This is a genomic window from Rothia sp. HMSC069D01 (assembly GCF_001810135.1).
GTDB lineage: Bacteria > Actinomycetota > Actinomycetes > Actinomycetales > Micrococcaceae > Rothia.
In genome coordinates, this window is record NZ_KV800094.1 from 1 (window position 1) to 50,459 (window position 50,459).

General features: G+C 59.6%; 41 protein-coding genes and 1 pseudogene. 24 read left to right on the forward strand and 18 right to left on the reverse strand.

Going from position 1 to position 50,459, the window contains the following annotated elements; translation table 11 throughout:
• Positions 1-690, forward strand: a 690-nt coding sequence (locus tag HMPREF2710_RS03430; RefSeq protein WP_070599529.1) for a rhomboid family intramembrane serine protease, incomplete at its 5' end; no start/stop codon positions are given.
• 336 nt (positions 691-1,026) lie between these two features.
• On the opposite strand, the gene HMPREF2710_RS03435 is transcribed toward HMPREF2710_RS03430, so the two are convergent.
• The 5 genes from HMPREF2710_RS03435 to HMPREF2710_RS03455 all read right to left on the reverse strand — a co-directional run bounded on the left by HMPREF2710_RS03435 (position 1,027) and on the right by HMPREF2710_RS03455 (position 5,576).
• A complete protein-coding gene (locus tag HMPREF2710_RS03435) occupies positions 1,027-1,845 on the reverse strand; it encodes a shikimate 5-dehydrogenase (RefSeq protein WP_005504124.1) in 819 nt (272 codons plus the stop codon).
• Between the two features lies 1 nt (position 1,846).
• Entirely contained in the window at positions 1,847-2,167 is a 321-nt protein-coding gene (locus HMPREF2710_RS03440) for a glutaredoxin domain-containing protein (protein ID WP_049338656.1), read from the reverse strand.
• A gap of 538 nt (positions 2,168-2,705) precedes the next feature.
• Positions 2,706-2,870, reverse strand: coding sequence for a hypothetical protein (locus HMPREF2710_RS03445; RefSeq protein ID WP_005504128.1), 165 nt, complete (start codon positions 2,868-2,870; stop codon positions 2,706-2,708).
• Between the two features lie 448 nt (positions 2,871-3,318).
• Complete coding sequence (locus HMPREF2710_RS03450) at positions 3,319-4,716, reverse strand: galactokinase (RefSeq protein ID WP_049350256.1); 1,398 nt, start codon at positions 4,714-4,716, stop codon at positions 3,319-3,321.
• A gap of 257 nt (positions 4,717-4,973) precedes the next feature.
• Entirely contained in the window at positions 4,974-5,576 is a 603-nt protein-coding gene (locus HMPREF2710_RS03455; RefSeq protein WP_070542296.1) for a TetR/AcrR family transcriptional regulator, read from the reverse strand.
• A 291-nt stretch (positions 5,577-5,867) separates the two neighbouring features.
• On the opposite strand from HMPREF2710_RS03455, the gene HMPREF2710_RS03460 reads away from it, so the two are divergent.
• The 4 genes from HMPREF2710_RS03460 (at position 5,868) to HMPREF2710_RS03475 (ending at position 9,883) form a co-directional block, all read left to right on the forward strand.
• Positions 5,868-6,821, forward strand: coding sequence for a biotin synthase (locus HMPREF2710_RS03460; protein ID WP_070599531.1), 954 nt, complete (start codon positions 5,868-5,870; stop codon positions 6,819-6,821).
• A 249-nt stretch (positions 6,822-7,070) separates the two neighbouring features.
• A complete protein-coding gene (locus HMPREF2710_RS03465) occupies positions 7,071-8,813 on the forward strand; it encodes a cation:proton antiporter (protein ID WP_070507478.1) in 1,743 nt (580 codons plus the stop codon).
• A 198-nt stretch (positions 8,814-9,011) separates the two neighbouring features.
• Positions 9,012-9,524: a hypothetical protein gene (locus tag HMPREF2710_RS03470; protein WP_049352259.1), complete on the forward strand. Its 513-nt coding sequence runs from the start codon at positions 9,012-9,014 to the stop codon at positions 9,522-9,524.
• 11 nt (positions 9,525-9,535) lie between these two features.
• The gene (locus tag HMPREF2710_RS03475; protein ID WP_005507997.1) at positions 9,536-9,883 is read left to right on the forward strand and encodes a hypothetical protein; all 348 of its coding nucleotides are present in this window, start codon (positions 9,536-9,538) and stop codon (positions 9,881-9,883) included.
• 182 nt (positions 9,884-10,065) lie between these two features.
• On the opposite strand, the gene HMPREF2710_RS03480 is transcribed toward HMPREF2710_RS03475, so the two are convergent.
• From HMPREF2710_RS03480 to HMPREF2710_RS03505, 6 genes are all read right to left on the reverse strand, one after another.
• Positions 10,066-10,590 (reverse strand): hypothetical protein, encoded by a 525-nt coding sequence (locus tag HMPREF2710_RS03480; protein WP_193388925.1) that lies wholly within the window; start codon positions 10,588-10,590, stop codon positions 10,066-10,068.
• Positions 10,591-10,725: 135 nt separating this feature from the next.
• On the reverse strand, positions 10,726-11,499 hold the full coding sequence (locus tag HMPREF2710_RS03485; RefSeq protein WP_070507476.1) for an HAD-IIB family hydrolase: 774 nt from the start codon (positions 11,497-11,499) through the stop codon (positions 10,726-10,728).
• A gap of 172 nt (positions 11,500-11,671) precedes the next feature.
• Complete coding sequence (locus tag HMPREF2710_RS03490; RefSeq protein ID WP_012902656.1) at positions 11,672-12,526, reverse strand: PTS system mannose/fructose/sorbose family transporter subunit IID; 855 nt, start codon at positions 12,524-12,526, stop codon at positions 11,672-11,674.
• Between the two features lie 11 nt (positions 12,527-12,537).
• On the reverse strand, positions 12,538-13,404 hold the full coding sequence (locus tag HMPREF2710_RS03495; protein WP_012902657.1) for a PTS mannose/fructose/sorbose transporter subunit IIC: 867 nt from the start codon (positions 13,402-13,404) through the stop codon (positions 12,538-12,540).
• On the reverse strand, positions 13,401-14,381 hold the full coding sequence (locus HMPREF2710_RS03500; protein WP_049326832.1) for a mannose/fructose/sorbose PTS transporter subunit IIA: 981 nt from the start codon (positions 14,379-14,381) through the stop codon (positions 13,401-13,403). The genes HMPREF2710_RS03495 and HMPREF2710_RS03500 overlap by 4 nt, the downstream gene beginning before the upstream one ends.
• Before the next feature lie 688 nt (positions 14,382-15,069).
• On the reverse strand, positions 15,070-15,939 hold the full coding sequence (locus HMPREF2710_RS03505; RefSeq protein ID WP_049360181.1) for a PRD domain-containing protein: 870 nt from the start codon (positions 15,937-15,939) through the stop codon (positions 15,070-15,072).
• 249 nt (positions 15,940-16,188) lie between these two features.
• On the opposite strand from HMPREF2710_RS03505, the gene HMPREF2710_RS03510 reads away from it, so the two are divergent.
• The 9 genes and pseudogenes from HMPREF2710_RS03510 to HMPREF2710_RS09345 all read left to right on the forward strand — a co-directional run bounded on the left by HMPREF2710_RS03510 (position 16,189) and on the right by HMPREF2710_RS09345 (position 25,158).
• Entirely contained in the window at positions 16,189-16,932 is a 744-nt protein-coding gene (locus tag HMPREF2710_RS03510; protein ID WP_012902660.1) for a response regulator transcription factor, read from the forward strand.
• A gap of 93 nt (positions 16,933-17,025) precedes the next feature.
• Positions 17,026-18,681: a sensor histidine kinase gene (locus HMPREF2710_RS03515; protein ID WP_239668354.1), complete on the forward strand. Its 1,656-nt coding sequence runs from the start codon at positions 17,026-17,028 to the stop codon at positions 18,679-18,681.
• A gap of 264 nt (positions 18,682-18,945) precedes the next feature.
• Positions 18,946-19,647 carry a TetR/AcrR family transcriptional regulator gene (locus HMPREF2710_RS03520; RefSeq protein WP_012902663.1) on the forward strand — a complete coding sequence of 234 codons (702 nt, stop codon included), beginning with the start codon at positions 18,946-18,948 and terminating at the stop codon, positions 19,645-19,647.
• 190 nt (positions 19,648-19,837) lie between these two features.
• Positions 19,838-22,651 carry an MMPL family transporter gene (locus HMPREF2710_RS03525; RefSeq protein ID WP_070599533.1) on the forward strand — a complete coding sequence of 938 codons (2,814 nt, stop codon included), beginning with the start codon at positions 19,838-19,840 and terminating at the stop codon, positions 22,649-22,651.
• Between the two features lie 124 nt (positions 22,652-22,775).
• Entirely contained in the window at positions 22,776-23,180 is a 405-nt protein-coding gene (locus HMPREF2710_RS03530; protein ID WP_239663351.1) for a fluoride efflux transporter FluC, read from the forward strand.
• Positions 23,180-23,632, forward strand: coding sequence for a fluoride efflux transporter FluC (locus HMPREF2710_RS03535; protein WP_049350247.1), 453 nt, complete (start codon positions 23,180-23,182; stop codon positions 23,630-23,632). The genes HMPREF2710_RS03530 and HMPREF2710_RS03535 overlap by 1 nt, the downstream gene beginning before the upstream one ends.
• Before the next feature lie 225 nt (positions 23,633-23,857).
• Positions 23,858-24,499: a VanZ family protein gene (locus HMPREF2710_RS03540; RefSeq protein ID WP_070599535.1), complete on the forward strand. Its 642-nt coding sequence runs from the start codon at positions 23,858-23,860 to the stop codon at positions 24,497-24,499.
• A 113-nt stretch (positions 24,500-24,612) separates the two neighbouring features.
• Positions 24,613-24,726 (forward strand): annotated as a pseudogene (locus HMPREF2710_RS09625) (hypothetical protein); the annotation flags it as partial.
• A gap of 36 nt (positions 24,727-24,762) precedes the next feature.
• The gene (locus HMPREF2710_RS09345; RefSeq protein ID WP_049340077.1) at positions 24,763-25,158 is read left to right on the forward strand and encodes a nucleotidyltransferase family protein; all 396 of its coding nucleotides are present in this window, start codon (positions 24,763-24,765) and stop codon (positions 25,156-25,158) included.
• 173 nt (positions 25,159-25,331) lie between these two features.
• Here HMPREF2710_RS09345 and HMPREF2710_RS03550 read toward each other — a convergent pair whose 3' ends face one another.
• The 3 genes from HMPREF2710_RS03550 to HMPREF2710_RS03560 form a co-directional block, all read right to left on the reverse strand.
• Positions 25,332-26,339, reverse strand: coding sequence for an MIP/aquaporin family protein (locus tag HMPREF2710_RS03550; RefSeq protein WP_070599537.1), 1,008 nt, complete (start codon positions 26,337-26,339; stop codon positions 25,332-25,334).
• 481 nt (positions 26,340-26,820) lie between these two features.
• Positions 26,821-28,050: an acetylornithine deacetylase gene (argE, locus tag HMPREF2710_RS03555; RefSeq protein WP_070599539.1), complete on the reverse strand. Its 1,230-nt coding sequence runs from the start codon at positions 28,048-28,050 to the stop codon at positions 26,821-26,823.
• A 112-nt stretch (positions 28,051-28,162) separates the two neighbouring features.
• Entirely contained in the window at positions 28,163-28,705 is a 543-nt protein-coding gene (locus HMPREF2710_RS03560; protein ID WP_070599541.1) for a flavin reductase family protein, read from the reverse strand.
• Positions 28,706-29,099: 394 nt separating this feature from the next.
• Here HMPREF2710_RS03560 and HMPREF2710_RS03565 point away from each other — a divergent pair, with 394 nt between their 5' ends.
• The 5 genes from HMPREF2710_RS03565 (at position 29,100) to HMPREF2710_RS03585 (ending at position 34,817) form a co-directional block, all read left to right on the forward strand.
• On the forward strand, positions 29,100-31,103 hold the full coding sequence (locus HMPREF2710_RS03565) for a DUF6541 family protein (RefSeq protein WP_070599543.1): 2,004 nt from the start codon (positions 29,100-29,102) through the stop codon (positions 31,101-31,103).
• Between the two features lie 171 nt (positions 31,104-31,274).
• Positions 31,275-32,012 (forward strand): glycosyltransferase family 2 protein, encoded by a 738-nt coding sequence (locus HMPREF2710_RS03570; RefSeq protein ID WP_012902671.1) that lies wholly within the window; start codon positions 31,275-31,277, stop codon positions 32,010-32,012.
• On the forward strand, positions 32,013-32,390 hold the full coding sequence (locus tag HMPREF2710_RS03575) for a DUF2304 domain-containing protein (RefSeq protein ID WP_070599545.1): 378 nt from the start codon (positions 32,013-32,015) through the stop codon (positions 32,388-32,390).
• A gap of 51 nt (positions 32,391-32,441) precedes the next feature.
• On the forward strand, positions 32,442-33,317 hold the full coding sequence (locus HMPREF2710_RS03580; protein ID WP_070599547.1) for a glycosyltransferase family 2 protein: 876 nt from the start codon (positions 32,442-32,444) through the stop codon (positions 33,315-33,317).
• 117 nt (positions 33,318-33,434) lie between these two features.
• The gene (locus HMPREF2710_RS03585) at positions 33,435-34,817 is read left to right on the forward strand and encodes a hypothetical protein (RefSeq protein ID WP_070599549.1); all 1,383 of its coding nucleotides are present in this window, start codon (positions 33,435-33,437) and stop codon (positions 34,815-34,817) included.
• 90 nt (positions 34,818-34,907) lie between these two features.
• On the opposite strand, the gene HMPREF2710_RS03590 is transcribed toward HMPREF2710_RS03585, so the two are convergent.
• The 3 genes from HMPREF2710_RS03590 to HMPREF2710_RS03600 all read right to left on the reverse strand — a co-directional run bounded on the left by HMPREF2710_RS03590 (position 34,908) and on the right by HMPREF2710_RS03600 (position 38,111).
• Positions 34,908-36,023, reverse strand: coding sequence for an acyltransferase (locus HMPREF2710_RS03590; protein WP_005507973.1), 1,116 nt, complete (start codon positions 36,021-36,023; stop codon positions 34,908-34,910).
• A gap of 61 nt (positions 36,024-36,084) precedes the next feature.
• Positions 36,085-37,080: a glycosyltransferase family 2 protein gene (locus HMPREF2710_RS03595; protein ID WP_070599551.1), complete on the reverse strand. Its 996-nt coding sequence runs from the start codon at positions 37,078-37,080 to the stop codon at positions 36,085-36,087.
• Between the two features lie 44 nt (positions 37,081-37,124).
• Complete coding sequence (locus tag HMPREF2710_RS03600) at positions 37,125-38,111, reverse strand: glycosyltransferase family 2 protein (RefSeq protein ID WP_070599553.1); 987 nt, start codon at positions 38,109-38,111, stop codon at positions 37,125-37,127.
• 236 nt (positions 38,112-38,347) lie between these two features.
• Between HMPREF2710_RS03600 and HMPREF2710_RS03605 the strand changes: the two genes are divergently transcribed.
• Positions 38,348-39,640 carry an MFS transporter gene (locus tag HMPREF2710_RS03605; protein WP_049362471.1) on the forward strand — a complete coding sequence of 431 codons (1,293 nt, stop codon included), beginning with the start codon at positions 38,348-38,350 and terminating at the stop codon, positions 39,638-39,640.
• A gap of 82 nt (positions 39,641-39,722) precedes the next feature.
• Here HMPREF2710_RS03605 and HMPREF2710_RS03610 read toward each other — a convergent pair whose 3' ends face one another.
• Positions 39,723-40,637: a shikimate dehydrogenase gene (locus tag HMPREF2710_RS03610; protein WP_049362468.1), complete on the reverse strand. Its 915-nt coding sequence runs from the start codon at positions 40,635-40,637 to the stop codon at positions 39,723-39,725.
• Between the two features lie 240 nt (positions 40,638-40,877).
• On the opposite strand from HMPREF2710_RS03610, the gene HMPREF2710_RS03615 reads away from it, so the two are divergent.
• The 4 genes from HMPREF2710_RS03615 to HMPREF2710_RS03630 form a co-directional block, all read left to right on the forward strand.
• Positions 40,878-45,767 carry an NAD-glutamate dehydrogenase gene (locus tag HMPREF2710_RS03615; RefSeq protein WP_070599555.1) on the forward strand — a complete coding sequence of 1,630 codons (4,890 nt, stop codon included), beginning with the start codon at positions 40,878-40,880 and terminating at the stop codon, positions 45,765-45,767.
• A gap of 451 nt (positions 45,768-46,218) precedes the next feature.
• Entirely contained in the window at positions 46,219-47,574 is a 1,356-nt protein-coding gene (locus HMPREF2710_RS03620) for a hypothetical protein (RefSeq protein WP_070599557.1), read from the forward strand.
• Positions 47,575-47,607: 33 nt separating this feature from the next.
• Positions 47,608-49,323 (forward strand): GT4 family glycosyltransferase PelF, encoded by a 1,716-nt coding sequence (pelF, locus tag HMPREF2710_RS03625; protein WP_070599560.1) that lies wholly within the window; start codon positions 47,608-47,610, stop codon positions 49,321-49,323.
• Positions 49,313-50,459, forward strand: a 1,147-nt coding sequence (locus HMPREF2710_RS03630) for a putative glycoside hydrolase family 15 protein (RefSeq protein WP_070599562.1), incomplete at its 3' end; no start/stop codon positions are given. The genes pelF and HMPREF2710_RS03630, both read left to right, overlap by 11 nt.

A 50,459-nucleotide genomic window follows, 5' to 3' on the forward strand; every position in this document is an offset into this window, starting at 1 on the left:
GATGTGGGCATGGTCTGCCCCGACTGCTACCGTGACCTCAATGGAGGCGCCTCGAGCCCGAAGCGTTCCTTCATCGCCCGTCACTGGCATATTACGTACACGCTCATTCTGATTAACGTCGTGGTGTACGGTCTGCAACAGATTATTCCATTCCGTTGGGTGCACAACCTCGGCATGATGTCTGGTCCCCGTGTTCACCACGGCGAGTACTACCGCCTCATCACGCACGGGTTTGTGCACTCGCAAACTGATCCGATGCACCTGGTGTGGAACATGATTTACCTCTTCATCTTCGGTGTGTCCCTCGAGCGCATGATGGGGCGGTGGAAGTTCCTCTTCGTATATATGGCGGCTACCGTGGGTGCCGGCTGCAGCGTGTACCTCTTCTCCTACTACCGGGGTGCCGTGGGTGCGTCAGGCGGTGTGTACGGTCTCTACGGCGCGTTCTTCGTCCTTCTGCTTCTTCGGAAGCAGAAGGACACCGCACGCCTCTTTATTCTGCTCATGGGTATTGATGTTGTGCAGAGCCTCTTCCACCCGAATATTTCCCACGCGGGACACTTTGGCGGTCTTGTCAGTGGCGCGCTCGCGACCCTGCTGATTATTCCGTTCGTGAAGAAGCCCGAGTCATCTGAATCTTCGGAGCCGCCGCAACAGGGCCTGCAGCGGCGGTTCAAGGGCCGCTATTGAGCCTGAAACCCGCGGAAATCCGCCTCGGAGTCGGGTTATCCACAGCAGTTTTCCACATTGTGTATAACTACATTCGTGTAATTCCACGAGTGTGAGTACATGTTAAAAACCTGTGGATACAGGCTAGAATGACCGAATTACACAGAGTGAATTACACGGGTGTAAGAGTTTTCCCCAGATTTCTCCACAGATGTGGAAAACCTTAAATACCAGGGTGTGTGTAATTACAAAAAATTCCGGTGCTACGCACCAACAAAAAGTGCCCGGAAGGATCAACCTTCCGGGCACTTTCACGTATCGAGCCCCTTACGGGGCAAAGAAGCAGCGGGTGCGAACCTAGTTCGCCTGAGCCTCCGCCTCCTCAACCTCCTCGGGGGTGAGCTCCACACCGGTGTACAGGCGGAACTGCTCAGCGGCCTGCAGAGCAATCACCTCACCGCCGTGAATAACTTCCTTACCCGCCGCGCGAGCCGCACGAACCAGCGGAGTCTCAACAGGCATCGCCACCACGTCAAAGACCACCTGCGCCTCAGCAATAGCCTCCTGCGGGTAGGACAGCTCCTCGCTCTCCTCACCGCCAGCCATGCCAATCGGGGTCACGTTCACCAGAATCGGCGCTCGCAGGTTGCCCACCTCCGGCGCCCAGGCGTACTCGTAACGCTCAGCCAGCGCGCGACCGGTCTCCTCGTTACGGGCAATAATCATGCCCTGCGAGAAGCCCGCATCAAAGAACGCGCCAGCCACAGCCGCAGCCATACCGCCCGAACCGCGCAGCAGGAACGGCAGAGACGGATCCACATTATGCGAACGCAGCAGGGAAGCCACCGCAATCACATCCGTGTTGTACGCCTTCAAGAAGCCGTCAGTGTTCACAATCGTGTTCACCGCACCAATAACCGCAGCCGAGTGGTCCATATCGTCCATCAGCGGGATAACAGCCTGCTTAAACGGCATAGACACCGAGCAGCCACGAATACCTAGAGCACGCACGCCGGCGATAGCACCCTCAATATCGGTGGTGGTCATCGCCTTGTACAGGTAATCCAGACCGTGCTTCTCGTACAGGTAATTGTGGAACTTAATACCGTGATTCGACGGGCGACCAGACAGGGAAATGCAGACCGTCGTATCGCGGTTCAGTGCCGGGCGAGCCATCTTAAGCCTCGCCGCTAGAGTTGAGGGTGTTCTCAATCAGCTTCTTCACCTTGTTGCGGCTCACCAAGTCAGCGACCACAAAGTGGGTGTCGCCGGTATCCACGGTGGGGACGGTCGCGTTGCCGTCGTTGAGGGACTTCACATGCGCCTCAGCCTGCGGATCCTCCCAAATGTTCACCCAGGTAGCGTGGTCGCCCAGCTCGCCCAGCTTAGAATCCAGAGCCTCGCAGTAGGGGCAGCCGGGGCGCCAATAAATGACGACGCCACCATCCTTCATGACCTCGCGTGCCTTCTGCTGATCGGACTGCTGACGTTCAAACATAGTTCCTCCATAGACGGGGTGCTCCGCGGTCTTCAGGAGGCACTGAAACCTACCTGAGGGCGCAGCTCAATAAGTTGACATATCAAGCATAGCCTGAGGTTACAGGGGCAGGGGAGAGGTCCTCATAGGGCGAACGCCCGTGCCGCACCCCGGCAGCCCGTGCAGCACTCCCGCAGAAGCCTTCACCCTGCTCTCCAGAAGCCTGTGCCCCGCCCCAGATGCCTTCCCCCGCGCATTAACGGCATACGCCCCACACCAAGGTTGCCGGACCAATGATGCGGGGCGTATACAGTTCGCGAGAAAACGCGAGTACTTGTGCTGAGTAAGAGTAAAAGAAGAGTGAAAACAGGCTACCAGGCGGTAACCGAAGCTGAGCAATATGCCGAGTGAGTCGGTGAATGAAAGAACCCAGGCGGGGCAGAACGCCCCATTATTTGAGAGAGATGTTGAGTGAAAGCCTGTAATGCAAACCCAGGGAAATGGCGCCCTACCCCATGAGGAGGCGAGGCAGGGCGCCAATCCAAAGGAGGCTGTCGCCTTACTTGCCGAACTTCTCGGTCAGCTTGGAGACGTTCTCGGTCACGACCTCTTCAACCTTGGCAACGTGCTCGTCAGTGACGACCTCCTTGCCAGCCTTTTCGTTGATGACTTCCTGAGCCTTGTCGAGGCCCTGCTCAACGGTGCCCTTGATATCGAAGCCCACGGGGGCCTCCTTTCTGCGCTTTCGCGCTCTAAAGCCTCACTCTTGGTGAGGTACCTGCCCGGGGCGGGCAGAAAACTGGAGTGTGATGCTTTGGTGGACGAAACCTGCAAGCTGGGCTTGTATGTGACGGTCGAACCCAGTGTAGATGCTATCCATATGCCGGACTATGCGCATCGAAACTTTACAGCTCACGGATTGCGTCCGTCGATAAGTGTACATACCCGCGAAGGCAAGAAAAACCACCCTCAGAAAACGTGGCGCCACTTTTGACCAACGACCAAAAAATTATGGCTTATCAGCGCGTTATTGCAGGGGATAACCGGAGGAAAATTGCAGAAACTCGCAGGAAACTTCCAGCTATGAATATTGTTCAAACCCTGAAAAAACGCCCCTATGACACCCCGCCGATTTATGACAGACCTCAGCTGGCAAACCTCAGCGCCCAACCCTACAACACCGGAATATCCGTAGGATCAGCGCCCGCAGCCCAATCATGAGACGCCGCAAAACCAGCAACCATCGGCAAAAAACGAGGCGCCGCATAGCCGCGCACAGCATACGCAGTCGCCACCGCATCCGCGGCAGCTTCCAGCTGAGAGGTCGGAATCAACGCCATCACCGCGCCACCGAAACCTCCACCCACAATACGGGCACCCAACGCGCCCCGATCCAGGCACACCTGCACCGCATCATCAATCTCCGGGCGAGAAACACGTAACTCATCACGCATCGACACAAACGACTCCGTGAAAATGCGGCCAGCCTCCTCAAATGCCGCGAAACCAAGCTCATCAGCGTGCTGCAGCAAATAGCTCGCACGACCCACCAGAGTCATATCGTGGAACGCATGACGCACCCAACCACGCGGGAACGAACACGGACGACCCGCGTCCTCCAGCGCATCCAGGGCACGATTCACCGAAGAATCCACCAAATCCGCACGCCACGCCTTCGCAGCACGCGCATCCATACCCGCACACGACAAATCCTCCGGTAGGGCATCACGCAAAAAACGCAGACCCAAAGCATCAGCGCACGCCTCAGACGCCGCACGACGAGCCGCAAAACCGCCATCCGTCAGCTCATGCGGAGTGTTCGTATCAATCACCAAAAAACTCAGGCCATGCTGAGCAATATCCACCGCAACCGGCTCGATCGAAAAATCACGGAAATCAACCACCAGAGCCTGCTCCGGATACGAACGCAATGACGCCGTCTGATCCAGGCCACCCGTATGCGCGCCAGCCATCTTATTCTCAGCCGTAATACACACCTGAGCCAGACGCGCACGCAACGCATCACTATCAGCCGGGGTAGCATCCGCTTCCGGGCACTCATCACGCACCGGACACGAGAGCTCCAACAACGCCAACGCCGTCGAACACTCCAAAGCCGCCGAAGATGACAAACCGCCACCCACCGGAACACGAGAATTAATCAGCAGGTCAGCACCAAACTCATCGGGCAGCATAATATCCCTGCCACCCTCCTGATTCATCGCCCACGCAACACCCGCCACATAGGTGAACCAGCCCTTCAAATGACCCGGTTGAATATCGCGAATCACGACCGTGCGCTCATCGCCGGGCATCTGCAAAGAAGCCGCGCGCAACACGCCATCACGACGCAACGCACCCGCCACATAGGTGCGGTACGGCAACGGCATCGGCAGGCACGAGCCACCCAAAAAATCAATGTACTCGCCCAAAAGATTCAGACGCCCAGGCGCAGACCACACACCATCCGGCTCATAACCATACGCAGTAATAAACTCCTCACGCACACGCGCAATCTCCGCGCTATGGTCCGGAAGAGCCGCCCACTGGGCGGTAGCGGTCATCGACATGGAACACCTCTGATAAAGCCCAACAGGGCACTAAGACATAAACAACACCCCACCCGCACCCGATACACCCCGGATGCGAGCACGTGTCACCTCTAGACTAAAACAGAAAACCAGCAAACATCGACTCAGCCACCAAACCGCACCGGTATCAGCGCGCAGCAGAGCAGCCAGCACCAACGCACGCAAAAGCCCCGCACCCCCACAAGGGGGCACGGGGCACCATACACAACTAATAAACCAAAAGAGGAACAGGCGACTTACGCATCCTGCGTATAAGGCTCCTGCACCACCATCATCGAATCAATCGCAGAAAGCAGATCCTGACGGTAACGGTTAAACGCATTCTCAATCAGAGGAACATCGCCGCTCGCCACAGCCTCCTGCGGAGAAATCAGCGGCAGAGTCTGATACTCCTCCACCAGGCTCAACGCAATATGAGTCAACAAACGAGCACGACGTAGCGCCTCCGCATGACCCAAACCAAGCGCCTGGAACTCATGAGCCATCGCCACCACCGGCTTCAACTCACGCGGGTGCAGAGCCAAGCTCAAACGCACCACCTCAGGGCACTCACGAATCGGGTACAGCAGAGAGAACAGAAGATCACCGCGGCGAATCATCGAAGCGCGAATAGCCTCCGGATTCGGCTCAGCCTCCTCCGACATCGACTTCGGGGCACGAGCCAGAATGTAATCCGCCAACAGAATCAGAAGCTGCTGCTTATTCTTCACGTGGTAGTACAGAGCGCCGGGAGCCACGTGAAGCTCCTGAGCAAGTCGGCGCATGGAAAGGTCCGCCAAACCGTAGGTCGCCAAGACCTCGTAGGCGGTATTTAGAATCTTTTCACGGGAAAGTACCACCCTTTCATTTTAGGGTGTTCAAATCTGTTGCGGGAGCAAGATGCACCCCGTGGCAAACAAAAACCCCACAAATACGCGGTACAAACCCAAAAAGCAATGTTGATTCTCACTCACCCGGAGCGAACGGTTCGCGTTTCACGAGCACTTTTGCCACCAAAAACGCTTCAGCACACACAGAATAGGTAGCCGCCCACGCTCTCGGCATAAAATCACGTCTTAAACCGCCCAAAACCGCCAAGACAGGTAAACCTCGCGGGCACACGCCCCGAAATCAGGTGTTTAATATTCGGTATGAGCAATGCATTTTCTGAACTAATCGAGCGCGCCACCGCAGGCGAAGGCCTCAACCGCGAAGAAATCCACACCCTCCTCGTGGACGGTGAAGGACAGGACTTCGCCCTCATCGAGGCAGCCTCCGTCGTGCGCCGCAACGAATTCCGCAACATGATTGCGATCCACACCGAAGATGAAGCGCTCGCCGATGCGCTGGGCACCCGCTCCATCGCCGTGGACTCCTACGAAGTTCTGGACATCTCCCGCGATATCGACTCCGAAGAACTCGCGGCAACCATCGAACGTATTGCAGAGTCCTCCGCAATCGGCGTGACCGTACTGCTACCCGAAAATGCAGTACCCATGATGCTGATGCGCGTGCTGTCCATCCTGCGCCTGGCGGCGCCTGCCAAGGTTATTCACCTGTCCGAAGGCTACGAACAGTCTCTGCGCTCGCTGACCTCCCTCGCAATGCACGTGGTCAGCGCTATCACCATTACCGACGACATTGAGCAGTGGCCGATGGTTAACGAGGTGCTCAAGGCACTGCGCCACGGCGGCATCGTTATCTCCGGCACCGGTGGACGTGACGCCCTCGCAGGTTACCTGCGTTACCTCTCCGACCTGGGTGTGGACCTCATGGGTCACCGCGATGCACGCGGCTCTGCCTGTGGCTCGGTTGACGGTGGCGGCTGTGGCTGTGGCTCGGGTGGCTGCGGTAGCCACGATGAGTCGGCACCTTCCGCCGGTGGTTGTGGCTGTGGCTCGGGTGGATGCGGTTCCTCCGCTGAAGCTCCGGCTGAGTCTCACGGCCACTCCCACGGTGGCGGCGGTTGCTGCGGCGGCCACGACGAACCGATCGAAGAAAAGGGAGGCTGCTGCGGCGGCCACGACGAGCCCGAACCGGTCGTGGAGGAGGAAGCTCCCGCTGGCGGTTGCGGCTGCGGTGCTGGTGGATGCGGCTCTAAGTAATCCGCTAGAGGTAACTACCCCAAGCAATATATTCCAAATATAGAATTTTCCCCTGAATAACCTACTGAAAAGTGAGGATATTCAGGGGAAAACTCTATATTCCACATAAAGCATTAGGCTTAGAGGTAAACAACGCCACAATAAACGCTGCAGAACCCCCATATCCGAAAAGCGGAATGAGCCCCTCCGGTAGAGTAGAAAGACGTAGCCGACTAACCCTAGCCGCGCGAAAGGAACAACACCGGACCAATGTTTTACCTCTCCGTTATTGTCATCATCCTGATTGCGACCGTGTTCATGGTCAGCGTCGGTGATCGACTCAACCTCCCCTGGCCGGTCATGATGACACTGCTCGGCACCGCCGCGCTCTTCATCCCCAACCGACCGGATCTTACTATCGACAGCGACATCATCCTGCCAATCTTCCTTCCGCCGCTACTGTGGGCCATCGGCGTTAAATTCTCCTGGGGCACCCTGCGCCGCCGCTGGAGATCCGTACTGCTCTACTCGGTCCTTCTCACCACCGTCTCCGCCCTGGCAATTGCCAGCGCAGCCATGTGGTGGGTCCCCGGCATGACCATCGCCGTCGCCCTTGCCGTCGGTGCCGCCGTCTCCCCGCCCGACCCCGTCGCCGTGGAAGCAGTCGCTGAGCCCGTCGGCATTCCCCGCCGCCTCATCGGCACCCTGCAGACCGAAGGTAGCTTCAACGACGCTATCGCAATCATTCTCTTCCACGCCGCAATCCACTCCATGACCAGCGGCCACCACATCGAGCCGCTCTCGGTCGCCAAGGACTTCGTGCTCGGCTCGATCCTCGCGGTCATTATTGGTTACATCTTCGGATGGCTCGGCGGCTACGTTCGCCAGCGCGCCCACGACGTGGTCACCAGCAACGCCGTGACCCTCGTGATCCCCTTCGGCGCCTACCTCGCTGCTGAAAGCGTGCACGCCTCCGGCGTTATTGCCGTGGTCATCGGCGCTATCCAGTTCACCAGCACCAAATACATGGCGGCACTCGAAGCGGAAGAACGCCTCTCCTCCACCTCCTTCTGGCAGATTATTGAGCTGCTCATGACCGGTGTCGCTTTCGGCCTCATCGGCCTGCAGGCAAGTAGTATCATCGCCACCGCCGACCCCTCCCGTATCGCAAGCCTCTTCGCTGACGGTGCCCTGGTCGCACTGGTCGCCATCCTGGTGCGCCTCATCTGGTTCACCATCGTCTGGCTGGCAGGACGCAAGAACCCCATCCACGAGGGTGCACCCGAAAGCTTTGCTGAAGTTATCGTTATGACCTGGTCCGGCATGCGAGGCCTCGTGACCCTGATTCTTGCCCTGTCCATCCCCGTGGTCAACGGCACCGAACAGGTACGCCAGGACGCCATCGTCATGATGCTCTCCGTACTCTTCTTCACCCTCGTGCTGCCCGGCCTGACCCTGCCCCTGCTCGTGAAGGTCCTTGGCGTGCAGGCTAACCATGAAGAAGAAACCGCCGTACCCGAGCTGCTCAAGATTGCGCAGGTCGCAGCCCTCGAGGCGCTGCAGGCTGAAGCGAAGGCAACCACCGACCCGGAAACCTACGCTCGCGTGAAGGAAATGTGCTCCGCCATTACCCGCCGAGACGAAATCAGCGAGGCACTGCCCGAAGAATACAAGCAGCACATGGAGAAGCTTAAGGACAAGAGGAACGACTTCGTGCGCCTGCGCGATGCCGCCCTCGTCGCCGCGCAGAACGAGGTTATTTCTGCTCAGGACCGCTACGACTCCCACGACGTGACCCGCGTGGTGCGTAAGCTGGACATCCTGGCGCAGGCAGAAAGCATCCGCTCCTCCGGCATGTTCATTCTTCCTGCCATGACCGCCGGCGCGGTCGCCATGGAACGCTACAACCTCTGGAAGAAGCACCAGGGCACCCTGAGCACCCGCGCAATCCCCGTGGTGGAAAACGCGCCCGCCTCGCCCCTGGTCACCAACGAGGTAACCCCCACGTCCTAGCCGGTACCTGCACTGCGCGCATGAACGTGACGTTTCTGCCCCTGCCTACGCCACCGAGATAAGCCATCTGGTCTTTAGCTCACAGGCGATAGACAGGGGCAGAAGCAGATTAAGCCTCAACTATCACCTAAAATGAGACAGGAAACGTAGTGAACGTACGTTAGCTCTCTCAAACTCACGAACACATTGAAAGTAGACATGGACTTCAAGACTCTCTCGCCTGCGTACCTGACCTCCCTCGGCGTAATTTTTTGCGGCGCGCTCTTGATTGGAACCTCCAACCCCTGGCTCCTGTGGCTCGGCTGGATCCTTCTCATCCTTGCGTTGGGCCTGAACGTCCTCGCCTTTGTGCTGTCCGTGGGTAAGGCGAAGGGTGACCCGACCCCCGCACTGGTGACCAACCTGGACGGTTTCGAATCCTCCGTGGAGAACCGTATCCGCGAGCGCGCAGAGCACCGCCGCGAAGAACGAGAAGCCGCTGAGCATGAGGCAGTTGAGCACGATGCTGCGGCGCAGGTTGATCAGGAAGTAGCTCCCGCTGAGGCAGCTGAGACCGTTGAGGCGACCGCGCCCGCTGAAACTGCAGAGGTCCGCGAGGAAGAGCCCACCGAATCTCAGCCGATTGTTGATCGTGCCCCCGGCCGTATGAGCGTTCTGCCCTCGCGTCCCCGTTCGGGTCGTACCCCCAAGCCCCGCTCCAACGCACGCTAGGTAGGTCGGTAGTGAATACGAAGTTTTTGCTTTCCCCGGCGTACCTGGTTTCTGTTGCCCTGATGCTTTCCGGCGCGGTGCTTTCCGGTGGTCGGTTCATGCTGATCGGCTGGATTCTGTGCATTGTGGGTGTCTGCCTGAACGCCATGACCCTGGTGGTGCTGACGAATCGCGAGCAGCTGTACACCATGGAGGCGAAGGCTGCCCGAGGCACCCGCCGCGGCTTTGATGACCGCCCCGCTGTGGTGCAGCGATTGGACGAGGCTCCGGCTACTGACAGCGCAGACGAAGGATCTGCGGAGTCCGTCGAGGAAGCCGCAGAAGAGCCCGTTGAAGCACCCGCGCAGAAGACCAACTAGGGTGTAACCCCCTAAGACGTAAAAGACCCCCGCAGAGGGTATCTGACGTGAATAAAAGACCGTAACCGCCCCCGTACAGGGGAGTGGTTACGGTCTTTTGTTGCGCCTGAATGCTCACCTCGACTAACGCTCGTCGAATACTTTTGTTTTTGGAGGAGGGGTGAGCGAGCGCAGTGGGGTCTTTAGCGCTGAGTACCCAGCTTCTGTGCCGCGAAATCCGCGTACTCTTGCACGTGCGCGCGAGCCTGCTTGGTCAGCGCCTTATTCTCATCCAGGATACGCGCCGACTGCGCCGCCATCAGCTTCAGGTACTGGCGGTCGCGGGTCTTCTTCCATGCGGTGCGTGCCGCCTCCAGCTCGGCGAAATCGTTGAGAGCCTGACGCTGCATCGTGTACCGCACCCACATGAGCACCAGAATCAGCACCAGCGGAATGAGGCACGCCCAGCTCTGCCACAGCCCGTACAGTGCCGCCGCAATGGCGCCCAAAACAATCAGCACCGGGGAAATCGAGACGATGGGGGAGTCCGGGCGGTTCTTCTGGTTCTTCACGAGTGATTCACGCGCCATAGCGCGGAAGGTGTCAGAGAAGCTGGACGGGTCGTAAGACTGGGCAGGCTCCGGTTGCTGGCTCTTCTGGGACTGGCTCTTGGGAAACTGATCCTTGCCGGGCTGGTTCTTACGGGGCTGAGAAGCGGAAGGGCACATAGAAACCTCACGGGGGTACACGGGGAGTAACGGGAAAGCGGGTGTTTCACGTGAAACGGGGGAGTAGACGGCGAGTACGCGGAAGCGGGTGGCAGGATTAGCGCTCGCCGCACCTAAACGCCACCTCGGCAGCTTCTACAGGGAAGCCTCAATAAACTCGTACGCCTTATCCACACAATCGGTGGTGACAGCCTTAACCTCATCGGGGGAGTAGCAGAACGACGCCGAACGGTCAGCGTAGCGGTGCATGTCGATATCGTTCCACGAATCTCCAATCGTATGCACCTCATAGGAGCTACCCGGATGCTCCGACTGCAGGTACTCCACCAGATGCTGCAGACCGGTGCCCTTTGTGCAGGCGGGCGGCACAATATCCAGGAAATCCTGGTTCTTGTGGCAGTCCACCGAATCACCAAAACGCTCCAGAATCCAGGTGTACGCCGCCTCGCGAATCTGAGCATCCGGAATCCACAGGGGCACACCCACGTACTCGTGGTTCTGCAGGTCGTCAGCCGGCAGGGGAGTGAACTCCGGCAGGATATTCGTCGAGGAGCCCACCCGGTCGCAGAGGCTGTAATCGTTATCCAGAGTCGTCGCGAACAGAGCCACGCCGTCCACGGTGCTGAAATGCTCGTAGCACGCTTGCACAACACTCACCGGAAGAGGCTGATGGTAAATCACCCGGTACTGCCGGTCAGTAATCACCGCACCCGTGTACAGCACGTGGTAATCAAAACGGATGGCGGTCGGGTTCAACGCCAGTTGCGTGGCAAAAATGCTCTTGCCCGTGCACGAGACCGCCAGGTTACCCTCCGCCTGCCAGCGGGCAATCGCCTGCTCAGTGGCAGGCTCCACGGCACGGTTAAACAGGATCGTGCCGTCAAGATCGAAAGCCATCAATTTGGTCATAGAAACTCCTTCGCGGGAGGGCTGCATTGCCGCGAATTGTGCGCCGCAACCCATAAAAAACGGGGGTGCCGCCGGTACTTTTAAGTGTACCGACCGCACCCCCACCACTTGAGATATAGCCCCTGAATCTCACGCCTTCACTGAAGGGTGAAAGGGCTCATTCCTCATATTTTTAGAGAGCCAGGAATCCCAGGTAGGAACCGAGGATGCCCACGCCAAAGAGGGCGAAAATCAACCAGATGGCGTTAATCTTCTTCTTCAGAAGCCACATGCACAGGAAGCACAGACCCAGCGAGGCCAGGCCCGGCAGCAGATCGTTCAGCACGGACTGGACGGTCACATTTACCGTCTCGCCCGCCTGGTTTGTGTAGCTAGTCAGTGGCAACGGAATGTTCACGCTCGTCCAGCGGTACACCAGAGCACCCATCACGAACAGGCCCATCACGGAGGCGCCCTGAGTAATCTTCTGCAGGGTGTTGCCGCCCGCCTCGGTCACAATCTGGGTGCCCTTCTCGTAGCCGTACTTGAAGCCGTACCAGCGGGTTGCCCAACGAATTGCGGTCATGCCGAAGAAGAACAGCAGCGGGCCCAGAATATTGCCGGTCACCGCCAGGGATGCGCCCAGAGCCGCCAGCACGATACGTGCGGTACCCCAGAAAATCGGGTCGCCCACGCCGGCCAGTGGGCCCATCAGGCCCACCTTAACGTTGGTGATGGCGGCTTCGTCAATGTCCTTACCGGCTGCCTTCTCACGCTCCATCGCAGCGGTCACGCCCATAATCGAGGATGCAACCCACGGCTGGGTGTTGAAGAACTCCAGGTGGCGGGTCAGCGCCTCCGCCTGGTCTTCTTTCTTGGTGTAGAAGCGCTTAATGGCCGGAATCATGGAAACCGCGAAACCGATGGACTGCATGCGTTCGAAGTTGAACGAACCGAGCAGGAAGGTGGAGCGGATGTAGGTGTCGACCTTATCGCGCTGGGTGAGCTCGGGAACTTCAACGAGCTCGACGTTCTTGTTTTCAGTCATGGTGATGCTCCTTATTCGAGCTCGTTGTCGAGGTCATTGGCGGCGGCCGGTGCTACGGCGGGTGCCTCACTCTTATGGAAGAGCGGGTTCAGCTGCGTGTACAGCAGGCCCAGGCAGGCGCCGACCAGGCCGATAGCAACCAGGTTGAACTGTGCCGGGGTGGACAGTGCCACGAGGACGTCCTTTGAGCTTCCGCCCGGTAGCGGCACAATCGACTGGGTTGCCGGGATAGCGGCGGCGGCGATGAAGCCGAGGAAGAAGAAGGGCATGAGGGCCTTCGAACGCATCATGTTGATGACCATTGCGAAACCGACCACGGTAATCATGCCACCGGCAATACGCAGACCGATGGTCACCTGTTCCGGAATCATGCCCAGCAGGCGGGTCAGCTCGTCGGAGCTAATCAGCGCCACAATAGCGGTCGGGATAGCCACGCGCAGACCCTGCAGAGCCATACCGCTAATGTGCATCAACTCAATACCGCGGAAGTTAGCCGTCTTTGCGAAATTATCCGCCTGATGCTGGAAGAACACCGTAATGGTACGAACGAAAATGGTCAGAACCTGACCTGCTGCCGCCAGCGGCACAGCAATAGCAATACCGGTGGTGATGTCCTGGTGACCCTGAATCACAACAACAGCGGAGATGGTGGACGCCAGAGCTGAGTCGGGAGCCATCGCCGCACCGACGTTCATCCAGCCCAGGGCGATGAGCTCCAGTGCGCCACCGAGCATAATGCCGGTAGTCGGGTCACCCAGCGCAAAACCCATCAGGGTGCAAGCGACCAGGGGGCGGTGGAACTGACGCTCGTCCACCACGGATGCGACGCCCGCAATGAACGCCACGAGAACAACGAGAATAAACGTCAGGGCGCTCATGCGTCCAGGCCTTTCTGCTTGAGGATCTTTTCCAAATCAACCGGGGAGTGGTTGGGCAGCTGCTGCACCGTCAGCTTCACACCGCGCTTAATGAGTTCGCGGTAGGCTTCCAGGTGTTCCTCGGAGGCGTACACTGCGTCCGAAAGCTGAACCATGCCGGTCTTGAAGGTGACGCCACCAACGTTCACTTCGTTGATCTTGACGCCTTCGTCGAGCAGTCGCACCACGTCAACGGGGGATTCCACGACGAACATGGTCTTCATGCCGGTGTACTTGGGGTTGTTGTACACGCGGCCAGCCTTAGCGATGTCCAGGACGTTGGTCTTCACGCTGGTCGGCGCGACCTGCAGCAGCAGGGACTTGCGCAGCTGATCGTGTGCCGCATTATCGGATGCCGCGATGAAGGTCTGCGGTGCGATATGCGGAACCCAGGTGCCTGCCACCTGACCGTGAATCAGACGGGAGTCGATGCGGGTGAAGATAGCGTCCATGGTGCCGCCGGGAACCTGCTGAGCAGCCGGAACCTCGACCGCCTTGGTCTCTGCGGGCTTCGCCTCGGCGGGCTTGGCGGCCGCGGGCTGGTTCGCCTCCTGGAAGGAGCGAATACCCTTAGTGCCAGCCTTGTGCGCCTTAGCGACCAGGGACTTGAGGGTTGCGTTCTTACGGCCTGCGCCGGAGATGACCTCAATAAGCATCGGTACGTTGACACCGGAGACGACGTCGACGCCCTCGCGGGTGGCTGCGAACTGCGCACCGGCGTTGTAGGGGCTACCGCCGAAGAGATCGACCAGCAGCAGGGTTTCTTCTGCTTCAGACGCCTCAACGATGCGGGTGTACTCTTCGACGAGATCTTCGGGGCCCTGACCCGGCAGGAACGTGACCGGGTGGACGTTTTCGAAGTTACCGAGGATCATGCCGGCGGTCTTCAGCAGAGCCGGAGCCGACTCGCCGTGTGCCGCCACAATGATAGTGACCATAGTGGTCCTCTCGTGTTCGTGACATGGTGTGTAGTGGCCCCGTGAGGAGCCTCATAATTCTCAGATAGTAACACGTTGTTTTTGTGTTTTGTGGGTTTTTTCTGAGCATGCACACTTTAGGTTCTTGTGACATTTTTTCAAGTGTTGGAATATGGGTTTTTGATGTCAAAACACGTATTTATTGCCAGGGTGTAAAAAATTTAAACAGAACACCGAAAAATGCTTGTCTGCGCGAAGGGGTTAGCGTTACTCTCGCGAAAATTCGGGAGTATTGGCGTCTTGCTGATGGACTGGCGAGGTGTTTGACGTGGAATATGTGGAGCGCACGAGTGCGAGAAAATGATTTACAAAGAAAATACCGAGCAAAAAATGAGTGTGCGAATCAAAAGATGTGGGATTAATAAAAAACCCACATTTTCCTGCGGTCTGTCCACAGAATGGTATTTCTGGAATACGCCGCTATAAACCGTCATTTCAAAATTTAAATCGACGCGCTAACGCGCGAAGGAAAACCCAGGAAAACGACAATTTAGTGACAGGTTGTATATATAAATAGCAACCCACCTTTAACGGCCACGTTCCGCCCGGCGCGCCCCCAAACCTGGATACAGAAAAGCGGCGGATACAGAAAAGCGGCCGGAGTACCCTCCAACCGCTTTCGCCCCTGCATTTTTTGGAAGCACCAACGCTAGGCGTTAATGCCCCACATATCCCGCGCCAGGCGCGCAATATGAATCGTCAAATACGTCAACTCATCACGAGTCAGGGTCTGCTTCAACTGCATCTGCAGCACCAACAAAACCTTCTGTGCACACGCGTAGGCGCGCGGTGCATCCGCACGAAGAGCAGCCAACAAACTCGGCTGCGACACCTCATCAACATCCTCCGCACGATTTGCGGAGGCGCGGCTCGCCCGCACAAACAGGTACCGCAGGTGCGTCACAAAACGTGCCGCACTCATGGAATCCGGGTCGAGCTTGCGCTCGTAGCTTGCCTCAATAATTTCAAAAACCTGCGCGAAAACCTCAGTCATGCGGAATGCCTGAGACATGTCTGCCGTCGCAAATTGTGCATTGACCAGGTGCAACGCGAGGGGGATAGCCTCGTTTGGGTCCAGCTCAACCTGCAGGCGCTCGCGAACCATCGCCAACACTGCGCGGCCGTACTCCACCTCGCGTGGGTAGAGAACAGTCACCTCCGGGGCGAGCGGATACTGCACCCGCACCCCGTCACGCGCACGAACCACCGCATAGTGCAGGTGATCAGCCAGCGGAAGAATAAACGAGTTCGACAGCTCCAGCGCACCCTCGGCGCGCACCTTCGACTCCAAAAGCGTGGCAATCGACAGAATCTCCGCCGGAATCTCAGACAGAGTCATACTCAAACGCTCACCCGACATGCCCTGCTCCGGCACAAACGTCTGCTCCACCGCAGACGGGTCAATCAGCTGACCCTTACGCTTACCAAAGGCAATGCCGCGACCAATCATCACGGACTCCTTGCCCAAATGATCCACAGTGAGGACAACATTATTGTTATAGATACGGCTAATGCGCATGTGTCCTCCTTTGCGGGTGTTGGTCGCCGGAACAGAAACGGCAAATTCAAAAGATACGCAAAGGTGATTGAGCGTTACCTAAGCTAGTACAAATTCTACCGAAAGTTTGAAGCTGTCATGAAGGGTTGACGCGCAAATGCGGGGTAAAGCTGTGCCCCAGCTGTGACGCGGGCAAGCATTCCATAAGTTTGCGGCTGAAAACCGGCTCCCGCCTCACCGCGAACCCTAAATCGCGATACCCTTAATCACATGAGCAGCAAAGCAACCGAAATCGCAAAGAACCTTCCCACACTAGAGCATCCGGACGGTAGCCCCATCCGCGCCCTCGTTGTTGATGATGAGGAGATGCTCAAAGAACTCGTCAGCATGGGTCTGAAAATGATCGGCTGGGAGGTGCAGTCCGCAGGCGACGGCCCCTCCGCGCTCGCGATTGCGCGCGATTGGCGCCCCGACGTGCTTGTGCTGGATATTATGATGCCCGGCTTCGACGGCCTGGAGTTGCTCTCCCGTATCCGCAAGTTCTACCCCGAGGTTCCCTGCCTCTTTCTGACCGCTAAGGATTCGGTTGATAACCGTATTGAAGGCCTTGCCGCCGGTGCGGACGACTACGTGACTAAGCCCTTCTCCATGGAAGAGGTCATGATCCGTTTGCACCGCCTGGTGCAGCGCTCCGGTGTTGCCTCCATTGATGATGCTGAGCTGGTCGTTGGCGACCTGGTGCTGAACCAGGACACCCGCGAGGTGACCCGCGGTGGCGAGCAGATTAACCTCACTGCAACCCAGTTCGACCTGCTGCGCTACCTCATGGAGAACGCGAAGCGCGTGGTCTCCAAGAGCCAGATTCTTGATAACGTCTGGAACTACGATTTTGGTGGTCAGGCAAATATTGTGGAGCTGTACATCTCGTACCTGCGTAAGAAGATTGATGTGGGTCGCGAACCGATGATTCACACCGTGCGCGGTGCCGGTTACGTGCTGCGTCCCGCCGTCTAAGTTTATTCTCTGCTCTTCATATGGCGCGGTATAACACCCGGTTATACCGCGCCATATCAGTTATATTCCGTATTTCGAATATAGAAAGAAAGGATGCTCGTGGGCTCCTACTCACCAGGTGAACCCGCCTCCCCGGATAACGAAGCAACCCGCCCCCTGCGTGCAGGTACCCCCGCACGAGACGGCGCCGCGCCCTCGCCGGGGAACTTCTTCGTGCGCCTACGCGCCGCCTGGAAGAGCATGAGGAACCCCGAGGCATCCCCCGAAGAACTCGGGTACGTACCCCACCTGCGTTCGCGCCTTATCGCCATCCTCGTGGCAGCCCTCGGCATCGCCTGCCTCATTATTGGCCTGTCCACCTACGTGACCCTGCAGAACTCCCTCTACCAGCAGGCGCAAAGCGACCTCAAAGAAACCAGCCACCGCGTAGTGCAACCGACCTCCCGAGACGGCAAGCGAGAAGAAGTGGACTGCAGCGACCTGCAGAAGAGCAGCTCTCTCTTTGCGCCCGGTCAGGCGTCCGGAACCATCATTACCTGTGTCGAGTCCGAAGGTGCCGTAGAAATTGCCAGCAAGCTCGCCAAGGACGGCACCGTACAAACCCTCTCCGCCAATGACCAGGTAACCCTCGGAACCATGGCACTGAACGCCACCAAAGAAGAAGTCCGAGAGGTCAAACTGGAATCCGGCCTGTACCTCATCAAAATCACCCCGAAGGCTAATAGCAGCGCCGACGCCCAGGTGGTTGGTATTCCACTCGCCAACGTGCAGCAGACCCTCACCATCTTCGTGATTGTGGTGTCCCTTGGCTCTATTGCCGTCATGGTTGGTGCCGGCGTGGCGGGCTCCTACATTATTCGCGGCACCATGAAGCCCCTGGAGCGAGTCTCCGCGGTGGCAACCGATGTGGCGCACCTGGATCTGGAAGAGCACACCATCTCCTCGGCGGTGCGAGTGGAGCCGCGAGATTCCGACCCGCGCACCGAAGTGGGTGCCGTAGGATACGCCCTCAATCAGCTGCTCGATAACGTGAACTCAGCCCTCGAGGTGCGCGAACGCACCGAACATCAGATTCGCGCCTTTATTGCGGACGCCTCCCACGAGCTACGCACGCCCCTTGCCGCCATTAAGGGGTACTCCGACATGCTCCGCTGGACCGAGCCGCTCAGTGAATCCGGCCAGTCCTCCCTGGCGCGTATCGATTCGCAGACCGAACGTATGTCACGCCTCGTGGAGGACCTTCTGACCCTTGCTCGCCTGGACGAGGGCCGCGAACCCAAGCTGGAGCAGGTTGATCTGACCGAGCTGGTGCTTGAATGCACCTCCGATATGCAGGCGGCAGCGCGCACCCACGAATGGCACCTGAACCTGCCTGACGAGCCGGTTGAGGTTGTTGCCGACCGCTCCCAGATTCAGCGCGTGATCTTGAACCTGCTCTCGAATGCCCGCAAGCACACGGACGAGGGTACTCGAGTGACCGCTGGCCTGGCCGTGGATACTGCACGCCGTGAAGCTGTGGTGACCGTGACCGATAACGGTCCGGGTATTGCCCCGGACTTCTTGCCGAAGATTTTTGACCGCTTCACCCGTGCCGATAAGGCGCGTTCCGGTTCGGATGGCACCACCGGCCTGGGACTGGCAATTGTGCAGGCGATTGTGCAGGCGCACGGCGGTTCGATTCAGGTGCAGAGTCAGCCTGGGCATACGGTCTTTACGGTGCGTCTGCCTTTGGAGGCGGCGCGCGCCTAATGCGCCTGCTCGGTGGCTTGCTGAGCGGCTCGCTGAGCGGGTAGCCGGGTGAGTGCTCGAGGGGGTGGGGTGTGTTGTGCATACCCCGCCCCTTGGTGCGCGTTTTTGGGGTGTTATAGCGCCCTGACGTGCTAAAACACTAAATTGCTTGTTGAGTAAAGATTAAATCTGCACTTCAAGTTTATTGCCTTGAGTGCAAATATGTGGTGAATCTAACCCCCAAATAGTTACTCCCGGTGAAACATTGCGCGTATTGTAAAAAGCATGGCTAATCTTGTTGAATCCCCCGCAAACATCACGGACAAGCGTTCCGCCCGCAAGGCAGAGAACCGCATCGCAATCGTTGAGGCAGCAGAATCCCTCATCCTCGAGGGCGGCTACGGCGCCCTCAACGCAGAAGCACTCGCGGAACGCGCAGGCGTCTCCCGCCGCACCATCTTCAACCACTTCGCCTCCGTAGACGACGTGCTGGTCACCCGCATGAACCAGTACTTCAACCGCATCTTCGAAGAATGCGACTTCACCATCTCCGGTGAAAACGCAAGCATGGAAGCCGAAATGCTCTCCATTGCCCGCAAGGTCTTCATGAGCAACACCCTCGAAGAGTACATCGCACCCTTCGCACACCTGCTCTACGCCCTCGAAATGGACAGCCCCGCGAAGTTCGAAGAATATTCGCACGTCATCCTCGAGCGCACCTACGACATCTTCCTTGAGCAGTACCTCGAGGCGTACCCCGACCTGCCCTACCTGCGCGTGGCAGTCTTCGCCTCCAACCTCGCCGAAACCATCGGTGAAGGCGTCTACTACTACCTCACCCGCGCCGAAGAAATGACGGTCAAGGTCGCAGCGGAAGCCCCCGAAGGCACCCACCCCGAAGCACTCGCCATTGAAGCAATGCGCCAGTGCGTACTCGAAGCACTCGACTACCTGGATCGTCTGGTCCAGGGCGAATTCGCAAGCTAAGCCCCATAGCGTTAACGCTCAAACACTCTCGCTTCGGGCACCTCATCTGCAGGTGCCCGGGGCGGGGTGTTTTTTGCCCAAAAACAGGGGCGTCACCTCAGTATGCGGGTGGCAAAACAGGGCAACCACCGTATTCACACGCACCCAACGCACCAAACTCTTCACTCACTCAACTTCAAAGGACTGAATCATGGCTACATGGCTCTACCGCATCGGTGAAGCCGCCGCCCGCCGCGCATGGGCTGTCATCCTCACCTGGGTACTCATCGTCGCCGGTGTAGCGGGTGCCTACACCGCGTTCCACGGCAAGCTCAGTAACACCTTCACCATGCCCGGAACGCAGACCCAGCAGCTCTCCGACGAGCTCGCACAGCGCTTCCCCAGCGCCAACCGCGGCTCCGGCCAGATCATTCTCACCACCGGTGACGGCACCGCCCTCACCGAAGAGCAGAAGCAGGCATTCTCCGCCGCACTGAGCGCACTGCCCAGCGAGGTGCCCTCCGTGGATGCGGTCACCGACCCGTTCACCACCACCTCCAAGCTTGCAGAAGCAAAAACTCAGCTCGACGAGGCGCACGCTAAGATTGACGCCGCCCCCTCCCAGATGGAGGACGGCAAAAAGCAGCTGAATGCCGCCGCCTCGCAGCTTGAGGACGGCATGAAGCAGATTGCCGACAACGAGAAGAAGCTCGACGACTCACAGGCACAGATTAGTGCAGGTCGAAAGCAGCTCGCCTCCGCGCAGAAGCAGTTGGACGACGCGCAGGCACAGCTGAAGGACGGCTACGCCCAGGCGGAGGCGGCAGGCTCACCCGCCGCCATGATGGAGCAGCTCAATGCCCAGCAGGCGCAGCTGACCGAGCAACAGAACGTGCTCAATCAGCAGCGCGATACCCTGACCGAGAGCCAGAAGCAGGTTGATGCGGGTCGCGCAGAAATCGCCTCGAAGAAGGACGAGCTGGCTGAAGGTCAGAAGAAGCTGGACGAGCAGCGCAACCAGCTGCAGAAGACCGAGAGTGAGCTGCCGGCACAGCGTGAGCAGTTGGAGCGCCAGCAGAAGCTCTACGATTTCGCCTCCGGCTACCGTATGGTCTCTGAGGATCAGTCCACGGCGATTGCGACTGTCTCGTTTAAGAAGAAGATTTACGAGGTGCCGTCCGCCGAATTGCAGAAGGTCATGTCCGACATTGAGTCGGCGAACCTGCACGGGGCGACCGTACAGTTCGACGCGAACCTGAGCGAATCCGCGCTTGGTGGTGGCTCGCACACCGGTGAGGTGGCGGGTATGGTTATCGCCTTCATCGTGCTCATGGTCATGCTCGGCACCCTCGTGGCTGCCGGCCTGCCGATTCTGATGTCTCTGGTGGGCGTGGTGGTGGGTGTGCTCGGTACGCTCTCCCTGTCCTCCGTTGTTCAGATGAGCTCTACCGCCTACACCCTGGGTCTGATGCTTGGTCTGGCGGTCGGTATCGACTATTCGCTGTTCATTCTGAACCGCTACCGCACGAACCTGCTGGACGGCATGCCGAAGGTCCAGGCGATTGCCCTGGCGAACGGCACGAGCGGTAACGCCGTGATTTTTGCGGCGAGCACCGTGATTATTGCGCTCGTGGCGCTGAACGTGACCGGTATTCCCTTCCTGGGCGTGATGGGTAATGCCGCCGCTTTCTGCGTGGTTGTTGCCGCCCTGATTGCGGTGACTCTCACCCCGGCGGTGCTGTCCCTGGCGGGTACCAAGATTATGTCTAAGAAGCTGTGGGCTTCCATCGATACCCCGCAGAAGATTGCGGAACGCCGCGTGCAGGATGCCGAACGCACCGAGAAGCCGAACGGTTGGTTGCGCCTCGTGCTGGCGCGTCCGCTACTGACCCTGGTGGTGGGTACGCTGGCGCTGCTGGCGGTTGCCGCCCCCATGTCTCAGATGCGCCTGGGTCTGCCGGACGCCTCGAACTACCCCTCCGATAGCGCCGCGTACAAGTCGTATGCGCTGGTCAAGGACAAGTTCGGTGAGGGTATGAGTGCCCCGCTGGTTGCGGTCGCGCACACCCCCGCGAATATGAGCGAGGAGCAGGCTCAGCAGGCGCAGATTGATATCGCCTCTGCGGTCAAGGAACGCGGCGGCGCGAACGTGCAGGCTGTGGTTCCCGGCGGTATGACTGATGACCGTACCCTGATGATTTTCCAGGTGATTCCTGCCCACAGTGCAAGCTCCGTGGAGACTGAAGAGCTCGTCCACGAGCTGCGCGCCGTGACCGTTCCGGTTCAGGGCTCTGAGGTGTCTCTCGGTATTGCGGGTCAGACCAGCGGCAATATTGACGTCTCCGAGGTGCTCGCGCAGAAGCTGCCCCTGTACCTGGGCGTGGTGATGGGCCTGTCCTTCCTGGTGCTGATCCTGGTGTTTCGTTCGATTATGGTTCCGCTGGTTGCCTCAGTGGGCTTCCTCTTCTCGGTGCTGGCGAGCTTCGGTGCCGTGGTGTCGATTTACCAGTTGGGCTTCATGAGTTCCCTCTTTGGCGTGGACCATCCGGGTCCGGTGTTGTCCTTCTTGCCGACCCTGCTCATCGGTATTCTTTTCGGTCTTGCGATGGATTACCAGATGTTCTTGGTGACCGGCATGCGTGAAGCGTACGTGCACGGCAAGGATGCGGCGACCGCCATTGTGAGCGGCTACAACCATGCGGTGCGTGTGGTGGTGGCTGCCGCGATCATCATGATTTCGGTGTTTGGCGGCTTCATCTTTGCTGATTCGACGATGATCCGCCCGATGGGCTTTGGTTTGGCGTTCGGTGTGCTCGTGGATGCGTTCATTGTGCGCATGACGCTGACCCCGGCGATTATGGCTCTGCTGGGCGATAAGGCGTGGTGGATGCCGAAGTGGCTGGATCGCCTCACTCCGAATATGGATGTTGAGGGCGCCGCTCTGAGCGAGAAGATGAGCGAGAAGATTCAGCACGAGCGTGAGTCTGCTGCCGCCGACTCGGGTAGCAAGCTCGGGTCAGAGTAAAGTATTAGTGTGCGTTTGTGCGCTACGGCGCACTCTGAAGACTAATACGAGACGAAAGGGCAGGTGCACGGCGATGAGGAACCGCGCGAGTATCCGACAGTGGATAGGAGGCGTTCTGAACCGTGTGCCTGCCCCTTTTCTTGTCTTTTTGGGAGGCGGCACGGGGGCGCTGTGCCGCGTGTACACTCCCGGTGGCGTGCTGGTGGCGAACCTGCTGGGTTCGTTTACGCTGGGCCTGCTAACGATGGTGTGGAACGCCTACGCGCGCCGTGACGGTGAGGAGCGGATTCATTCGTTCCGTCTGCTCTTTGGTGCCGGCATGATGGGTGGCTATACGACATATTCGTCGATTGCGCCGGTTTTGGCGCAGACGATTTTTCTGCCGTACACCATCAACTACACGTACATGATGCTGGCTGTGGCGGTGCTGCTGGTGGGTGGTTTGGTTGCCGCCGCGGCGGGCATGCTGACGGGTCGTTTTGTGGCGTCTCGCTTGGTGCCCGCCCGTGATGTTGAGGAGGGCCGCTAATGTTTTTTGCTCTGATGGTTTTCCTGTGCGGCGGTTTGGGTGCGATGACCCGTTTCTTCTTGGATAAGGCGATGTCGCCTCGCCTGCGTACGGAGTCGTCGATTATTAGCCCGGTGTTTGTTATTAACCTGGTGGGTTCGTTCTTATACGGGCTGCTGATTATGCCGGTGTCTAATCCTCGCGCGCTGGGGGTTCACTATAACGCTACGGATCAGGTGGCGTTTTGGTGCACGGTGATTACGACCGGTCTGCTGGGTGGTTTTACGACATTTTCGACTGCCATGGTGGAGGCGCTGACTGCCCGTTCTGAGGGCAAGATGGTGAAGTTCCTGATGCTGTGGTTGGTGCAGGTGGTTGGTGCGATGGTGGCTGCGATTGCGGGCGCGTTCTTGTTCGTGCTGCTGTTTGGTCGGTATATTGCGCCGGTGTTCCCGCCGGATGTTCTGTACTGACGGCACCAGCTGCGGTGGTTCTCGTGGGGTGTTTGGGTGCATGTACAGCTTTTTCACAGTTTCGCCTAGGGTGAGCCATAGAGCGGTCTTTTACACTGGTGGTGAACGATATGCGGCGGGCATGAACTGTAACCCGCTATATACCACCAAGAATATATGTTAGAACAGGCATATATGCAGGTGGGGTTCATATAACTCACTCTCACGACCCAAGGAACACACGGCATGCAGGAACTGCTCAATAAACACATGATTGGCACCTTCGTCATCGAGATTGCGGCACTCACAGTCGCACTCTCCATCATTGGCTTCATTGGTATGCGCCTGCGCGCCAAGAAGACCGGTCGAGCGCACAGCATCCGCCAGTACTTGCTGACTGCGTCCTTTGCGCTGTTCCTTGCTTCTATTCTTTCTCTGACGCTGACCCCGATTGGCTCTTCCAATAGCGTCACGAACCCCGAGCTCTACTACCCGCGCTTCTATGTGGGCTGGAGCTGGCAGCAGGCGTGGGATCTGACTGCCGGCATGGGTCTGCGCCGCTTCGCAACGACCGTGTATGCGCAGCTCTTCTTCAATGTCGCCATGTTCATCCCCTTGGGCTTCTTTACTGCGGGCTGCCTGCGCTGGGGTCTGCGCGCCACGGCGCTGAGTGGCTTCGCACTGTCGAGCTTCATTGAGTTGAGTCAGCTGACCGGTAACTGGGGTCTGGCGGGCTTCACCTACCGTACTTTCGATGTGGATGACATTGTGAACAATACTGCCGGTGCGGTCCTGGGTGCGGTCTGCATCTGGGTGGTGCGTGCGATTCAGAAGCGCCGCGCGGCTAAGCATGATCGGGCTCTGGCAATGGCTACCGCCGCGGCCTAGTACCCCTCCAAATTAGCAGACGTTTTCATAACATGATTGATATAATTCATGTTATGAAAACGTCTGCTCCTAGCCTCCTTCCCATCTTGCGTAGCGACCTGCAGGGTGAAGTGATGGCATTGCTGTTCTCTCACCCTGAGCAGCAATACACGGTGTCACAGATTGCTGATGCGACACGTGCATCGTTGCCGACTGTTTCCCGAGAGGTGAATCGTCTAAATCAATCTGGTCTGGTGACTGTCCAGAATGTTGGTAGGACCCGTATGGTGCAAGCCAAGGTTGATAATCCGGTGGGTCAGGCGATGCGTCAGTTGATTCTGGTAACTTATGGTCCTGTTCCGGTGCTCCGGGATACTTTGCAGGGTGTTTCCAATATTGAGGGTGCCGCTATTTATGGTTCGTGGGCTAGCCGTCGTTCTGGGGTGGCGGGGCACGTGCCGAATGATATTGATGTGCTGGTTGTGGGCTCCCCTTCACGGCAGAAGCTGTATGAGGCTATCGATGATGCTGAGCAGAAGCTTGGCTATGAGGTGAATGTGAAGCGGCTATCTCCTGAGGCTTGGAACTCGCAGGATGGCTTCGTGCAGACTGTGCGGTCGCGTCCTATGGAGGTTCTCTTTGGGCAGCTGGAGGTGAATGATGTCCACGCTGAAGCCTAAGCTGGGACCTTTTTAAGGTGCACTTCTCATCATCACCTCCGAAGCTTTTCCGTGAGGTAGACGCAACGAACCCCTCATTTTCATAACCTGACCGATATTGTGCAGGTTATGAAAATGAGGGGTTCGCCGTTTTTAGATGAAACCCTAGACAGGGAAGTTCTCGGGCGGGAAGACTAGTCGTCCTCAATCACCTGGTTGACGACGCGGGTGCTACGGTTGCCCTTCACCTCTTCGGGCAGCAGAATCGGCATGGAACCGGTCGGCGTGTAGGTTGCCGCGCGTGCCGCCGCGGTAGCGTGGGTGTCCTCAAACTCGGGGATGACCTCGGAGCTGGGTGCGCGGTACAGGTGGCTATTAGCCCACCACGCGAAGAGCAGAACCACAAGTGCCAGAGCACTGGAAACGAACAGCCACGGGCTGACCTGACCCTCGTAGTAGAGCTTGAAGAATGCGCCACCCATGAAACCGCCGGCAATCGGGCCGCAGATCGGAACCCACGCGTAGAACCAGCGCGAGGAGCCCTTATCGTGGATGGGCAGCAGGGCGTGCATGAGGCGCGGACCGAAGTCACGGGCGGGGTTCAGGGCGTAGCCGGTCTGACCGCCCAGGCCGATGACGAGTACGGTGACCATGAAGCCGAAGGCGAGGGGCTTGAGCACGTCGTTGAGGTTGAGAGAGAGTTCCACACCGCCGCTGATGGACGGCTTGAAGTTTACGCCGGTGTACAGTGCCGAGAAGACCAGCATGAACGTGCCGATCATTTCGGAGAGGGCGTTGGTGAAGTAGTTGTGAATAGCGGGGACGGTGCCGAAAACGCCGAGCTTAATCTTCTTGTCGGCGGTTGCTTTCCAGTGCGGCAGGTAGTTGAGGTAGACCAGTCCGGCGCCGACCATTGCGCCGAGTACCTGGGCGATGATGTAGCCGGGGACCTTCTCCCAGGAGAACTCGCCGAACGCTGCCAGGCCGATAGACACAGCGGGGTTGAGGTGGCCGCCGGAATAGGCGTGGGAGGCGTAGACGCCGAAGGTGACGGCGAAGCCCCAGCCGAAGGCGATGGTGAAGAAGTTGTCGCCGTGGCCTTTGGAGCGGCGGAGTTCGACGTTGGCGATGACGCCGCAGCCGATGGTGCACATGATGAGCGTGCCGAGGAATTCGGCGAGGTAGGGGCTGATGGTGTACACGGGGTGTCCTTCAGGTAGTGAACTGCGGGTGGCGAACCGGGGTTCGACCGGGCGTGCAGTGCCGAGCGTGAGGGAGGTGTGGTTCTGTGTGGGGTTATGCCGCCCGAGTGGCGTGTTTAAACCTTTGGCATCTATGGAACCCTGAATGCCCTAGAAGGGCAATACTTATGTGTTATTTCACCCTTAGACATAAGCGGTTTTTCGGGTTTTTCGTTTAAAAATAAATGTGGAAGATGAGGGGAAAATCGGGCATAGTCCACACCTTGGACTCACTCCCTCAATTTGCGGTTGAACCCATGGAGAAACTCGCGAATAAACCCGCGATCAAACCAACACTCACCCCCGCCCACACCACTTGCCATCAGCATAGAATGCCCGGGCACCTCACGGGGTACCCGGGCAGTTTCTGTAATTTTTATGCGGCTCTAACTGCGGCTCTTGCGAACCGCGGTGGACTGGCTGTTACGCAGCTACACGGCTACTACTTGGTGCTCGCCCAGTCGAGAATCGCCTCGAAGAAGCGCTCGCATTCGCTCAGCTGCTCCAGCTCAATCCACTCGTTCGGGGAGTGCGCCTGGGCAATATCGCCGGGGCCGCAAATGATGCTCTGCACGCCGGCGCGCTGGAACTGGCCCGCTTCGGTGCCGTAAGTGACCTTCTGCGGTGCGTCATTGGTGCCCAGCCACTCGTGGGCGAGGTGCACGATGGGTGCGTCGTCCTCGGTACCCAGGCCCGGCACGGCTGCGAGCAGTTCGTGCTTCACACCCACGCGGGAGGTGAGGCTACCGGGCTCCGCGCCGGTCAGCTTTTCGGCACGTGCGGCGCGCGCCTGCAGGTCGGGCAGGATGACCTCGGAAAGCTCGCGGTCAATGCGCTCCACGAAGGATTCGGTGGTCACCTGCGGTAGGGTACGCACATCGTACTCCACCACAGCCTGCTCAGCGACGATGTTGTACTGCAGGCCGCCGGTTGCCAGGTTCACGCTACCGGTGGAGTGGGGAATGATGAACGACTCGTCGAACGGGCCTTCTTCCTCCCACTGGTCCGCCATGTCGGTGAAGAAGGTGATGAACTCGCCGGCTGCGGCGATCGCATTCACGCCGTGTGTGGCAAGGGAACCGTGCTTGGCCACGCCGGTGAAGGTGACGCGACCGCGGTGTGCACCCTTGTGCGCGGAGATAATGCGCATGCTGGAGGGCTCACCAACAATCGCGTAGTCGGGGGCGAGGTCGCGCGCCACGAACTCCTCAATGAGGGAGGGCGCACCGATGCAACCGATTTCTTCATCGTAGGAGAACGCGAAGTGCAGGGGAGTGCGCAACTTCGCCTCGGCAACGCGCGGCAGTAGCCAGAGCGCCACGGCGAGGAAGCCCTTCATATCGCACACGCCGCGACCGTAGGCGCGGGTACCCTCCACACGCAGAGTGAAGGGGTCGGCGTCCCAGTCCTGACCGGCGACGGGTACGACGTCCGTGTGACCGGAGAGGATAACGCCGCCGCGGGTAGTGCCGTCAGCGGCAGGGACGGTGACCAGCAGGTTGGCGCGGGTGCCGTCCTCGTTGTAGGTGCGCACGCCGCTGTAGCCGTAGCGGGCAAATTCGGTTTCGATGAGCTCAATAAGTTCCAGGTTGGAGGTTCCGGAGACGGTGGGAATCGCGATGAGCTTTTCGAGCCAGGGGAGGGATGCGGGCTGGGTGGTCTGAGCCGTCATAACTATTCCTTCTGCAATGTAATGCTGTGCGCTTTTATGTTCAGGGTACGCCGCGGGGCGGTATTCGTCGCCTCATGGTCGTCGAATACCGCCCCGTGACCCCTGCGCGGGGTTAGATGCTGTAGTTGTTCACGTTCGAGTGGTCGCCCAGCGCGTGGAAGTTACGCGAGTGGTAGACCAGCGGGGTGCCTTCGCAGTCGTTGCGGATGAACTCTTCAACCTGCGCGGTGAAGACGAGTGCGGGGCCTGCCTCAACGCGGCTGAGTGGGGTTGCGCGCAGTACGCGGCGTACGCCGTGGACGAGGGGCTCGCCGGTGTGGACGAATTCCCAGGTGCTGGGGTCGTCGAAGCGGGGGTAGTCGTGGGTTGCGAAGTTCTTCGCGAGGGTCACATTCTCAGCGTCGAGCATGTGCACGAGGAAGGAGGACGCAGCCGCGATCTTTGCTGCGGAGCCGCTGTTTGCCTTGAGGGAGAAGGCGATAATCGGCGGTTCTGCGGCGACGGAGGTCAGCGAGGAGGCGGTGAAGCCTGCGGGGTCACCGTTTTCGTCGGTGGCGGTGATGATGGCGACACCGGCGGGCTGGTGTCCGAAGGCGAGCTTGAACTGCTCGGAGGTGTCGGCGATGGGTGCCTGTGCTGCAATGGTTTCGGTCATGATCGACCCTTTCTTCTGCGGCTGCGTTTAGGGTTCGTCCAGATGTGTATGCGTTGGGCGACCCTTTGTTAAGGGGAGATATGTTTCAGGGTAAAGCTAATGGGTGCTGAACACCTTATTTATTGCCCTATGTTTCTTAGGTGTACCTTTCATGACGCGGGGCGCGAAATATTACGTCATATTCTTCGCCGTTTGGGGGCTTCCGGGAGGTATTCCACTGGGTGCCCCGTGAAAGGTGCGGAACGCTTGGTTTTGGGTGCTGTCCCTCTCTATTCCGCGGGGTTTCGCGGGGGTGATGAGGGCTCTAGGGTATCCTTGCTTGGTACGCGAAAGCGCACCGCGCCCCGTATTTGAGGGGTTTTCGGGTGCGTGAACTGTGGGGAGAAGAGGGTTAATGAGCTGGTTGGCAACTATTCCGCTGCTACTTTTTGCGGTCGTGTTGGCTTTTGGCCCCGGCTATGCAATGGGCTGGGCGCTGCGTGTTCCCGCACGTCTGCGCGTCTTCCTCTCTCCGCTCCTGTCCTTTGCCCTGATTGCCGTCTCGGCAATTGTGCTGGGTAAGATCGGGATTGCGTGGAACCTGATTTCCTTCGTAGTGGTCGCGGTCGTGTTGGTGGCTACGGCAGCGGGCCTGATGTGGCTAGTGGGTCGCCGCTGGCCCGCTCTGACCTCCGCAGAGTGGCCGGGTAACGATGTTCCTGTGGCGTGGCCGGTGGTGGGTGCTGTTTTAGGCGGATTCCTGGTGCTGCACATGACCGAGGACATGGTCTACGGACCTGAGGCGTTCTCGCAGAGCCTGGATAACTCATTCCATATGAATGCAATCCGTTGGATTCAGGAGCACGGTGACGCGTCGAGCCTGACCCTGGGCGCGGTATCTGCGGCAGACCAGCAACCGGCATTTTACCCGGCGGGTTGGCATGATTTTGTGTCCCTGATTTATAGCACTACGGGTACGAGCATTGCGACTGCCACCATCGTGACCGTGTTACTGGCTGCCAGCATTTTGTGGCCCTGCTCGCTGGTGGCGCTAAGCCTGAGCATCCCGAAGCTGCGTCGCCTGCAGGCGTTGGCAATCCCTGCGCTGACCTGTGGTTTTGCCGCCTTCCCCGGTCTGTTGTTGCGCTGGGGTGTGCTCTTCCCGAATCTGCTGGGTTACGCTCTGGTGCCATCATTTGTGGCACTCATGGTATGCCTGGTGCAGGTGATGGTGCGCGGCGAGTACGCAGCTCTGCTTTCCCTGTGTCTTGCCGCCCTGGTGGGTGTCGCGGGTCTAGCGCTTGTGCATCCGAACGCGGTGGTGTCTGCTGTGGTCTTTGCTCTGCCGCTGGTGCTGGCCGGGGTGGCGTGGGTAGTGCGCTCACGCGAGCTGACCTCTCGCCAGAAGTGGGTGGGATCCGCTCTACTCGGGCTGGTAATTCTTGGGTGTGTGGGTGCCTGGTGGTTCCTGCGTCCCGGCGCATCTGCCAGCAACACGTGGGAGCCTATGCTCACCGAGGGTGAGGCGCTCTACCAGTTCCTCTTCCTGGGCTTGGAGAACGCCAATCAGTTGAGAGATACATTCAACCCCTCGTATCTGGCCGGTTTCCTGGCTCTGTGGGGCGCGGGGTACCTACTGTACAAGCGCCGTAACCTGTGGCTGATTGCCAGCTGGGTGCTGATTGGTTACCTATGGATTGTATCCGCCTCGGTGCCGCGCGGCGAGTTCCGTCTGCTGATGGTGGGCCCCTGGTACACAGATCACTTCCGTCTGGCGGCTCTGGTGGTATTCCCCTCGGTGATTCTGGCTGGTATCGGCTTGGGCGGCTTCGTGGAAGGTCTGCTTACCTGGGTTGCGCGCCGCGCGCCGCGCCCGGCACGATTGAAGGTTGCGACCGTCGGCATGGGCGTTGCGATGGTTCTGGTACTGGTAGTTGCTGGTCTTTCTTCGCGTGTACCCTCGGTGCAGGAGACAACTCTGGCGGTATCGCAGGAATACCGAGTGACCCCGACCTCTGTGGTGCTGAATCAGGACGAGATGAACGTCATTAACGAGATCCCGAAGATCGTGCCGAAGGGCGATGTGATCGTGAACAACCCCTGGGACGGTAGCGCCTATATTTACGCGCTGGCAGATCGTCACCTGACGGGATACCACTTCGAGTTTGAGACCTCACCCAAGTACTCGGCAATTATGCACAACCTCAAGGACGCTCGTACAAATCCGGAGGTGTGCCACGAGGTGAACAAGTACAAGGCCCACTGGTACGTTCACCTGGAGAACCAGTTGAACTTCGGCCCAGACGCACAGAAAAACTACGACGGCCTCGTGGCTGCTATTGATACGGACGTTCTGACCCCGGTGTACTCCTCGGGTCCGATGACTCTGTATCGCATTAGCGCTTGCGATAATAACTAGTATCTGGCACTTTTGGGCTGCCTGAAGTATTGCGGGGGTGGCGTGGATACTAGACCACCCCCGCGGTGCTACTTCGAGCGTCGTTAAGAGAGTGCTGATAAGATGTAAAACCGGTATGCCTTTGTGTGCATACTAGCTTCCGTATGCCATATACACAAGAGATAGCACCGCATGGAATCAGAGACTTTTAAGCAGACCCCTCGACCCCTCATCATTATGCCCGCGTGGAATGAAGAGGAAGTTATTGGGGGCACAATTGAAGAACTTTTCCGCATGATGCCTGAGGTCGATCTGGTGGTCGTCAATGATGGATCCACCGACCGCACCTCTGAGATTGCGCGCGCTACCGGCGCTTTCGTGATTGATCTTCCCTACAACATGGGTATCGGTGGCGCTTTGCGCACCGGTTACAAGTATGCTCGCCAAGCTGGATATGATTGCGCGATTCAGGTTGATGCTGATGGCCAGCATGACCCGAAGGGTATCCGCACTGTGCTTGCTGGCCTGGAGGACGTCAACATTTCGATTGGTTCCCGCTTTGCTGAGGCGACGAACTATAAGGTGTCTGGTCCGCGTAAGTGGGCGATGGTGGTTCTGGCCCGTATGTTTACGATGATTTCAGGCGAGAAGTTCACCGACGCCACCTCCGGCTTCCGTGCGGCAGACCGCAAGGCGATTGAGCAGTATTGCGAGCATCTACCTGCTGAGTATCTGGGTGACTGTATCGACGCCTGCGTGATGGCGATTCGTTCTGGCTTGACTGTAAAACAGGTGCCGGTTGAGATGCGTGAGCGTCAGGGCGGTACTCCTTCTTCAAGCCCGTGGAAGTCTGCGGTGTACCTGGTTCGTTCTTTCTTCTCGTTTGGCATGTCGATGACTCGCCAGAAAACGAATGTGGGGTCTAAGTAAATGAGTGCAAATATTTTCTTCCTTCTCATCGTGGTGGTGATGGAGGTTCTCGTTCTGGCGCAGGTACGCAACCAGAAGATGAAGGAAAAGTACGCCGCACTGTGGCTTATTGTTGGCGTCATCATGATTGTGTTGGCGCTTTTCCCGAAGCTTTTGGATTCCCTCTCGCGTCTGGTGGGTATTGAGACCCCGGTCAACCTGCTGTTCCTACTGGCGATTATTATGCTGATGGGTATTAGCTTGCACTTGACCCTGGCTATCTCGAAGATTACGGATGATATGCGTACCCTCGCTGAAGAAGTGGCGATTATGAAGGCTCTTCAGCGTCAGCCGCAGGGTGCTTCTCGTGCTGCGGAGCGAGAGCAGAAGAAGCACTAAAGCCCCTGATTTTTATACGTTTCTACACGTTTGAGCTTGGAGTAATACCTCATGACCGTTGATATTCTGTTCCCCTACTACGGCGACGTTGCCATGATGAAGCAGGCTGTGCTGTCTGTGGTCGGTCAGACCAACCCGGACTGGCGCCTGATTGTTGTCGATGACGGCTACCCGGACGACTCGATTCCCGGATGGTTCGAGTCGCTCAAGGATGAGCGCATCACCTACATGCGTAATGAGAAGAACTTGGGCGCGAACGGTAATTACCGCAAGTGCCTGACCTTCGTAGAGAATGACCTGGTCACCGTCATGGGTGCTGATGATGTCATGCTCCCCAACTATGTGCAGTGGCTGGTGGATTCGGCGGCGAAGCACCCCGAGGCATCCATTTTCCAGCCTGGCGTGGTTGTGATTGATGAGAACAACGGCCTGTCGAACACCCTGGTGGAGCAGACTAAGGCGTTCTACCGCCCCAAGGGTGAGGCTGTTCTGCAGGGTGAGGAGCTGGCTACCTCCCTGCTGCGCGGCGCGTGGTTCTACTTCCCGTCCTTGGGCTGGCGTAAGGACGCTATTGTGGGCACCGGCTTCCGTGAGGGCCTGAACGTTGTGCAGGACATGGCGCTGATCCTCGACATTACGATGCGTGGCGGCTCCCTGTACTACGATCCGCAGGTTGCGTTCATGTACCGTCGTCACGGTGGTTCTGACTCGTCCTGGCGTGCCCTGGAGGGTACCCGCTTTGATGAGGAGCGCCGCTACATGAACACTATTGCTGATGAGATGGCGGCTCTGGGCTGGTCGAAGGCTGCCCGCGTGGCCCGTATCCGTTTCTCCTCGCGTGCTCACGCGCTGACTCTGCTGCCGAAGGCAGCCCTGGCGAAGAAGTGGCAGGGTGTTAAGAACCTTGCCGAGCATGTGGTGAAGTAAACCTATATTTGTGTGCGGTGCGTCGTACATCCTGCGGTGGATGTGCGGCGCATCTGCGTATGTAATGATGGTCTGTGTTAGCGGCTAGTGTTGGCGGCTAGGAACGAGGAGGACACCGTGGAAGCCCAAGATACTGTAGGAGCCCAGGACGCCGTTGAGGCTCAGCCTTCGGGCACGGTCACCCGCTACCAGTCCCTGGCGCTTTTGGGTTCGTCCCTGTTGGCGGCGGTCTCCACGCTGGTGGTGACGATGATTGCTCAGCGTGCCCTGAATGGTTCGGAGCTGACGGAGTTCCTGCTGTTTTGGGCGGCGCTTTTCACGGTGACCGGCATTATTACGGGCATTCAGCCGGAGATTACGCGCGCGGTGGGTACGGCACGCACCCGTGCTGTAGCTGACAGGGCTTTAGCTAACAGGGCTGCATCCGGCAGGACTGCATCTGCTGAGGGTTCCGCGCCGCAGGGCGCTCGCGTGGTTACGGTGACCGCGGCCCTGGGTGCTATCGCCGGTGCGCTGGTGCTGGTAAGCTCCCCGCTGTGGGCGGGTCATCAGATTCCGCATTCGGCGGCGGTGGGCGTGACCGTCATGGCGGTGGGTGTGTTCCTCTACGCCCTGCAGGCGACTATGAGCGGTGTGACCGCCGGTGAGGACCGCTGGTACCTTTTCGCGGCGGTGGGCGGTCTGGAATCGGCTGGGCGCCTCATCCTCATGCTTGCGGCTGCGCTCATGATTCCTTCCCTTGCCGGCCTTGAGGTGGCAACCGTCGTGCCGATGGGTCTGTGGCTCATCCTGGCGTTCGTGACCGTCTCGGGTCGCCGCCTGTGGGTTGCCCGTGCCGATGTACCCGCGGGGCGCCTGATAACCAATATTCTCTGGTCGTTCCTGTCCTCTGCCGCCGCGGCGGTGCTGATGATGGGCTTCCCGAACGTGCTGAAGGCGAGCGGCGCCGCGGAGAGCGAACCGGTTGTGCTGGGCACCCTGATCCTGGCGATTTCCATTACCCGTTCGCCGATCATGATTCCCCTGCAGGCGTTCCAGGGTGTGGCGGTTTCTGCCTTCTTGAAGCAGCGCCACCGCCCCGTAGCGGCGTTCATTAAGCCTGCCGCCGCAGTGGTGGCTGTGGGCGCTATGGGCGCGTTGGCGGCGTACCTGGTGGGTCCGCTGCTGTTCCGCCTGATTTACCCGCCTGCCGCAGGTGCAGAGTCCGCGTACAAGGCGGCAGCCTCCGGCATTACCCTGGGTGCACTGGTCTTCGCCTCGGCACTGCTGGCGCTCATGACCCTCTCAGGCAATATGGCGCTCGCGGTGAACCAGCACCGCATCTACCTCGCCGGTTGGGTGGTTGCCGCGGCGGTGACCTTGAGCTTGGCGTTCCTGATCCCCGCGCCGCTGGTGCCGCGCGCTATCGTGGCGTTGGCGGTCGGCCCGGTCTGCGGCTTCGTGGTGCACATGGTGGGCGTGGCTTTGGCATCCCGCGCGGAAGAAGCTCACGCCGAGTAGCTTAAAACCTCTGCTTAAAAACCTATGGGAGGGGCACGTACATCACGTACGTGCCCCTCCCATAGGTTTAACCCGGTAGGCGGCTCACTGCTAGGGAATCAGCCACTTACGGACCGGCGGAATCCAGCGCAGCAGCCACACCAGAATCAGCGAAGAAGCCCACACCAGCAGCGCGTAGGGTGCCTCCAGGCGGTAATCCACCAGCGGCCAACCGTAGGCGGCGAGGCCCTGAATAATCAGCAGGTGAATCAGGTACACACCAAAAGTCAGAGCCGACAGCTTACGCAGACCCGTCTGAACCGCCTCCGGCAGGCGATTCAGCGGCAGAGATTTGAAGAACACGAACACCGCCGCGGCCCAGAAAATCGTCGGAACAGACAGGTACTCGGTCGCCAAACCGCCCAGGCCCGGGTGGTTCAGTACCAGGTACGGGCCCACCAGAATATGTGCCAGAGAACCGGCAATACCCAGCACATAAATCACCAGACGCCACGGCAGGCTAAACTCCGTATTCGCCAATGCATAACCCAAGAAGCAGAAGCCCACATACCCCACGATGGGTGCCGAGAACTCCGGCATAAACTGCGGATTAATCTTCTGCAGGGTAGCAGTCGCAATGGGCATCAGCAGACCCAGCGCAGCCATCAGCCACGCCAGCTGCACCTTCTTCTCACCGGCACCACGCAGGGCGTACGAGAAGATCGGCAACACCAGGTACACGCCGATGAGCGCCTCCAAATACCAGAGGGTCACACCCACCTTGTTCGGCGCCAACAGCACCGCCAGAATCTCCTCACCCGTAGGCAGGGGAGTGTGCTTAAACCAGCTGCGCGCAAAGAGATACACCTGACCCCACACCAGCAGCGGAATCAGAATCTTCGTGAAACGCTTCTTATAGAACGTGCCGACGCTCTCACGGTTCGTGAAATTCAGCAGGGTAATGCCCGAGGCCATGAAGAAAAGCGGCACAGCCGCAACCGCGGTACCCGAAAGAATGTTCTCGAGAACCCAGCCGGGCGAATCGTAATCCACCCGATAGTTGAACCGCACATGCAACGCCACCACGAAGATAATGGCAAGAACATTAATAAGGTCCAGGTACACCTTTCGCGCGGGCTTAGGGCGCGCGGCAGGCACCTGAGACTCAGGCTGAGCATCCGCAGGTTGAGAAGACGCCACCTGCGCCGATGCAGGTTTGGAGGACATGAAAATCCACTCCAATCAATGTGTGTGAGTGTGACGAAACATGGGTGCACGCACCCGAAATCTAAAGGTTATAGACCCGCTTAACGTACGCACCGTACAGCAGACGGTACAGCGCCGTGCTGGTCTTCAACAGCAGGCCGGCGGCACCAAACACCGGGCGGATGCGCAACGCAAGCAGCGCATCGCGCACCGTAAAACCGGCACGGCAACCCGCCAACACCGCCGATGCGCTCTCGCCGCCCACAATCAGCGCCTGCTGCGCATTATTCAGGTACGCAAGAACACGAGCAATCGTCAGCGCCTCCTGACCGGCAGGCAGATGATACGTGCTCGTACGCTGCAGAGACTTCTCAAAATATTCCAGCAGGCGGCGCGTCTCATCCAGGGGAGTGATACGGCTCCACGTCAGGCTTGCCGCGCTCACCGCGTAGGCGTACAGCGGCTCATCAATGACGGTCACGCTCTGCGCTCGCAGGTAGCAGTCCAGGATGACGCACTCATCCTCGGCGCGGCGAATATCTGCCGGGAAGTAGATGCCCTCCAGCAGGGAACGGTCAATGAGTTTATCCCAAGGGTAGGGGGACAGCTCATCCTTGAGCAGGGCGAACGCCGCCTCCTGACCGGTCAGTATGCCGGGGGTGCCCTTCAGACGCTGCGTAATCGAACCGTCGGCCGCCACCATATTGTGGGCGCAATTGACCACCTGCGCGCCGGTACGCTCCGCGTGGTAGTGCAGGCGTTCCAGGAAGGTCGGGTAGAGAATGTCGTCGGAATCGAGGAACGCCACCCACGCGCCGCGCGCCTCATCCAGGCCCTGATTACGCACCGCGGAAGGACCCTGGTTCTCAGGGTTATTGAACACGCGCACACGCTCATCCGGGTTGCGCTGCAGATACTCGGCAATCAGCTGCGCCGAATCATCCGGGGAGCCGTCAATCATGACCAGAAGCTCAAAATTGGGGTCGGTCTGCGCCAGCACCGACTTAATCGCCGTAATGACAGTGGAGGCGGTGTTGTAGACCGGCATAATGATGCTCGTGCGAGGGATGGCAGACATAGGGTGGGAACCTTTGAGAACGGGGCTGATGAGAACGTTGAAGTTTACATGCTGTAGGCGCGGCGAACGTACGCGCCGTACAGGGTGCGGTACAGGGTGGGGGAGAGCTTCAACAGCAGGCTCGCCGCACCCACCACCGGGCTAGAACGCAGCGCCGGCACAACCCAACCCCACTCGATCTGGCGGCGGCACTCGCGGATTACCGCATCCGAGTCGACGCTATCGCTCATGAGCGCCTGCTGCGCATTATTCAGGTAGGTCAGGGCAGAAGAAATCGCCATCGCCTGCTGACCCTCCTTGGAGGAGAGCAGCGGTGCACCCGCTTCACGCATGTAGCGGGTGTGGCGGATGCTTTCCTCCACCGGGGTTACGCGGCCCCAGGTCAGACCCTCAGAGCCCATGTGGTACAGGTACAGGCAGTCCGGGATAACCTCAAGCTTCTGTGCCTGCATGAGGCACTCAAAGACCGCGAGGGCATCCTCGGCGCGGTGAATATCGGTTGCGAAACGTACCGAAGAGAAGAGCGAAGCGCGGAAAATCTTATCGTGCACAAAACCCGTAAAACGGTTCAGTAGATAGTTGATGGCAATATCGCGACCCGTGTACGTGCCGGGCGCACCCTGCGGGCGGTCCATCGTGGAGCCGTCGGCGCGGGCAATGGTGTGACCGCAGGTTGCCACATCCGCGCCGTTACGTGCCGCCGCGGCGTGCAGGCGCTCCAGGAACTCGGGGCGGTACGTGTCATCAGAATCAATGAACGTAATCCACTCGCCGCGCGCCTCATCCAGACCCTGGTTGCGTGCCGCAGACACACCAGCGTTCTGCTCATTGTCGAACAGGCGGATGCGGGGGTCGGGGGTGCCCTGCAGGAACTCGGCAATCACCTCGGAGGAACGATCCGGGGAGCCGTCCACCACCACCAGCAGCTCAAAGTCGGGGTCGGTCTGCGCCAGAACGGACTCCATCGCGGCGACAACGGTGTCAGCCGTGTTGTAGACCGGCATGATAATGCTGGTGCGCGGTGAAGACATGGTACCCCTTAGAGAACATTGGTGACGGAACTACATACAGATACATCATACGGGGGCTGGGGGTATCAGCCTGCTATTCCTACTTCATACTGTCTTCATACTCTGGGAACTTAGGTAACCCTATGGAAAACGTGCGGTACGCTCCCTACACTGGAAGGGCACATTGACAGACCGCGCGGGCCGCCCACACCGCGGCCCCGCCCCTCCCAACGGGTACACCACCGAAGGAGCCACCCATGAGCCGACGCACCGACGCGCCCGCCCGATCACCACGACGAGCCGCCCTCGCCAGCTGGATAGGCTCCGCCCTCGAATACTACGACTTCGCCGTCTACGGCACCGCCGCGGCAATCGTACTCAACCGCATCTTCTTCCCCGAAGACACCGCCGCCATCGGCATCCTCAAGTCCATGGTGGTTGTGGGCGTCGCCTACGTTGTGCGACCCTTTGGCGCCATGATTGTTGGGCCCCTCGGTGACCGTTACGGCCGCCGATTCGTCCTGATGCTCACCCTCTTCCTGATGGGCTTTGCCACCTTCGCCATTGGCTGCCTGCCGACCTACAGCGAGGCGGGTATCCTCGCCCCCACCCTGCTAGTAGCCTGCCGTATGCTTCAGGGCCTCTCCGCCGCCGGTGAGCAGGCAAGCTCCATCTCCATCTCCCTGGAGCACGCCAACGAGCATCAGCGCGCCTTCACGACCAGCTGGACCCTGCAGGGCACCCAGTTCGGTTCGCTGCTGGCAACCGCCGTGTTCATTCCCTTCGCCGCCCTGCCGGATGAGCACCTGCTCACCTGGGGCTGGCGCGTACCCTTCTGGCTCTCCGCCTTCGTGGTGGTCACCGCCTGGCTGATTCGCCGCACTCTCTCCGAGCCGCCCGCCTACCTGCAGCGCGAAAAGCTCACCGAGTCCCCGCTCGTGCTGGTTTTCAAGCACCACAAGCGTGCCGTTCTCACCATCGCCGTGTGCGCCATGGTCAACACTGTGAACATGGTCTTCACGACCTTCGCGCTGTCCTTCGCCACCAAGGGTTACGGCCTCGACCGCAGTACCATGCTGCTGGTGCCGGTCGCCTCGAACACTCTCGGTCTGATTGCTATTCCGCTCGCCGCCATGCTTGCCGACCGGATCGGTCGTAAGCCCGTGTTCATTACCGGTGCGGTTGCTTCGTCCCTGGTGATGTTCCCGTACCTCGGCGCGATTACCGAGGGCAACTGGGTGGGTATCTTCACCTACGGCGTGCTCATGCACGGTGCGCTGTACTCCATGGCGAACGGCGTGTGGCCCGCCTTCTATGCGGAGATGTTCCCGACCCGCGTGCGCGTGACCGGCCTGGCGCTGGGTACCCAGATTGGCTTCGCAATTTCTGGAGGCGTGGCGCCTGCCGTGGCGACGAGCCTCGCCGGTGCCGACCTGCATAACGCGGTGCTGCCCGCCGTGTTCACGGTCGCCATGTGTGTGCTCGTGGCGTTGGGTGCGCTGACGGCTCGTGAAGGGTACAAGAAGTCCCTGGCTGAGCTGGATGCATAACCCGAACAATATATTCTGTATATAGAATAAATAAAGGTGGGGCTGGATAGATACCTATCCAACCCCACCTGCGTTTGGTTTTCTAAACCCCCTGCTGTGCCGCAATCAGCGCCTCAAAATGCGCCGCCATACGCTCGGCGTTCGGTTCCAGCCCGGTGAAGAGGCGGAACGCATCCACCGCCTGACCCACCGCCATGTAGCCGCCCGTCAGCACCTCGCACCCGGCGGCACGCGCCGCGCGCACCAGCTGCGTCTGTTGCGGCAGGTAGATGACGTCCGCAACCCACAGGCCCTCACGCAACACCCCGGCGCTCAGCGCCGACTCGCTCAACGGCATACCCGGATGCACGTGCATACCCACCGGGGTTGCATTCACCAAACCCTGAGCTTCCAGTAGAGCTTCAATGAGGCGCTCGTCGTCGCTCAGCACCTCGATTCGGGTCTGCGGGAAGAGCCCACCCAGCTGCTCCGCAAGCCCCTGCGCCTTCGCTGCGTCACGCTCAAAGAGACTCAGGCGGCGCACCCCCAGGCGGCACAGTGCGTATGCCGTGGCGCTACCGGCACCGCCAGCACCCAGCTGCACCACGTGCTCCAGTCGCGCCGGATCCTCCGCAACCTGCGGCAGGCCGCGCTTCAATCCCGCAATGAACCCGGAGTAGTCCGTGTTATCGCCGTAGAAGCTGCCATCCTCGCCAATCACCACGCAATTGACCGCGCCCAGGGCGCGTGCCGCATCCGACAGTTCGTGCAGGTGCTCCATGACCGACTGCTTGCAGGGGTGCGTGATGTTGAAAGCGTTGAAGCCGAGCAGTGCCGCCGCATCCAGAAGTGCCGGGGCGGAGGCGCCATCCAGGTTCAGGGCGTCCAGGTCGACGGGGCGGTACAGGTAGCGCACCCCGTGCGCGTCCGCCTCCGCCTCATGCATGGGAGGGGTCAGGGAAGAGGTGATGCCATCACCAATGAGGCCCACCAGGAAAGATTCAGTACGCAAACTCATAGTTTCACTGTACGTGTCCGCCTCGTAAGATGCACCTACTTTCTTGAACCCGTACCAAATGCGCGCTGGATTTGGGAAGAAGATAAAAATAATTTCTACGCCCACAAGAGCGATATGTCTGACAGAAACACCTCGAAGGTATAAGCTTGGTATAAGTGCTCGCGCGCCACGGCGCGCACATGAGACCACACAGACACCGTCACAGTGAAGTGATACCGATATTCGGAGGATAGATTGTCAATGACTGACAAGGCTATGGCACACTTCGCTGGCGCCGATGCATGGGTCGAGCAGTATTTCCTGAACAGCCCCGAAGATGAGCGTGAAGAGTTCACCCCGGCAGAGTTAGAGGATTTGGCTCGCACCCACCGTGCGCTGGCTCAAATCCGCCTGCCCAAGACGCCTGTCGTTGCCGCACGCAACGACGAGTACAACACCACCCTGTACGTCGCGACCGACGACATGCCGCACATCGTCAGCTCCCTGACCGCATGCCTTGCCACGCACTTTGGTGGTTTCGTCACCATTCTTCACCCCACCTTCCTCGCCGAACGCGGCCCGGACGGTAACCTCCTGAGCCTGCGTGGCACCGGCATGCGCGGCAACCTTGCCAGCGGCGATACCGCCACTCTTGGCGTGCCCTCCCTCAAGCTCAGTGATAACGCCCCCGAGGGCACCACGGTCGCTATTGAGTCCTGGATTGCGGTCCGCCTGACCCGCTACCTCACTGAGGAAGATCAGCGCCGCTGCGAGAAGGAAGTTGAGCGCGTCCTCGCTGACGTTCGCGCATGCCACACCGACCTGGACGCCATGGTCACCCGCGTTTTCGACCTGGCGCAGTCCATGTACGATCTGCGCGGCGCAACCCTGGGTCATGGTGAGGAATCCTATGCCGCCAACCCGCGCGGTGTGGAGCCTGCATCCCGTGTGGAGGTGGCACAGGACTTCCTGCGCTGGCTGACCCGCGGCAACTTCGTGTTCATGGGCGTTAAGGAGCGCGTGCTGGACGGCACCTCCGGCGCTATTTCTCTGGTGGACCGCCCCGGTTCGGCGCTCGGTATTCTGCGCACCACGGAGGGTAGGAGCCGCATCCCCCTTTCGGGTGAGACCCTGGAGCGTGCCCTGTTCCCGCGCCCCCTGTACATCACGAAGGCGAATTCCCGCTCCACCGTCGCACGGAACGACTACCTGGACTACATTGGTGTGCGCCGCTTCGACCTGAATGGCCGCGTGATTGGTGAGTACGTCATTCTGGGCCTGTTCACCCGCCAGGCGTACGCACTGCCCGCTATTGAGACTCCGCTGGTGCGTGAGCGTATCGCGATGGTGCGCCGCCGCCTCGGCTACCACCCCGGTTCTTACTCTGACAAGGCGCTTCTGGGTGCCTTGGAGGATTACCCGCGCCTGGAGCTGCTGCACGCTTCCGCTAATGATCTGACCGATACGTTCGGCGGCATCATGGGCCTGGAGGAGCGCCGCAAGACCCGCCTGTTCCTGCGCGCTGACCGGTTCAACCGGTTTATTTCCGCCGTGGTGTACCTGCCTCGGGATCGTTACAACACGAACGTGTGCTCCCGTATCCAGCGGGTGTTCCAACAGGAATTTGATCTTAGTGCCATCGACCATGAGGTGTACCTGTCCTCCTCATCGTTGGCGCGTCTATTTTTCCGCATTCGGCTCACCAACCCCAACGATGTGCCGAAGACGGATCATCAAGCTCTCGAAAAGCGACTGCAAGAAGCCGCCCGCTCCTGGGTGGAAGCAACCGCAGCTGCTATTGAGGCATGGAAACCCGGAGCGGCAGGCCGCCGCCTCGCATCAGCCTGGGCAGATGCGACTAGCGCAGCCTACCGAGCCGATTACACAGTAGAACAAGCAATCGAGGATATCGTGATTCTTGAATCTCTCTCGGGCCAGAAGCCCGCCGCAATCAAGGTTGAAGCCGGCGAAGCCAACACCACCCGACTGAAGACCTACCTGTCCGCACCTCACACCCTCACCGAGCTTCTGCCGGTTATGCAGAATATGGGCCTGGTCGTTGTTGATCAGAAGCCCTACGAGTTCAAGCCTGAGGATGGCGAAGACTACGGCTACCTCTACGACTTCGGAGTTGAATTCCCCGAGGGCGTGGACGCAAACGCTGTGGCTTCCCTGTACGAGGATGCCCTGAACGCCTACCTGCTCGGTGAGCGCGAGTCCGATACCCTGGACCGCCTGATCCTGGCTGAGGGCCTGACCTGGCAGGAAGTACGTCTGTTCCGTGCCCTGAACCACTACCTGATTCAGCTGGGCCTGGGCTACACCCCGTCCTTCATGTCGAACACCCTGCTCGCTAACCCGGCCATCACCAAGCACCTGGTCGAGTTCTTCGAGGTCAGCTTCGACCCGAACAACGGTCTCAACGATGAGCAGCGCAACGCACGCCGTGACGAAATCGAAGCAGCCCTGGTTGAGGAACTGAACCAGATCCCCACCCTGGACGCTGACCGCTACCTGCGCTCCCTCGGCAAGGTCATCCGCGCTATCCTGCGCACCAACGCATACCTTGCTGACCGCCCCGCACTCGCATTCAAGGTGGCACCGCAGGAGATTGACTTCGCACCCCTGCCCCGCCCCAAGTTCGAGATTTTCGTATACTCCCCGCGCGTTGAGGGTGTTCACCTGCGCTTCGGTAGCGTCGCACGTGGTGGCCTGCGCTGGTCGGACCGCCGCGACGACTTCCGCACCGAGGTTCTGGGCCTGGTCAAGGCACAGATGGTGAAGAACGCCGTCATTATCCCCACCGGCGCGAAGGGTGGCTTCTACCCCAAGCAGCTGCCCGACCCCGCAGTGGATCGCGACGCATGGATCACCGAGGGCCGTGAGTCCTACAAGGTCTTCATCGGCTCCCTGCTGGACGTCACCGACAACCTTGCGGTGGGCACCGACGGCTCCGAGACCGTTGTCCGCCCCGAGGGCGTTGTAGCACGCGACGCTGACGACTACTACCTGGTCGTTGCAGCGGATAAGGGCACCGCAGCATTCTCCGACACCGCAAACGCAATTAGCCTCGAGCGCGGCTTCTGGCTGGGCGACGCCTTCGCATCCGGCGGCTCCGTCGGCTACGACCACAAGGCTATGGGCATCACCGCACGCGGTGCATGGGAGTCCGTTAAGCGTCACTTCGCTGAGCTCGGCCACGACGCTCAGACCGAAGAGTTCACCGCAGTCGGCATTGGCGACATGTCCGGTGACGTGTTCGGTAACGGTCTGCTCCGCTCCAAGGCAACCCGCCTGGTCGCAGCATTCGACCACCGCGACATCTTCCTGGACCCGAACCCGAACGCGGCAGTGTCCTTCGACGAGCGTCAGCGCCTGTACAACCTGCCCCGTTCCTCCTGGCAGGACTACAACCGCGACCTGATTTCCGCCGGTGGTGGCGTGTACTCTCGCGGCCTGAAGTCCATCGAGATCACCCCCGAGGTGCGCGAGGTTCTGGACCTGGACGAGTCCGTCACCGAGCTGGCACCGACCGAGCTGATTTCCGCAATCCTGAAGGCACCGGTCGACCTGATTTACAACGGTGGTATCGGTACCTACGTGAAGGCCTCCACCGAGACCAACGCACAGGTGGGCGACAAGGCTAACGACGCACTGCGCGTCAACGGTAAGGACCTGCGCGCCAAGATTGTTGGCGAGGGCGGTAACCTCGGCTTCACCCAGCTGGGTCGTATCGAGGCTGCGCTCAACGGCGTCATCCTCAACACCGACGCAATCGACAACTCCGCAGGTGTGGAAACCAGTGACCGCGAGGTCAACATCAAGATTCTGGTGGACCGCCTCGTGGCACGCGGTGAACTCTCAGCCGAGGAGCGCGCCTCCTTCATCGAGTCCCTGCAGGACGAGGTTGGCGGCAAGGTCCTCGAGACCAACGTCGACCAGAACGTGCTGCTGCAGGGCGAGTTCCACGGTTCCTTCCTGGGCACCAACCTGTACAAGCGCCTCATGCACGACCTGGAGGAGCACGCCGGCCTGAACCGCGCCGTCGAGTTCCTGCCCACCGACGAGGAGCTGGATGCACGCCTGGAGAACACCGGCGAGCGTCTGACCCGCCCCGAGCTGTCCGTCCTGGCTGCGTACGTGAAGATTTACCTCACCCACGCACTGGAGCAGACCGACTTCGCGGACGACCCCTACCTGGAAGGCGTTCTGCGCAGCTACTTCCCGGCAGCACTGGTCGAGCGCTTCGGTCAGCACCTGGACTCGCACCCGCTGCGTAAGGAAATCATCTGCACCCGCGTCGCCAACGAGCTGGTCAACATCGGCGGTATCACCTTCGCATACCGCATCATGGAGGAGTTCAACGTCGGTATCGATTCCGTCGCACGCGCCTTCATCGTCGCTCGTGAGCTCTTCGAGCTGGGCACCGCAGCTAAGCTGCACCGCGAACTGCCCCCGAAGACCCCGCTGGATGCATGGTTCACCGTCCTGCGCGACAACCAGCGCGTTCTGGATCGTGCGGTCCGCTGGTTCATCACCGAGCGTGGCGTGGTCGCTGGCACCAGCATCTCCGAGCTGCTGGAGACCTTCGGTTCCGTCGTCGAGATGCGTCGCAACCTGCCCGAGTACCTCTCCGGCACCTCCCGCGCTCGCGTCCGTGCAAAGCGTGACGCAGGCGAGGCATGGGGCCTGCCCGAGGAGCTCATCGTCATCTGGATTCGCGGCTTCGAGGGCTACGCCCTGCTGGACGTGATTCGTTCGGCCGCCGATCACGACTTCGAGGCAACCTCGCTGGCACCGGTCTACTTCGCAACCTACGACCGCTTCAAGGTGGACGAACTGCTCGGCCTCATCTCCGACCTGCCCCGCAGCGACCGCTGGGAGATCCTGGCACGCCAGGCAATGCGCGGCAGCCTCTACGAGACTGCTGCAAGCCTCGCACTGTCCGTGGCTGAGGGCGCGAAGGGCGACTTCTCCACCGTGGATGGTGCACAGCAGGCGCTGGCAACCTGGATTGAGGAGCACCCGACCCGCGTGGGTAACATCGACCGCATCCTCGAGGAGATTGCTGAGGCAGCTCCGGATGCAACCGGTCACCCGCGACTGGCTGTAGTGTCCGTAGCACTGCGCACCCTCGCTAGCGCATCCTAAGTAAATAAGACCCGTTAGGGTCGCCGCTTAGAGCATCCCGGTTCCCTCCCGGTCGGAGGGGCCGGGATGCTTTTGCGCAGGAGCATGTTGGGTGGGGACATCCTGCATATTGACGCCCTGCGTGTGGGCGTATCGCTTGGGAATACCCTTCTCAGGGTTGTTGCACCCTACACATATTGCGCAGAACACTGCTCTCACTAGGTGTTTTGCGTTTTGGCGTGATGCACATTATGGGGGTGTGTCCTAAATCCCTTCAAATATCAAGTAGAGGGTTAAGGAAACCAAAGGTTTTAGTTGATATATGCCGTATATTGATTCACGGCGGCATCAGCGCAAACCATGGGGACCCGGCACTTCTCGGTACGACGACTCTTTCCCCTGGCACGTCACACGGTGCTGTTAAAACACACTGCCCCTAATCTTTACGATTATCGACTGAAAGTCTGCAAGATTGTCTACCAACCACGGTACTGAGGAAAAAAGCAACAGCGCATGGCGCCTCCTCATTAACTTTCTGCTTTACGTCTCTCCGGTCGCACTGCTGACCACCATCTTCCCCATCGTCACCCCGACGATTAACCGGTACAACCTCGATGGTGTACCCCTGATTCAGGTGATCCTGGCAGCATCCATTACCGTTCCTTGGCTCAGCCAGGCAGCCTGCCTGCCCCTTTACCGTGCTATCCAGATGGAGCACAAGAAGATTGCGGACGCCCGCGAAGGCCTGCGTATTCACGCTGAAACCCTTGAGCACCAGCTCAAGCGCGCCGAAGCACGCGCCGTACGCGCACGCATGTCCGAGCCGCAGTTCCAGGACATTACCGACCTGACCGCGTTCACCCGCAACTGGCTCTACCTCTTCTTCATGACCATGCCGCTGGTACTGCTCTTCGCCGTACCGGTCGCCCTCGTCCTCCACTGGTCCCCGACTGCATTCGGTGCGTTCTTTGTCCTGGGTGTTCTCAATATTGCGTTCGCGCAGCTGCTGGTCATCCCGAACCTCGCGAAGAACCGCATCATCTGGTTCATCGCGTGGCTCGGCTACTCTCTCGCCCTGCTCTGCTACCCCATCATCTGGTTCCTGCCGCCGCTGGTTGGTTCGCTCATCCTGCTGGTGAGCCTCGGTAAGGACCTGGTGCACCTGCTGCACTTCGCACGCATCCCGCTCAAGGACATTGCACTCGATGCCCTGCGCGGCTTCTTCACCGGCTCCATCATCTGGGCCGATAAGTACATGCTCTTCCTGGTCACCGGCGGCGAGATTAACGTCGTGGCAATCTACCTGAGCCTGATCCCCTGCGTTATCGCCTACAACTACTTCTTCGTGGTGGAGGCAGACCGCGTCAACGCAAGCATCCAGCACCTGTGGACCATCTTCGACCGCCTGCCCTACAAAGGCGTTCAGGAGGAGTCCTCCAAGGCTCTGCGCACCTCCAACCACGCTATCCGCAACTCCCTGCTGATTTACATCGCCAGCGCTATCGTTACCGGCATCCTGATGTTCATCTTCCTGCCGCAGTCCTACCCGCTGGCGCTCTCCGGCCTGGTCGTGGCGTTCCTCTTCGTTGCAGTGGCACTGCTGATCTACCAGATTGAGTACATGACCATGTACGTCACTGTGCAGCTGCTCTCCGCGGCGCACCTGGTGCTGCTCTTCATCTCCTTCATGATTCTGCCCAACGAGACCGGCTACCTGCCCATCATCGTGGGCGAGGCAGTGCTCGCCTTCGCCTGCTACCGCGTCTACCGTCAGGCGTGGGCAGCCCCCGAGTACTCCCTCTTCTGGCGTCGAGCCCTCGCCTGGTAAGAACCGCACGGTCCGCGAAAGATACACACGACAATGACTGAACAGATGTACCGAAACCACTACGCGCCGCTGCAGCTTCCGGCTCCCGGCCCCCACTACAGCGACCCCGAATACCCGGACGTTGACGTCGCCATCATCATGGAATCCACCTACCCCTACCTCAAGGGTGGTGTGTCTGCGGTGGTGCACGATATCGTCTGCGAAAACCCGGATCTGACCTACGGCATTATTCACATCGCCTGGGATAAGAACTCCCCCCACGAAGACCTCTACGGCATGCCCGAGAACGTCAAGTGGGTCAAGGTGCTGTACCTGAGCTTGGAAGTTAACCGCGACGCCTTCGCGGAAGCCTGCGATCCCTCCGCACTGCGCATGAACTTTGCGGAGCGTCAGGCGCTCACCCAGCGCCTCATGGACGGATTCAGCGCCCTCATCGCCGGCGACGTGAACCCCCTCTGGAAGCTCTACGACGAGGGCATCAACCCCGCAACCCGCAGCTACAACCTCTTCGGCCTCTTCGGAACCCGCGAGTTCATGCAGGCGATTGCGGGTCTGGGCTTCTTCTCCGAGGTGCCCTTCGGTGAGCTCTTCTGGAAGGTGCGCGACTTCGTCTCCATCCTCTTTGCGATCCTGCACGAGCGGATGCCGCACGCCCGCGTCTACCACGCCCACACCACCGGCTACGCGGCACTCATCGCCGCCGCAGCCGCACGTGACCACGGCACCAGCTTCCTGCTGACCGAGCACAACCTCTACATTCGCGATACCGTGAACACCAAGCTCGAACGCAACATGGCGAAGCCCGTCACCACCGACTACGCCTTCCTCAACGAAGAGCGTGAGCACCCCGGCCTGGGCCCGGTCACTCTCGACGAGCGTGCCTGGTCCGTCTGGTTCGTCGAAATGGGCCGCTTCTGCTACCCCAGCGCTGACATGGCAACCTACCTGTACCCCAAGGCTCTGGAAGAGGCACGCGGTATTGGCGCGCCCATCGACCAGATGAACGAGGGCGAGAAGGACCGCGCAATCATTTTGCCTAACGGTATGCTCATCGAGTCCGTGGCGGAAGCCTACTACGCCCGCCAGGCGGCGCGTGCCCGCATCCTCGCTGAGGGTCGCGGCCACGTGTGGCGCTTCGTGTTCATTGCCCGCGTGGTGCCCATTAAGGGCCTGACCGACCTGATTCGCTCCCTCGCGGTGCTGCGCGATCAGGGTCTGGTGAACTTCCACCTGGACGTGCTCGGCCCCAAGGACCACCTGCCCGAGTACTACGAACTGTGCCTGCGCACCATCGAAGAGCTCAACATGGGCGAGTACATCACCTTCCACGGCACCGTGAACGTGCGTGCGATGCTCGACCGCTTCGACCTGCTGCTCATGCCCAGCTACAATGAGGGTCAGCCGATTGTGGCGCTCGAGGCGATGGCTGCGTCCATCCCGCTGGTCAGCACCGACGTGGGCGGTATGTCCCAGCTCATCGACGATGTGCTGGTCGCCCCCGACGGCCACGAAATCGGTAACTGCGGTATCTTGACCATCCCCGGCGATATTCACGGCTTCGCGGCGGCGCTGCGCACCCTCATGGAGGAGCCCAGCATCTACGAACGCTACTGTGTGAACGCCTACGACCGTATCGTCAGCTTCTTCCAGCTGCGACTGGTCATGGACCGCTACAACACGATCTACCGCGAGCTGGGCAAGTTGCCCCCTCGCGCCCCCGAATTCGACCCGGAGTACGATGGCGAATAAACTCACCCGCTTGGGCGGACCCGGCAAATTTGGTGCCTGGGTCCGCTACGGCGGTAAGCCCATTACCCAGCAGCAGCTCGATTTTGCGGTCAAGAACTACTCTGTCGCAATCCTGCAGCCCTGGGAACTGGACGCGGCACGCTACCTGAAGAAGCGTGCACCTCAAATGGTGGTACTGGCGTACAAGTGCCTGTCCTCCACCCGCTCTTATGAGCCCGGCCCGATCTATTCTTCGGGTGTGTCTTACCCGCTGGCGCAGTCGATGGCGAACTCCGGTAAGGATTTCTTCGCCCACCGCCTCAACGGTGACCGTATCGAGTGGAAGGGCTACCCCAAGCACTTCCAGATGCAGGTGTGGAACGCCGACTACCGTTGGCACTGGGTGGACGCTGTGGTGCGCGAAATGCGCGACTCACCCTTTGACGGGGTCATGGCTGATAACGATGTGGAGAACGATTACTACGGTCTGGACCTGCCCATCCAGGGCGTGGAGTCCATGACGAAGATCCGTGAGCACCTGGATTTTCTGGTTGCGTACGCCGGTATTGAGCTGAATAAGATTGGCAAGATTCTGGTGCCCAATATTGCTGAGTCTCGTCTGCGTTACGGCAAGTGGGAGCGTCACAGCGCCTACGGTGGCGGCTTTGAGGAGGTGTGGCTCGGCTGGGGTCCGAACGACTACCTGTCTTCGCCGTATGCCGTGATGCAGGGTCGTGAGATTGCGAACGGCTCGGCGGGCGACGTGAACCTGGGTGCTACTTTTGCGGGTTTGGGTGGCCGTAGCGCCGCCTCGCAGAAGAAGGTGACGATTCTGCGCACCCCGCTCAGCGACCGTAAGGCTCCGATTACCGGCACGGATGAGAATTTCCTCTACGGTTTGGCGGGCTTCTGGGTGTTCGGTGGAGGTGCCTTCACCGGCATCAGTGCAACCCACCACGACGCCTACGACGAGATCCCGCACGCCCCGGAGCTCTCCTACGACCTGGGAGATCCGGTCGGCGGTATTATCGCTCAGAAGACCGCTCAGACTCGTGCCTTTACTCGTGGTTGGGCTGCTCTGAACACCGGCTCGAAGGATGTGACCGTGACGGTTCCCTCTCATCTGGTGGATGCGGCAAACCGCCCGGTGCCTTCGA

Coding starts and splice junctions, on each gene's coding strand:
- HMPREF2710_RS03435 (WP_005504124.1), bottom strand. CDS start 1,845: ATGGCTCGCCCGGCACTGAACCGCGATACGACGGTCTGCATTTCCCTG.
- HMPREF2710_RS03440 (WP_049338656.1), bottom strand. CDS start 2,167: ATGTTTGAACGTCAGCAGTCCGATCAGCAGAAGGCACGCGAGGTCATG.
- HMPREF2710_RS03450 (WP_049350256.1), bottom strand. CDS start 4,716: ATGTCGATGACCGCTACCGCCCAGTGGGCGGCTCTTCCGGACCATAGC.
- HMPREF2710_RS03460 (WP_070599531.1), top strand. CDS start 5,868: ATGAGCAATGCATTTTCTGAACTAATCGAGCGCGCCACCGCAGGCGAA.
- HMPREF2710_RS03465 (WP_070507478.1), top strand. CDS start 7,071: ATGTTTTACCTCTCCGTTATTGTCATCATCCTGATTGCGACCGTGTTC.
- HMPREF2710_RS03470 (WP_049352259.1), top strand. CDS start 9,012: ATGGACTTCAAGACTCTCTCGCCTGCGTACCTGACCTCCCTCGGCGTA.
- HMPREF2710_RS03480 (WP_193388925.1), bottom strand. CDS start 10,590: ATGTGCCCTTCCGCTTCTCAGCCCCGTAAGAACCAGCCCGGCAAGGAT.
- HMPREF2710_RS03485 (WP_070507476.1), bottom strand. CDS start 11,499: ATGACCAAATTGATGGCTTTCGATCTTGACGGCACGATCCTGTTTAAC.
- HMPREF2710_RS03490 (WP_012902656.1), bottom strand. CDS start 12,526: ATGACTGAAAACAAGAACGTCGAGCTCGTTGAAGTTCCCGAGCTCACC.
- HMPREF2710_RS03495 (WP_012902657.1), bottom strand. CDS start 13,404: ATGAGCGCCCTGACGTTTATTCTCGTTGTTCTCGTGGCGTTCATTGCG.
- HMPREF2710_RS03500 (WP_049326832.1), bottom strand. CDS start 14,381: ATGGTCACTATCATTGTGGCGGCACACGGCGAGTCGGCTCCGGCTCTG.
- HMPREF2710_RS03505 (WP_049360181.1), bottom strand. CDS start 15,939: ATGCGCATTAGCCGTATCTATAACAATAATGTTGTCCTCACTGTGGAT.
- HMPREF2710_RS03510 (WP_012902660.1), top strand. CDS start 16,189: ATGAGCAGCAAAGCAACCGAAATCGCAAAGAACCTTCCCACACTAGAG.
- HMPREF2710_RS03515 (WP_239668354.1), top strand. CDS start 17,026: ATGCTCGTGGGCTCCTACTCACCAGGTGAACCCGCCTCCCCGGATAAC.
- HMPREF2710_RS03520 (WP_012902663.1), top strand. CDS start 18,946: ATGGCTAATCTTGTTGAATCCCCCGCAAACATCACGGACAAGCGTTCC.
- HMPREF2710_RS03525 (WP_070599533.1), top strand. CDS start 19,838: ATGGCTACATGGCTCTACCGCATCGGTGAAGCCGCCGCCCGCCGCGCA.
- HMPREF2710_RS03535 (WP_049350247.1), top strand. CDS start 23,180: ATGTTTTTTGCTCTGATGGTTTTCCTGTGCGGCGGTTTGGGTGCGATG.
- HMPREF2710_RS03540 (WP_070599535.1), top strand. CDS start 23,858: ATGCAGGAACTGCTCAATAAACACATGATTGGCACCTTCGTCATCGAG.
- HMPREF2710_RS09345 (WP_049340077.1), top strand. CDS start 24,763: ATGGTGCAAGCCAAGGTTGATAATCCGGTGGGTCAGGCGATGCGTCAG.
- argE (WP_070599539.1), bottom strand. CDS start 28,050: ATGACGGCTCAGACCACCCAGCCCGCATCCCTCCCCTGGCTCGAAAAG.
- HMPREF2710_RS03560 (WP_070599541.1), bottom strand. CDS start 28,705: ATGACCGAAACCATTGCAGCACAGGCACCCATCGCCGACACCTCCGAG.
- HMPREF2710_RS03565 (WP_070599543.1), top strand. CDS start 29,100: ATGAGCTGGTTGGCAACTATTCCGCTGCTACTTTTTGCGGTCGTGTTG.
- HMPREF2710_RS03570 (WP_012902671.1), top strand. CDS start 31,275: ATGGAATCAGAGACTTTTAAGCAGACCCCTCGACCCCTCATCATTATG.
- HMPREF2710_RS03575 (WP_070599545.1), top strand. CDS start 32,013: ATGAGTGCAAATATTTTCTTCCTTCTCATCGTGGTGGTGATGGAGGTT.
- HMPREF2710_RS03580 (WP_070599547.1), top strand. CDS start 32,442: ATGACCGTTGATATTCTGTTCCCCTACTACGGCGACGTTGCCATGATG.
- HMPREF2710_RS03590 (WP_005507973.1), bottom strand. CDS start 36,023: ATGTCCTCCAAACCTGCATCGGCGCAGGTGGCGTCTTCTCAACCTGCG.
- HMPREF2710_RS03595 (WP_070599551.1), bottom strand. CDS start 37,080: ATGTCTGCCATCCCTCGCACGAGCATCATTATGCCGGTCTACAACACC.
- HMPREF2710_RS03600 (WP_070599553.1), bottom strand. CDS start 38,111: ATGTCTTCACCGCGCACCAGCATTATCATGCCGGTCTACAACACGGCT.
- HMPREF2710_RS03605 (WP_049362471.1), top strand. CDS start 38,348: ATGAGCCGACGCACCGACGCGCCCGCCCGATCACCACGACGAGCCGCC.
- HMPREF2710_RS03610 (WP_049362468.1), bottom strand. CDS start 40,637: ATGAGTTTGCGTACTGAATCTTTCCTGGTGGGCCTCATTGGTGATGGC.
- HMPREF2710_RS03615 (WP_070599555.1), top strand. CDS start 40,878: ATGACTGACAAGGCTATGGCACACTTCGCTGGCGCCGATGCATGGGTC.
- pelF (WP_070599560.1), top strand. CDS start 47,608: ATGACTGAACAGATGTACCGAAACCACTACGCGCCGCTGCAGCTTCCG.